The 57671-nt window shown below is 52.0% G+C and carries 54 protein-coding genes, 5 tRNA genes, 1 other RNA gene and 1 pseudogene (2 of these 61 only partly in view); 32 read left to right on the top strand and 29 right to left on the bottom strand.

All coding sequences use genetic code 11. From position 1 onward, the window contains the following. From tolB to pnuC, 11 genes are all read left to right on the top strand, one after another. On the top strand, positions 1-820 hold the 3' portion of the coding sequence (gene tolB, locus N0B36_RS02670; protein WP_003022981.1) for a Tol-Pal system beta propeller repeat protein TolB. The gene continues 473 nt to the left of window position 1, outside the view; 820 of the gene's 1293 nt are visible here — the last part of the coding sequence; its start codon lies beyond the left edge, outside the window; the stop codon is at positions 818-820. Positions 821-854: 34 nt separating this feature from the next. Next, complete coding sequence (pal, locus tag N0B36_RS02675; protein ID WP_003022983.1) at positions 855-1373, top strand: peptidoglycan-associated lipoprotein Pal; 519 nt, start codon at positions 855-857, stop codon at positions 1371-1373. Positions 1374-1382: 9 nt separating this feature from the next. After that, the gene (gene cpoB / locus N0B36_RS02680) at positions 1383-2171 is read left to right on the top strand and encodes a cell division protein CpoB (protein ID WP_016156016.1); all 789 of its coding nucleotides are present in this window, start codon (positions 1383-1385) and stop codon (positions 2169-2171) included. Positions 2172-2336: 165 nt separating this feature from the next. Continuing rightward, positions 2337-2412: transfer RNA gene (locus N0B36_RS02685), tRNA-Lys, on the top strand. A 26-nt stretch (positions 2413-2438) separates the two neighbouring features. Then, positions 2439-2514: transfer RNA gene (locus N0B36_RS02690), tRNA-Val, on the top strand. 3 nt (positions 2515-2517) lie between these two features. Next, a tRNA-Lys gene (locus N0B36_RS02695) sits at positions 2518-2593 on the top strand. A gap of 152 nt (positions 2594-2745) precedes the next feature. Continuing rightward, positions 2746-2821: transfer RNA gene (locus N0B36_RS02700), tRNA-Lys, on the top strand. 32 nt (positions 2822-2853) lie between these two features. Continuing rightward, a tRNA-Lys gene (locus N0B36_RS02705) sits at positions 2854-2929 on the top strand. 29 nt (positions 2930-2958) lie between these two features. Next, a non-coding RNA gene (locus tag N0B36_RS02710) (RtT sRNA) lies at positions 2959-3084 on the top strand. A 269-nt stretch (positions 3085-3353) separates the two neighbouring features. Continuing rightward, positions 3354-4397, top strand: a complete 1044-nt coding sequence (gene nadA / locus N0B36_RS02715; RefSeq protein WP_259686035.1) for a quinolinate synthase NadA — start codon at positions 3354-3356, stop codon at positions 4395-4397. A gap of 27 nt (positions 4398-4424) precedes the next feature. Next, positions 4425-5144: a nicotinamide riboside transporter PnuC gene (gene pnuC, locus N0B36_RS02720; RefSeq protein WP_016152316.1), complete on the top strand. Its 720-nt coding sequence runs from the start codon at positions 4425-4427 to the stop codon at positions 5142-5144. Here the strand turns inward: pnuC and zitB are convergent. Then, positions 5141-6082 carry a CDF family zinc transporter ZitB gene (zitB, locus tag N0B36_RS02725; RefSeq protein WP_019076308.1) on the bottom strand — a complete coding sequence of 314 codons (942 nt, stop codon included), beginning with the start codon at positions 6080-6082 and terminating at the stop codon, positions 5141-5143. The genes pnuC and zitB overlap by 4 nt on opposite strands. Positions 6083-6195: 113 nt before the next feature. Next, positions 6196-6570 carry a YbgS-like family protein gene (locus tag N0B36_RS02730; RefSeq protein WP_016152318.1) on the bottom strand — a complete coding sequence of 125 codons (375 nt, stop codon included), beginning with the start codon at positions 6568-6570 and terminating at the stop codon, positions 6196-6198. A gap of 317 nt (positions 6571-6887) precedes the next feature. Here N0B36_RS02730 and aroG point away from each other — a divergent pair, with 317 nt between their 5' ends. After that, positions 6888-7940 carry a 3-deoxy-7-phosphoheptulonate synthase AroG gene (gene aroG / locus N0B36_RS02735; RefSeq protein WP_016152319.1) on the top strand — a complete coding sequence of 351 codons (1053 nt, stop codon included), beginning with the start codon at positions 6888-6890 and terminating at the stop codon, positions 7938-7940. 156 nt (positions 7941-8096) lie between these two features. Here the strand turns inward: aroG and gpmA are convergent, their stop codons facing one another. After that, on the bottom strand, positions 8097-8849 hold the full coding sequence (gene gpmA, locus N0B36_RS02740) for a 2,3-diphosphoglycerate-dependent phosphoglycerate mutase (protein ID WP_003022999.1): 753 nt from the start codon (positions 8847-8849) through the stop codon (positions 8097-8099). A 407-nt stretch (positions 8850-9256) separates the two neighbouring features. Here gpmA and chbC point away from each other — a divergent pair, with 407 nt between their 5' ends. The 4 genes from chbC (at position 9257) to chbG (ending at position 13647) form a co-directional block, all read left to right on the top strand. Beyond that, the gene (gene chbC, locus N0B36_RS02745; protein WP_259686036.1) at positions 9257-10615 is read left to right on the top strand and encodes a PTS N,N'-diacetylchitobiose transporter subunit IIC; all 1359 of its coding nucleotides are present in this window, start codon (positions 9257-9259) and stop codon (positions 10613-10615) included. Between the two features lie 12 nt (positions 10616-10627). After that, a complete protein-coding gene (gene chbR, locus N0B36_RS02750) occupies positions 10628-11446 on the top strand; it encodes a transcriptional regulator ChbR (RefSeq protein WP_047497788.1) in 819 nt (272 codons plus the stop codon). A 73-nt stretch (positions 11447-11519) separates the two neighbouring features. Then, positions 11520-12911, top strand: coding sequence for a 6-phospho-beta-glucosidase (locus N0B36_RS02755; protein WP_052137983.1), 1392 nt, complete (start codon positions 11520-11522; stop codon positions 12909-12911). Continuing rightward, entirely contained in the window at positions 12889-13647 is a 759-nt protein-coding gene (gene chbG / locus N0B36_RS02760; RefSeq protein WP_049282663.1) for a chitin disaccharide deacetylase, read from the top strand. The genes N0B36_RS02755 and chbG overlap by 23 nt, the downstream gene beginning before the upstream one ends. Positions 13648-13697: 50 nt before the next feature. On the opposite strand, the gene galM is transcribed toward chbG, so the two are convergent. The 6 genes from galM to modE all read right to left on the bottom strand — a co-directional run bounded on the left by galM (position 13698) and on the right by modE (position 20502). After that, positions 13698-14738, bottom strand: a complete 1041-nt coding sequence (gene galM, locus N0B36_RS02765; RefSeq protein ID WP_019076309.1) for a galactose-1-epimerase — start codon at positions 14736-14738, stop codon at positions 13698-13700. Beyond that, positions 14732-15880: a galactokinase gene (gene galK, locus N0B36_RS02770; protein WP_047359465.1), complete on the bottom strand. Its 1149-nt coding sequence runs from the start codon at positions 15878-15880 to the stop codon at positions 14732-14734. The genes galM and galK overlap by 7 nt, the downstream gene beginning before the upstream one ends. Before the next feature lie 3 nt (positions 15881-15883). Continuing rightward, a complete protein-coding gene (galT, locus tag N0B36_RS02775) occupies positions 15884-16930 on the bottom strand; it encodes a galactose-1-phosphate uridylyltransferase (RefSeq protein WP_181626319.1) in 1047 nt (348 codons plus the stop codon). 9 nt (positions 16931-16939) lie between these two features. Further along, positions 16940-17956, bottom strand: a complete 1017-nt coding sequence (gene galE, locus N0B36_RS02780; RefSeq protein ID WP_016152323.1) for a UDP-glucose 4-epimerase GalE — start codon at positions 17954-17956, stop codon at positions 16940-16942. A 217-nt stretch (positions 17957-18173) separates the two neighbouring features. Continuing rightward, on the bottom strand, positions 18174-19646 hold the full coding sequence (gene modF, locus N0B36_RS02785) for a molybdate ABC transporter ATP-binding protein ModF (RefSeq protein WP_200107566.1): 1473 nt from the start codon (positions 19644-19646) through the stop codon (positions 18174-18176). A gap of 67 nt (positions 19647-19713) precedes the next feature. Next, a complete protein-coding gene (gene modE, locus N0B36_RS02790; RefSeq protein WP_016152325.1) occupies positions 19714-20502 on the bottom strand; it encodes a molybdenum-dependent transcriptional regulator in 789 nt (262 codons plus the stop codon). A gap of 130 nt (positions 20503-20632) precedes the next feature. Between modE and N0B36_RS02795 the strand changes: the two genes are divergently transcribed. From N0B36_RS02795 to modC, 4 genes are all read left to right on the top strand, one after another. Beyond that, positions 20633-20782, top strand: coding sequence for an AcrZ family multidrug efflux pump-associated protein (locus tag N0B36_RS02795; protein WP_003023026.1), 150 nt, complete (start codon positions 20633-20635; stop codon positions 20780-20782). Between the two features lie 201 nt (positions 20783-20983). Then, positions 20984-21757 carry a molybdate ABC transporter substrate-binding protein gene (gene modA, locus N0B36_RS02800; RefSeq protein WP_259686037.1) on the top strand — a complete coding sequence of 258 codons (774 nt, stop codon included), beginning with the start codon at positions 20984-20986 and terminating at the stop codon, positions 21755-21757. Next, the gene (modB, locus tag N0B36_RS02805; protein ID WP_016152327.1) at positions 21757-22446 is read left to right on the top strand and encodes a molybdate ABC transporter permease subunit; all 690 of its coding nucleotides are present in this window, start codon (positions 21757-21759) and stop codon (positions 22444-22446) included. The genes modA and modB overlap by 1 nt, the downstream gene beginning before the upstream one ends. Before the next feature lie 2 nt (positions 22447-22448). Then, entirely contained in the window at positions 22449-23507 is a 1059-nt protein-coding gene (gene modC, locus N0B36_RS02810) for a molybdenum ABC transporter ATP-binding protein ModC (protein ID WP_016152328.1), read from the top strand. Here the strand turns inward: modC and N0B36_RS02815 are convergent, their stop codons facing one another. Further along, positions 23508-24326 (bottom strand): pyridoxal phosphatase, encoded by an 819-nt coding sequence (locus tag N0B36_RS02815; protein ID WP_019076314.1) that lies wholly within the window; start codon positions 24324-24326, stop codon positions 23508-23510. A 165-nt stretch (positions 24327-24491) separates the two neighbouring features. Between N0B36_RS02815 and pgl the strand changes: the two genes are divergently transcribed. Beyond that, on the top strand, positions 24492-25487 hold the full coding sequence (gene pgl, locus N0B36_RS02820) for a 6-phosphogluconolactonase (protein WP_259686038.1): 996 nt from the start codon (positions 24492-24494) through the stop codon (positions 25485-25487). A 115-nt stretch (positions 25488-25602) separates the two neighbouring features. Here pgl and N0B36_RS02825 read toward each other — a convergent pair whose 3' ends face one another. The 13 genes from N0B36_RS02825 to N0B36_RS02885 form a co-directional block, all read right to left on the bottom strand. Then, positions 25603-26967, bottom strand: coding sequence for a hypothetical protein (locus N0B36_RS02825; protein ID WP_200079508.1), 1365 nt, complete (start codon positions 26965-26967; stop codon positions 25603-25605). A 14-nt stretch (positions 26968-26981) separates the two neighbouring features. Next, on the bottom strand, positions 26982-27758 hold the full coding sequence (locus N0B36_RS02830) for a M23 family metallopeptidase (RefSeq protein WP_259686039.1): 777 nt from the start codon (positions 27756-27758) through the stop codon (positions 26982-26984). 12 nt (positions 27759-27770) lie between these two features. Continuing rightward, the gene (locus tag N0B36_RS02835) at positions 27771-28568 is read right to left on the bottom strand and encodes an A24 family peptidase (protein ID WP_047497801.1); all 798 of its coding nucleotides are present in this window, start codon (positions 28566-28568) and stop codon (positions 27771-27773) included. A gap of 12 nt (positions 28569-28580) precedes the next feature. After that, positions 28581-29618 (bottom strand): type II secretion system F family protein, encoded by a 1038-nt coding sequence (locus tag N0B36_RS02840; RefSeq protein ID WP_047497804.1) that lies wholly within the window; start codon positions 29616-29618, stop codon positions 28581-28583. Then, entirely contained in the window at positions 29602-31131 is a 1530-nt protein-coding gene (locus N0B36_RS02845) for an ATPase, T2SS/T4P/T4SS family (protein ID WP_409065450.1), read from the bottom strand. Before N0B36_RS02845 ends, N0B36_RS02840 begins: the two co-directional genes overlap by 17 nt. After that, positions 31128-31664: a hypothetical protein gene (locus tag N0B36_RS02850; RefSeq protein ID WP_047497815.1), complete on the bottom strand. Its 537-nt coding sequence runs from the start codon at positions 31662-31664 to the stop codon at positions 31128-31130. Before N0B36_RS02850 ends, N0B36_RS02845 begins: the two co-directional genes overlap by 4 nt. Beyond that, on the bottom strand, positions 31646-32500 hold the full coding sequence (locus tag N0B36_RS02855) for a hypothetical protein (protein ID WP_200079509.1): 855 nt from the start codon (positions 32498-32500) through the stop codon (positions 31646-31648). Before N0B36_RS02855 ends, N0B36_RS02850 begins: the two co-directional genes overlap by 19 nt. Positions 32501-32504: 4 nt before the next feature. Further along, positions 32505-33050, bottom strand: a complete 546-nt coding sequence (locus tag N0B36_RS02860; RefSeq protein ID WP_047497822.1) for a hypothetical protein — start codon at positions 33048-33050, stop codon at positions 32505-32507. A 7-nt stretch (positions 33051-33057) separates the two neighbouring features. Next, positions 33058-34500, bottom strand: coding sequence for a type II and III secretion system protein (locus N0B36_RS02865; RefSeq protein WP_259686040.1), 1443 nt, complete (start codon positions 34498-34500; stop codon positions 33058-33060). 20 nt (positions 34501-34520) lie between these two features. Further along, on the bottom strand, positions 34521-34976 hold the full coding sequence (locus N0B36_RS02870) for a TcpQ domain-containing protein (protein WP_019076325.1): 456 nt from the start codon (positions 34974-34976) through the stop codon (positions 34521-34523). 16 nt (positions 34977-34992) lie between these two features. Then, entirely contained in the window at positions 34993-37188 is a 2196-nt protein-coding gene (locus tag N0B36_RS02875; RefSeq protein ID WP_200079510.1) for a prepilin-type N-terminal cleavage/methylation domain-containing protein, read from the bottom strand. 75 nt (positions 37189-37263) lie between these two features. Beyond that, positions 37264-37944: a type IV pilus major pilin gene (locus tag N0B36_RS02880; RefSeq protein ID WP_409065451.1), complete on the bottom strand. Its 681-nt coding sequence runs from the start codon at positions 37942-37944 to the stop codon at positions 37264-37266. A 611-nt stretch (positions 37945-38555) separates the two neighbouring features. Continuing rightward, a complete protein-coding gene (locus tag N0B36_RS02885; protein WP_259686042.1) occupies positions 38556-39839 on the bottom strand; it encodes a putative acyl-CoA thioester hydrolase in 1284 nt (427 codons plus the stop codon). 223 nt (positions 39840-40062) lie between these two features. On the opposite strand from N0B36_RS02885, the gene hutI reads away from it, so the two are divergent. The 5 genes from hutI to hutH all read left to right on the top strand — a co-directional run bounded on the left by hutI (position 40063) and on the right by hutH (position 46364). Continuing rightward, the gene (gene hutI / locus N0B36_RS02890; protein WP_049269855.1) at positions 40063-41286 is read left to right on the top strand and encodes an imidazolonepropionase; all 1224 of its coding nucleotides are present in this window, start codon (positions 40063-40065) and stop codon (positions 41284-41286) included. Beyond that, positions 41283-42224, top strand: coding sequence for a formimidoylglutamase (hutG, locus tag N0B36_RS02895; RefSeq protein ID WP_049282675.1), 942 nt, complete (start codon positions 41283-41285; stop codon positions 42222-42224). The genes hutI and hutG overlap by 4 nt, the downstream gene beginning before the upstream one ends. Positions 42225-42311: 87 nt before the next feature. Further along, positions 42312-43031 (top strand): histidine utilization repressor, encoded by a 720-nt coding sequence (locus tag N0B36_RS02900; RefSeq protein ID WP_016152334.1) that lies wholly within the window; start codon positions 42312-42314, stop codon positions 43029-43031. Positions 43032-43156: 125 nt separating this feature from the next. After that, positions 43157-44842 carry a urocanate hydratase gene (gene hutU / locus N0B36_RS02905; RefSeq protein ID WP_181220641.1) on the top strand — a complete coding sequence of 562 codons (1686 nt, stop codon included), beginning with the start codon at positions 43157-43159 and terminating at the stop codon, positions 44840-44842. 1 nt (position 44843) lies between these two features. Continuing rightward, complete coding sequence (hutH, locus tag N0B36_RS02910; protein WP_047501300.1) at positions 44844-46364, top strand: histidine ammonia-lyase; 1521 nt, start codon at positions 44844-44846, stop codon at positions 46362-46364. Positions 46365-46420: 56 nt separating this feature from the next. Here hutH and N0B36_RS02915 read toward each other — a convergent pair whose 3' ends face one another. The 5 genes and pseudogenes from N0B36_RS02915 to bioA all read right to left on the bottom strand — a co-directional run bounded on the left by N0B36_RS02915 (position 46421) and on the right by bioA (position 49657). Then, positions 46421-46897: a kinase inhibitor gene (locus N0B36_RS02915; protein WP_200046428.1), complete on the bottom strand. Its 477-nt coding sequence runs from the start codon at positions 46895-46897 to the stop codon at positions 46421-46423. A gap of 99 nt (positions 46898-46996) precedes the next feature. Then, positions 46997-47149 (bottom strand): annotated as a pseudogene (locus N0B36_RS02920) (phage tail protein); the annotation flags it as partial. Then, positions 47118-47378, bottom strand: a complete 261-nt coding sequence (locus N0B36_RS02925; RefSeq protein ID WP_200046429.1) for a hypothetical protein — start codon at positions 47376-47378, stop codon at positions 47118-47120. The gene N0B36_RS02925 and the pseudogene N0B36_RS02920, both read right to left, overlap by 32 nt. Positions 47379-47574: 196 nt before the next feature. Further along, positions 47575-48009, bottom strand: a complete 435-nt coding sequence (locus tag N0B36_RS02930; protein ID WP_200079512.1) for a hypothetical protein — start codon at positions 48007-48009, stop codon at positions 47575-47577. 358 nt (positions 48010-48367) lie between these two features. Next, complete coding sequence (gene bioA, locus N0B36_RS02935; protein ID WP_200079513.1) at positions 48368-49657, bottom strand: adenosylmethionine--8-amino-7-oxononanoate transaminase; 1290 nt, start codon at positions 49655-49657, stop codon at positions 48368-48370. A gap of 76 nt (positions 49658-49733) precedes the next feature. Here bioA and bioB point away from each other — a divergent pair, with 76 nt between their 5' ends. From bioB to bioD, 4 genes are read left to right on the top strand one after another with little or no spacing between them, the layout of a single operon-like run. Beyond that, a complete protein-coding gene (gene bioB / locus N0B36_RS02940; RefSeq protein ID WP_029139462.1) occupies positions 49734-50774 on the top strand; it encodes a biotin synthase BioB in 1041 nt (346 codons plus the stop codon). Continuing rightward, complete coding sequence (gene bioF, locus N0B36_RS02945; protein WP_200079514.1) at positions 50771-51928, top strand: 8-amino-7-oxononanoate synthase; 1158 nt, start codon at positions 50771-50773, stop codon at positions 51926-51928. The genes bioB and bioF overlap by 4 nt, the downstream gene beginning before the upstream one ends. Beyond that, complete coding sequence (bioC, locus tag N0B36_RS02950) at positions 51912-52667, top strand: malonyl-ACP O-methyltransferase BioC (protein WP_016156049.1); 756 nt, start codon at positions 51912-51914, stop codon at positions 52665-52667. The genes bioF and bioC overlap by 17 nt, the downstream gene beginning before the upstream one ends. Beyond that, a complete protein-coding gene (gene bioD / locus N0B36_RS02955; protein ID WP_259686044.1) occupies positions 52660-53358 on the top strand; it encodes a dethiobiotin synthase in 699 nt (232 codons plus the stop codon). The genes bioC and bioD overlap by 8 nt, the downstream gene beginning before the upstream one ends. Here the strand turns inward: bioD and N0B36_RS02960 are convergent. Then, a complete protein-coding gene (locus N0B36_RS02960) occupies positions 53324-54046 on the bottom strand; it encodes an ABC transporter ATP-binding protein (protein ID WP_259686045.1) in 723 nt (240 codons plus the stop codon). The two genes, bioD and N0B36_RS02960, sit on opposite strands and share 35 nt — an antisense overlap. Before the next feature lie 770 nt (positions 54047-54816). On the opposite strand from N0B36_RS02960, the gene uvrB reads away from it, so the two are divergent. Together uvrB and N0B36_RS02970 are read left to right on the top strand one after the other, a co-directional pair. Further along, a complete protein-coding gene (gene uvrB / locus N0B36_RS02965) occupies positions 54817-56838 on the top strand; it encodes an excinuclease ABC subunit UvrB (RefSeq protein ID WP_016152344.1) in 2022 nt (673 codons plus the stop codon). 316 nt (positions 56839-57154) lie between these two features. Beyond that, on the top strand, positions 57155-57671 hold the start of the coding sequence (locus tag N0B36_RS02970) for a PLP-dependent aspartate aminotransferase family protein (protein WP_047501285.1). 695 nt of this gene lie beyond the right edge of the window; the window shows 517 of its 1212 coding nt (coding positions 1-517); its start codon is at positions 57155-57157; its stop codon lies beyond the right edge, outside the window.

The raw sequence follows: 57671 nt of genomic DNA on the forward strand, positions 1-57671 counted from the left end.
TATTAAAGGTGCATTCCGTACCCGTATCGCTTATGTTGTTCAGACGAACGGCGGCCAGTTCCCGTACGAATTACGTGTATCCGACTACGATGGCTACAACCAGTTCGTGGTACACCGTTCTCCGCAGCCGCTGATGTCTCCGGCATGGTCTCCGGACGGTTCAAAGCTGGCATACGTCACTTTCGAAAGCGGTCGTTCTGCGCTGGTTATTCAGACGTTGTCTAATGGCGCGGTTCGTCAGGTAGCGTCGTTCCCACGTCACAACGGTGCACCTGCGTTTTCTCCGGATGGCAGCAAACTGGCGTTTGCCCTGTCTAAAACCGGTAGCCTGAACCTGTATGTCATGGACATTGGTTCCGGTCAGATCCGTCAGGTGACGGATGGTCGCAGCAACAACACGGAACCTACCTGGTTCCCGGACAGCCAAAACCTGGCCTTTACCTCTGACCAGGCCGGTCGTCCGCAGGTATATAAAGTTAACGTCAACGGCGGTGCTCCGCAGCGTATTACCTGGGAAGGTTCGCAAAACCAGGATGCGGATGTGAGCAGCGACGGTAAGTTTATGGTAATGGTAAGCTCAGCCAATGGTCAGCAGCACATTGCCAAACAAGATCTGGTAGCGGGTGGCGTACAAGTCCTGTCGTCAACGTTCCTGGATGAAACGCCAAGTCTGGCACCTAACGGCACTATGGTAATCTACAGCTCTTCTCAGGGGATGGGATCCGTGCTGAATTTGGTTTCTACAGATGGGCGTTTCAAAGCGCGTCTTCCGGCAACTGATGGTCAGGTTAAATTCCCTGCCTGGTCGCCGTATCTGTGATAATAAATAATTGATTAATAAAGGAATCATTGAAATGCAACTGAACAAAGTGCTGAAAGGGCTGATGATTGCTCTGCCTGTTATGGCTATTGCAGCGTGTTCTTCTAACAAGAACGCCAGCAATGACGGCAGCGAAGGCATGCTGGGTGCCGGCACTGGTATGGATGCAAACGGCAGCGGCAACATGTCTTCTGAAGAGCAAGCGCGTCTTCAGATGCAACAGCTGCAGCAGAACAACATCGTTTACTTCGATCTCGACAAGTACGATATCCGTTCTGACTTCGCTGCAATGCTGGATGCTCACGCTAACTTCCTGCGTAGCAACCCGTCTTACAAAGTCACCGTAGAAGGTCATGCGGACGAACGTGGTACTCCTGAGTACAACATCTCCCTGGGTGAGCGTCGTGCGAACGCCGTTAAGATGTACCTGCAGGGTAAAGGCGTTTCTGCTGACCAGATCTCCATCGTTTCTTACGGTAAAGAAAAACCTGCAGTACTGGGTCATGACGAAGCGGCTTACGCCAAAAACCGTCGCGCCGTACTGGTTTACTAAGAGAATTGCATGAGCAGTAACTTCAGACATCACCTGTTGAGTCTGTCGTTACTGGTTGGCATAGCGGCCCCTTGGGCCGCTTTTGCACAGGCGCCAATCAGTAGTGTCGGCTCAGGCTCGGTCGAAGACCGTGTCACTCAACTCGAGCGTATTTCTAACGCTCACAGTCAGCTTTTAACCCAACTCCAGCAACAACTCTCCGATAATCAGTCCGATATCGATTCCCTGCGTGGTCAAATTCAGGAAAATCAATATCAGCTGAATCAGGTTGTTGAGCGACAGAAGCAGATATTGCTGCAGATGAATAATCTTGGCAGCGGTAGTGCGCCTGCGGCACAGTCTACAGGTGGCGATCAGAGTGGGGCGGCAACCCCTGCACCTGATGCGGGAGCTGCAGCAACGTCAGGGGCTCCCGTGCAAACTGGCGATGCGAATACCGATTACAATGCAGCGATTGCTCTGGTGCAGGATAAATCCCGCCAGGATGACGCGATTGAAGCATTCCAGAACTTCATCAAAAAGTACCCGGACTCTACTTACCTGCCCAATGCGAATTACTGGCTGGGTCAGTTGAATTACAACAAGGGTAAAAAAGATGATGCTGCGTTCTATTTTGCTTCGGTAGTTAAAAACTTCCCAAAATCACCTAAGGCTGCAGACGCGATGTATAAAGTCGGCGTCATCATGCAGGACAAAGGTGACACAGCAAAAGCTAAAGCGGTTTATCAGCAGGTTATCACTAAATATCCTGGCACTGATGGCGCAAAACAAGCGCAAAAACGCCTTGGCGCGATGTAATGACCACCATGCGACCAGAAATCGTGTTATTTCTGGTCGTGTCGTGTGATTCCTAAGCAGTTGAGTTATTTACATCGAAATTTTTGTTGCGCTAAAATCTGAAATCAGTAATATATGCCGCCGTTGCCAAGGGATATCAAACAGCCCGAAAGCGGCGAAAAAAGTGGGGCGTTAGCTCAGTTGGTAGAGCAGTTGACTTTTAATCAATTGGTCGCAGGTTCGAATCCTGCACGCCCCACCACTTAATGCAGTATCCAGCGTAGTATCGGGTGATTAGCTCAGCTGGGAGAGCACCTCCCTTACAAGGAGGGGGTCGGCGGTTCGATCCCGTCATCACCCACCACTCGGGGCGTTAGCTCAGTTGGTAGAGCAGTTGACTTTTAATCAATTGGTCGCAGGTTCGAATCCTGCACGCCCCACCAACTTTAACATTGTACTCAGGTGTTAAACGTGAAGGATAACGTTGCTTTAGCAACGGCCCGTTAGGGCGAGACGAAGTCGAGTCATCCTGCACGCCGCCATATCAATTGTTATATTGGTGTCGAGTAAAGAATTTTTCAGGTGACATCCGAGCGGGTCGTTAGCTCAGTTGGTAGAGCAGTTGACTTTTAATCAATTGGTCGCAGGTTCGAATCCTGCACGACCCACCATCCTGAATAATTGAAGCAGTAAACCCCATACGGGGGCGTTAGCTCAGTTGGTAGAGCAGTTGACTTTTAATCAATTGGTCGCAGGTTCGAATCCTGCACGCCCCACCAGTGTAAAAAGGCGCCCTAAAGGCGCCTTTTTGCTATCTGCGATTTATAAGATTCGAACCTGCAGCAGGTTCGGGTCGAACGCAGTGAGACAACGGAGCCGTTCACGGCGACGGCCCGAAGGGCAAGCGAAGCGAGTCATCCTGCACGCCCCACCAGTGTAAAAAGGCGCCCTAAAGGCGCCTTTTTGCTATCTGCGATTTATAAGATTGCCTGATGTCCTTTGCTTATCAGTCTACAGACGACACTACTCGCGTTGGCCGGATAAGACGTCAGACGCCATCCGGCATTCATCACACGCAATTATTGTGACTTTTCTGCGCCAATCCGCTATCTTGTTTAGCATACAAAACAAATCAAACCGAATATGGCGTGCGTCACGCTTTTAATCGGTTATTTCGTTAAGCCAGTGAAACGAGAAAGCAAGATGAGCGTGATGTTTGATCCAGAAGCAGCAATTTATCCGTTTCCGCCGAAGCCAGTACCGCTAAGTGTGGATGAAAAGCAATTTTATCGTGAAAAAATCAAGCGCCTGCTGAAAGAGCGTGATGCCGTTATGGTCGCGCATTATTACACCGATCCTGAAATTCAGCAGTTAGCGGAAGAGACCGGGGGCTGTATTTCTGATTCTCTGGAGATGGCGCGGTTCGGTGCAAAGCATTCTGCCTCTACGCTGCTGGTTGCGGGCGTGAGGTTTATGGGAGAAACAGCCAAAATTCTCAGCCCGGAAAAGACCATCCTGATGCCGACCTTACAGGCGGAATGTTCATTAGATCTGGGCTGTCCGATTGACGCGTTCAGCGCATTTTGCGACGCGCATCCGGATCGTACCGTGGTGGTTTACGCCAATACCTCTGCTGCCGTTAAAGCACGTGCGGACTGGGTCGTGACTTCCAGTATCGCGGTTGAACTTATTGAACATCTTGATAGTTTAGGTGAAAAAATCATCTGGGCTCCGGACAGACATCTGGGCAACTACGTGCAAAAACAGACCGGCGCAGACGTGCTCTGTTGGCAGGGGGCCTGTATCGTCCACGACGAGTTTAAAACCCAGGCTTTAACACGCATGAAAGGGCTTTACCCTGATGCCGCGGTGCTGGTGCACCCGGAGTCCCCTCAGTCTATCGTTGATATGGCAGATGCGGTTGGCTCAACCAGCCAGCTCATCAACGCGGCTAAATCGTTACCGCATGAGCAGTTGATTGTGGCGACTGACCGGGGCATTTTTTACAAAATGCAGCAGGCCGTTCCGGATAAAGAGCTGCTTGAAGCTCCGACGGCTGGCGAGGGGGCAACCTGTCGCAGCTGTGCGCATTGTCCGTGGATGGCGATGAATGGCCTGAAAGCGATTGCTGAGGGCCTGGAACATGGCGGCGCGGCTCATGAGATACATGTTGAGGACTCGCTGAGAGAAGGGGCGCTGTTGCCGTTAAACCGTATGTTGGAATTTGCGGCTACACTTCGAGCGTAATTATTTATTTTTGCTCTGGGGGAAAAGATGGACTTTTTTAGCACGCAGAACATTCTGGTACATATTCCGATTGGCGCGGGTGGTTACGATTTGTCGTGGATCGAAGCCGTGGGAACGATCGCCGGGTTGCTGTGTATTGGCCTGGCGAGCCTTGAGAAAATCAGCAATTACTTCTTCGGTCTGATAAACGTCACGCTGTTTGCAATTATCTTCTTTCAGATCCAGCTCTATGCCAGCTTGTTGCTGCAAGTTTTCTTCTTTGCCGCAAATATCTACGGCTGGTATGCCTGGTCCCGGCAAACCAACCAGCATGAAGCGGAACTGAAAATTCGCTGGCTACCGCTTCCAAAAGCGATCGGCTGGCTGGCGGCTTGCGTGGTGGCGATCGGCCTGATGTCGATCTATATCGATCCGGTCTTTGCGTTCCTGACAGGCATTGCAGTGAATATTATGCAGGCATTGGGATTACAGGTTGTTGTGCCTGAACTACAACCCGATGCATTCCCGTTCTGGGACTCCTGCATGATGGTGCTATCGATTGCAGCGATGATCCTGATGACGCGCAAATACGTTGAAAACTGGCTTCTGTGGGTGATCATTAACGTCATTAGCGTGGTGATCTTTGCCCTGCAAGGCGTATATGCCATGTCGCTGGAATATATGATCCTGACGGTTATCGCCCTCAACGGTAGCAGGATGTGGATTAACAGCGCGCGTGAGCGGGGTTCCCACGCGCTTTCTCATTAATGGTGATGATGTGAATGGCCGGACACGCCCTGATACAGGTGACAGTCCGGCCCATTGCACGGCTGATACTCCATCTGGATTGTGGCGTGTTCAATCTGGTAGTGATGGATAAGGAAATGCTGAATACGCTCCAGCAACGCATCGTGATCGTGTGGCGGGATCACCTGAACATGCAGCGTCATTACCGGTTTTTCGCCCACCATCCAGACATGGACATGGTGAACGTTGCGGACTTCAGGGATATCCCGGCTGAGATGGCGCTGCAGTGCGGCGATATCCAGCGTCAGCGGGGCACCTTCCAGTAATTCATTCACGCTATCTTTAAGCAATCGCCAGGCGCTACGCAGCACCAGCACGGAAACCAGAATCGAGAGAATTGGGTCCGCGGGCGTCCAGCCCGTCCAGATAATAATCAGCGCAGCGATGATTGCCCCGACCGAGCCGAGTAAATCGCCCATCACATGCAGCGCCGCGGCGCGGACGTTCAGATTTTTCTCTTCACTGCCGCGATGTAAAACCCAAAAAGCGAGCACGTTGGCCAGTAGACCCGCGACAGCAATAACCATCATCATACCGCCAGCCACGGGGCGAGGTGTCTGGAAGCGCTCAATCGCCTCCCAGACGATTAAAATGGTGATAACGACCAATGCGATGGCATTAACAAATGCGGCCAGCGTCGTGAGCCTCAGCCAGCCGAAGGTGTGTCGTATTGTGGGCGGGCGACGGGAAAACCGGACGGCCAGCAGCGCGAAAAGCAGCGCCGCAGCATCCGTGAGCATGTGCCCGGCGTCGGCCAGCAAGGCCAGTGAACCAGAAAGTATTCCACCCACCACTTCAACCAACATAAATCCGGCTGTAATGCAGAATGCGAACATCAGTCGGCGGGCATTATTGTCCTTGGGTTGCTCAGAGGAAGTATGAGTATGTGCGTGCGCCATTATGCCATCCCTTTGTTATTCTCATCTTTACTGTATGCCATCATACCGTTTTTGGGATGATAAAATTAAAAAGGAGAGCTATTGCTCTCCCGTTATTAGCTTTAATTTCAGCGTTACTGCGTGGTGCCATCAGTTTTTGTGTCAACATCATTGTTGATGCCGTTTCCGGTTTCAACCTTCTTATTCACATCAGGACAGCGACCGTCCTTACACATCGTGTTTTTGTGCATCTCATCTTTGGTCATCCCTTCATGGTTCATTGATGAACCGTCCGGGTGCAGCATTGTGCCACCTGAATTCACGTTACTGTTGTCGACATTATTTGGCGCCACGTTTTCGCGGGCGTCTGGGGCGACTTGTCCTGCATCAGCTGAGGAATTTGCCTGACCGTTATTGGACTGGGCGTTGCTTTCTGCAGCCAGTGCCGCGCCGCTGGCGAGGCTGAGTGTAGCGGTAAGGAAGAGTGAAGCCAGCTTTGTCATATGCATATTATGCTCCTGTTAAGGTCGATATGTCGGATAACGTCTTCCAACAGTGCATGTGCCAGTTACATCATTAATATGTGGTTAATCGTTTTGCTATGGAAATTAAAACCAGCATAGAATCTTGAAATCTATGAAAATTAAAGCTGTTACAGTTAGAAATTGTAGTTTGGATCTCGTTTTTCGCTACTTTATTGCGTTTTTTTGGCCAATTCCAGGATTAATCCGTCCAAAGTGTAAAACCCCGTTTACACTTTATGATTGAAGATATAGATTGGAGGGATTGCATTCATTTATATAAGTATGGCAACGCTGGAATAATCATGAATTATCAGAACGACGATTTACGCATTAAAGAGATCAACGAGTTATTACCACCAGTCGCACTGCTGGAAAAATTCCCCGCTACTGAAAATGCTGCCAATACGGTGGCTCATGCCCGTAAGGCGATTCATAAAATTCTGAAAGGGAGCGACGATCGCCTTCTGGTGGTGATTGGGCCGTGCTCTATTCATGATCCGGCAGCCGCTAAAGAGTATGCCACTCGTCTGCTGGCGCTGCGCGAAGCGTTAAAAGGTGAGCTTGAAATCGTTATGCGCGTCTATTTTGAAAAACCGCGTACCACCGTTGGCTGGAAAGGGCTTATCAACGACCCGCACATGGACAACAGCTTCCAGATCAATGATGGGCTGCGCATTGCGCGTAAACTGCTGCTGGATATCAACGACAGTGGATTGCCGACTGCGGGTGAATTCCTCGATATGATCACCCCACAATATCTCGCCGATCTGATGAGCTGGGGCGCGATTGGGGCACGTACAACAGAATCTCAGGTGCACCGCGAGCTGGCATCGGGTCTGTCCTGCCCGGTTGGTTTTAAAAACGGAACCGATGGCACCATCAAAGTGGCGATTGATGCAATCAACGCTGCAGGGGCACCGCACTGCTTCCTGTCTGTCACCAAATGGGGTCATTCAGCGATCGTGAATACCAGTGGTAATGGCGATTGCCATATCATTCTGCGCGGTGGCAAAGAGCCGAACTACAGCGCTCAGCACGTTGCGGACGTGAAAGAAGGCCTGGTCAAAGCAGGACTCTCTGCGCAAGTGATGATCGACTTCAGCCATGCCAACTCCAGCAAGCAGTTCAAAAAGCAGATGGATGTTGCGAAGGATGTTTGCGGACAAGTCGCCGGTGGCGAAAAAGCAATTATTGGCGTGATGATCGAAAGCCATTTGGTGGAAGGTAATCAGAATCCAGATAGCGGTGAGCCGCTGACCTACGGTAAGAGTATCACCGACGCCTGCATTGGCTGGGAAGATACCGATGCGGTGTTGCGTCAACTGGCGGATGCGGTAAAAGCGCGTCGCGGTTAACCAAGTCCCCTGGGCCTGAGAAGAGTAGTGCTATCAGGCATTCCGGTGCAGACTGCCGGATGGCGGCGATGCCTTATTTGGCCTACATTTTCTGGTCGTGTCGAAATAAAAAAAGCGTGGAGAAATCCACGCTTTTTCTTTAACTTACCGCGAAAATTACTTCGCTTTACCCTGGTTCGCAACGGCCGCCGCTTTTGCTGCGATCTCGTCAGCGTTACCAAGATAGTAGTGTTTGATCGGCTTGAAGTTTTCGTCGAACTCATACACCAGCGGTACGCCGGTCGGGATGTTCAGTTCAAGGATCTCATCTTCGCCCATGTTATCAAGGTATTTAACCAGCGCACGCAGAGAGTTACCGTGAGCGGCGATAATTACGCGCTCACCGCTTTTCATGCGCGGCAGAATGGTTTCATTCCAGTAAGGGATAACGCGATCGATAGTCAGCGCCAGGCTTTCGGTAACTGGTAACTCTTTGTCGGTCAGCTTCGCATAACGCGGATCGTGACCCGGATAACGCTCGTCGTCTTTGGTCAGTTCCGGCGGGGTAACCGCAAAGCCGCGACGCCACTGCTTAACCTGCTCATCACCGTATTTTTCCGCGGTTTCTGCTTTGTTCAAACCCTGCAGCGCACCGTAATGGCGTTCGTTCAGTTTCCAGGATTTCTCAACCGGCAGCCAGGCCTGATCCAGTTCGTCCAGTACGTTCCACAGGGTGTGGATGGCACGTTTCAGCACGGAGGTATAAGCAAAATCGAAGCTGTAGCCTTCCTCTTTGAGCAGTTTTCCTGCCGCTTTTGCTTCGCCCACGCCTTTCTCGGACAGATCAACATCATACCAACCGGTAAAACGGTTTTCGTTGTTCCACTGACTTTCACCGTGACGTACCAGAACCAGCTTAGTTACAGCCATACATTCACTCCTATAAATCATATCGAATGATAATAATTCTCATTATATTGCCGTAATCCGTCAGCGGCAATGCTTATCCTTATACAATAGCGAAAATTAGTCATTAATGTAAGAAACATGTAAATGAGAGGTTGTGTAGGGAGAGCAAGGTGAGTGACTGAGCGCCCGAGAGTAAAGGGGCGAGATTTTCAGTGAATGCAGAGCCTGAAAATTGTTCAAAATGTGAAAATCCTCATACCAAAAAGTCAATCAAACGGAATTCAAGTACCTTACTCATTACTGCCTTTGAATGTCTTCAAGTATGCTATTCATAATTTCTGAGTAAATGTTCGAACGATTAATTTTCCGTCAAAGAATTTCACAATAATTTATTTCCTTATCAGATTTCATATTTGAGGATATTTATCATGTCAGGTGCAATAAGCTCTCTGGAAAGGGTGATCTTACCTGTTGCCGTAAAACTGGGAAAACAGGTACATGTCAATGCCATTAAAAATGGCTTTATCAGGTTAATGCCTTTAACGCTGGTTGGGGCAATGTTTGTTCTTATTAACAATGTGCTACTTAATTTTGGTGAAGGATCATTCTTCTGGTCAATGGGGGTGCGGCTGGATGGAGGAACAATTGCTTCTCTGGAACAATTAAAAGTCATTGGTGGCAGCGTTTATAACGGCACGCTGGGGATAATGTCATTAATGACACCATTTTTTATTGGTATGGCACTTGCTGAAGAGCGTAAAGTCGATGCTCTGGCCGCTGGCTTATTATCAATCGCGTCTTTTATGACCGTAACACCATTTACCGTAGAGCAGGCGAGTGCCATTGGCGCAAACTGGCTTGGCGGCGCGAATATTATCTCAGGGATTGTAATAGGTCTGGTCGTTGCTGAGATGTTTGCTTTTATTATCCGCCGTCAATGGGTTATCAAGCTACCCGATAGCGTACCGGAGTCAGTCTCTCGTTCATTTACTGCTTTGCTCCCCGGTTTCATCATTCTTTTAATTATGGGGCTCATATCATGGGGGCTTTCTCTGGCGGGTACTCATTTCCACCAGGTGATTATTAATTCGATCTCCACTCCACTGGCGTCACTTGACAGTATTGTGGGATGGGCATATGTCATATTTAATTCATTACTCTGGTTTTTCGGCGTGCACGGAGGCCTGGCGCTAACTGCGCTGAATAGCGGTATCCTCGGTCCGTGGGGAATGGAAAACATGGAGACCTACACCCATTTTGGTTCTGTCGATGCAGCACTGGCCGCGGGTAAAAGCTTCCACTTTTGGACAGGCCCAATGCTGGAATCGTATGTTTACCTTGGGGGAACGGGAGCGACGCTTGGTCTGATTGTTGCCATTTTTATTGCCTCGCGCCGTGCGGATTATCGTCAGGTGGCCAAAATGGCGCTGCCGTCGGGACTCTTTAATATTAACGAGCCTATTTTGTTTGGCTTGCCAATCATTATGAATCCAGTGTTGATGATCCCCTTTGTGCTTATTCAGCCAATCCTGGCGGGAATCACCCTGCTGGTGTATTCATTAGGTATTATCCCTCCATCCACAAACTTTGCACCGTGGACGATGCCGCCTGGACTGGGAGCATTTTTCAATTCAAATGGTAGTGTTGCTGCTTTGATTATGGCATTAGTGAATCTTGCCATGGCAACGATAATTTATCTGCCATTTGTTGTGATTGCTAATAAAGCGCAAAACGTTATTGATGAGGAAGAGAGCGAGGAAGATATCGCTAATGCTTTGAAGTTTTAATGAGGAACTACCATGGAAATTAACACCGTTCATGAAAATCAGTTTTTAAAGGGTAAGGATTTTTACTTCTTTATCCTTGATAAAACGGAGAGTATTAGTGGATTACACCAGCATGATTATTATGAGTTTACCCTTGTGCTGACGGGAAGTTGTTGTCAGGAGATTAATGGTAAACACGTTATAATGGAGCGTGGTGATTTTGTGTTTATTCCTGTGGGGTCATATCATCAAACTTTTTATGATTACGGTGTTACTCGCATTTTAAATATGGGAGTCAGTAAGTGCTATTTTGATGAACATTATTTGAATATGCTGCCCTCATGTTTTGTGGCATCACAACGTTATACGATGTCAAATGCATTTTTGACCTGCATAGAATCTACATTATCAACGTTGGGCGTACATCAGAGCGAGTGCGATGAATTCAATAAATTACTTACTTTTTATATCGTCAATCGGCTACAGCATTATGAAGACAATCCACGGTCAGATTCCGTGCCCGGCTGGTTATCTCAACTGATAAGAGAAATGCACAAAAAATCAATGTTTGCAGATCAGGCATTAAATAATATGGTCAGACTCTCCGGAAAAACCCAATCGTATCTTACGCGTGCAACAAATCGTTATTACCAGAAAACACCTGGGCAAATAATTAATGATATTCGTATTGATTATTGTAAGAAGCAGTTGGAGACAACTAATTTTTCTGTGACGGATATTGCTTTTGAAGCAGGTTTCAGTAGCCCAGGGATTTTTATTAATAATTTTAAAAAATTGACATCATTTACGCCGGGTAATTATCGCAGGCAGTTGGTCAACACCAATCATTAGCACTTTTGGTATCAGGCGCTAGTGAGTTAAGTAAATAACAACAGATTGCAGGAGACTGCTTTCAGGAGTCGAAATGAAAAAATTAAAAGTAGTCACCATTGGGGGAGGCAGTAGCTATACTCCGGAATTGCTCGATGGATTTATTAAGCGCTATCACGAGTTACCTGTCAGCGAGTTATGGCTGGTGGATGTTGAAGAAGGTCAAGCCAAACTCGATATCATTTTCGCGTTATGCCAGCGTATGGTGGCGAAGGCGGGCGTGCCGATGACCATCCATAAAAGTCTTAACCGGCAGGAAGCGTTACAAAATGCGGATTTTGTTACTACACAATTTCGAGTTGGGCAGCTAAAGGCACGTGAACAGGATGAGCGTATACCGTTGTCACAGGGGTATCTGGGGCAAGAGACCAATGGTGCCGGTGGGCTATTCAAGGGGCTACGTACAATACCTGTTATTTTAGATATTGTGCAAGATGTACAGAATATTTGTCCTCAGGCCTGGATTATTAACTTTACCAACCCTGCAGGAATGGTAACAGAAGCTGTATATCGCTATACCGATTTTAAACGTTTTATTGGTGTCTGCAATGTCCCGATAGGAATGCGGATGTTGTTAGAAGATCTATTGGCGTTAACCAAACAAGATGACGTTTCTCTTGATCTGTTTGGGTTGAATCATTTGGTTTTCATTCGTGATGTTTGGGTAAATGGGCAATCACGTTTTGCTGAGGTAATGGAACGGGTTGCTTCGGGAACGATTGGCGGCAGTTCGGTCAAAAATATTTATAGTCTACCGTTTAGTGAAGGTTTGTTGCGTTCACTTAATTTACTACCGTGTTCATATCTTCTCTATTATTTCAAACATAAAGAGATGTTGGCGATAGAAATAGGTGAGTATTACAAAGGTAACGTTCGCGCACAGATAGTTCAGAAGTTGGAAAAACAGCTATTTGAAATCTATAAAAATCCTCAGTTGGATACTAAACCTGCGGAACTTGAAGCCCGTGGAGGAGCTTACTATTCAGATGCGGCTTGCGAAGTAATTAATGCTATTTATAACGATAAGCAAACTGAACATTATATTAATGTACCGCATCATGGACATATTGATAATATCCCAGCGGATTGGGCTGTAGAAATGACCTGTTTGCTGGGTAAGCATGGCGCTACACCGCACCCGCGTATTACGCATTTTGATGAGAAAGTACTGGGGTTGATCCACACCATAAAAGCGTTTGAAATCGCTGCTTCACATGCATCCCTGAGCGGTCAGTTTAACGACATTTTGCTGGCGTTGAATCTTAATCCATTGGTGAATTCAGACCTGGGCGCTGAAGTTTTGGCGCGGGAAATGCTGCTGGCTAATCAACAGTACTTGCCCCAGTTTGCTGATGCTTTTCACTTATTCCTGCAACCAGACAATCAACCAAAGGACCAGCGACATGATGAAATTATTGATTGTTAATGCCGATGATTTTGGACTAAGCCCGGGGGTAAATTACGGCATTATTGCGGCACATCGCCATGGCTTAGTTACCTCAACGACAGCAATGATGAATGCCGGGGGTATCGAACATGCGGCGGAGATCAGCGCTGATTATCCCTTGCTAGGTGTTGGTTTACATTTTGTTCTCAGTTATGGCAGGCCACTGTCCGCGATGCCTTCCCTGGTGAGAGAAGGTCATTTAGGGAAATGGGTGTGGGAGGTAGCAAAACAGGGCTCACTGGCGGATGAGGATATTGTGGCTGAATTACACCAGCAGTTTGACCGCTTTGTCTCGCTTTTTGGGCGTCAGCCAACCCATATTGATAGCCATCATCATGTCCATTTTATTCCTCAGGTCTGGCAGCATGTGTCAGATTTTGCACGTAAAAAAGGCGTACCAGTACGCCTCGACTGGCAGGCGATCCGGCAGCACAATATCCCGGTACAAGGGGTACGCGGAGTTGAACGCTTTATCAATGATTTTTATGCTGAAAATGTCTCTGATCGCTTCGTTCTTGAAGCGCTAAGACGGGCAACACTGGGTGATGAACAATCTGTCGAGCTGATGTGTCATCCTGCTTTTATCGACAAAACAGGGATGGCCAGCAGTTATTGTTTTCCGCGACTGGATGAACTGGAGGTACTGACTTCGCCTGCACTGCAACGTGCAGTGGTGGAGTTGGGATTCCGGCTGGGAACCTATCGCGATCTGTGATGTATTACCCGGCGGTTTACATCGCCGGGCATTTTACATTGAGGACGACATCAGGCTGGAATAAACTGATATTCCGTCACGCTGGCATACTCTTCACCCGGACGCAGGAAGCAATCCGCCTGTGGCCACTCAGGGTGGTTCGGGCTGTCCGGCAGAAATTCACTTTCCAGCGCCAGGCCTTGCCAGTCTTCGTAGGCCTCTGGCCCGCGGGAAGGCGTACCACCGAGGAAGTTACCGGAGTAAAACTGCAATGCCGGGGCCGAGGTGTAGACCACCATTTGCAGTTTTTCATCCTGTGACCACAACTGAGCGACCGGCGTACGCGCGTTGCCCTGTGCCTGAAGCAAGAAGGCGTGATCGTAGCCTTTCACCTTGCGCTGATCGTCATCGGCCAGAAATTCGCTACTGATGATTTTAGGGGTGCGGAAATCGAACGTGCTACCGGCGACGGATTTCAGTCCATCATGCGGGATACCCATTTCGTCAACCGGTAAGTACTCGTCCGCCAGAATTTGCAGCTTATGCTGGCGCACATCCGTTTTATCGCCGTCGAGGTTAAAATAGACGTGATTCGTCAGATTCACCGGGCAGGGTTTATCGACCGTGGCACGATAAGTTATCGAAATACGATTATCATCCGTCAGGCGATACTGCGCGGTGGCGCAAAGATGGCCTGGGAAGCCCTGATCGCCATCGTCAGACGTTAAGGCGAACAGCACCTGACGGTCATTCTGATTGACTATCTGCCAGCGACGTTTGTCGAAACCGTCTGGTCCGCCGTGCAGTTGGTTATTGCCCTGACTTGGCAGTAATTCAACGGTTTCACCAGCAAAGGTATAGCGGCTGTTGGCGATACGGTTCGCGTAGCGGCCAATCGAAGCCCCCAGAAATGCAGCCTGTTCCGGGTATTGTTCTGGACTGGCGCAGCCGAGTAATGCTTCGCGCACGCTACCATCGCTAAGCGGAATACGCGCAGAGAGCAGGGTCGCGCCCCAGTCCATGAGCGTGACTACCATCCCTGCGTCATTGCGCAGGGTGAGCAGGCGAAACGGTTGACCGTCCGGAGCCTGCACGGGGATTTCGTTTAACATTGTCCGGCTCCTTGTGAAGGTTTGCAGACGTAGAATGTTTCTTTAATACCGGTTTTTGCCTCGTACTGTGCGGCGACAGCCTGCTGTACGGCAGGAACCAAATCTTGCGGGATCAGCGCCACGATGCAGCCGCCGAAGCCGCCGCCGGTCATACGCACACCGCCTTTATCACCGATGGTCGCTTTGACAATCTCTACCAGCGTATCAATTTGCGGCACCGTGATTTCAAAGTCATCGCGCATTGAGGCGTGAGATTCCGCCATCAGCTGGCCCATGCGCAGCAGGTCGCCTTTTTCCAGTGCCTGCGCGGCTTCAACGGTACGCGCATTTTCCGTGATGACGTGGCGCACGCGTTTGGCAACAATCGGATCCAGCTCGTGGGCGACAGCGTTAAACGCTTCAAGGCTGACATCACGCAGCGCTGGCTGCTGGAAGAAACGCGCGCCGGTTTCACACTGTTCGCGACGGGTGTTGTATTCGCTACCGACCAGCGTGCGTTTAAAGTTGCTGTTGATGATCACCACCGCTACGCCCTCAGGCATAGAAACGGCTTTGGTGCCCAGCGTACGGCAGTCGATCAGCAGCGCATGATCTTTCTTGCCAAGTGCGGAGATCAGTTGATCCATGATGCCGCAGTTACAACCGACAAACTGGTTTTCAGCTTCCTGGCCATTCAGGGCAATCTGCGCGCCGTCGAGCGGCAGATGATAGAGCTGCTGGAATACCGTACCAACAGCGACTTCCAGTGAGGCAGAAGAGCTTAAGCCCGCACCCTGCGGGACGTTACCGCTGATCACCAGATCCGCGCCGCCAAAGGCGTTATTGCGCTTTTGCAGATGCTTTACCACGCCACGCACGTAGTTTGACCACTGCTGGCTGTCGTGGGCGATAATCGGCGCATCGAGAGAGAACTCATCAACCTGATTGTCGTAATCAGCGGCGATGACGCGTACTTTTCGATCGTCGCGCGCCGCGCAACTGATGACGGTTTGATAGTCGATGGCGCAGGGCAGAACGAAGCCGTCGTTATAATCGGTATGTTCGCCGATCAGGTTTACACGACCCGGTGCCTGAATAGTATGGGTGGCAGGGTAGCCAAACGTTTCTGTAAACAGAGATTGTGTTTTTTCTTTCAGACTCATTATTTACACTCCGGATTCGCGAAAATGGATGTCGCTGACCGCACGCAGTCGCTCAGCCGCTTGTTCTGCGGTCAGATCTCGCTGGGTTTCTGCCAGCATTTCATAACCGACCATAAATTTACGCACGGTCGCGGAACGCAGCAGCGGCGGGTAAAAGTGCGCGTGCAACTGCCAGTGTTCGTTTTCTTCACCGTTAAACGGCGCACCGTGCCAGCCCATGGAGTAGGGGAATGAGCACTGGAACAGGTTGTCGTAACGACTGGTCAGTTTTTTCAACGCCAGCGCCAGGTCAGCACGCTGCTCGTTGGTCAAATCGGTAATACGCAGCACATGCGCTTTCGGCAGCAGCAGCGTTTCGAACGGCCACGCGGCCCAGTAAGGGACAACCGCCAGCCAGTGCTCAGTTTCAACGACCGTACGGCTGCCGTCTGCCAGTTCACGCTGGACGTAATCAACGAGCATCGGCGCGCCCTGCTCGGCGAAGTATGCTTTCTGTAGGCGATTTTCACGTTCAGCTTCGTTGGGCAAAAAGCTGTTGGCCCAAATTTGACCGTGCGGGTGTGGGTTCGAGCACCCCATCGCCGCGCCTTTATTCTCAAATACCTGCACCCAGGGATAGGTTTTCCCTAAGTCTTCGGTCTGCTCCTGCCACGTTTTTACGATTTCTGTCAGCGCAGGGATGCTGAGTTCTGGCAGCGTTTTGCTGTGATCGGGCGAGAAGCAAATTACGCGGCTGGTCCCGCGCGCGCTCTGGCAACGCATCAACGGATCGTGACTGTCCGGCGCGTCCGGGGTATCGGACATCAGCGCCGCAAAATCATTGGTAAAAACATAGGTCCCGGTGTAATCCGGATTTACATCACCGGTAACGCGCGTATTGCCAGCACACAGGAAACAGTCCGGGTCATGTGCAGGCAGTACCTGCTTAGACGGGGTTTCCTGCGCCCCTTGCCACGGGCGTTTGGCGCGATGCGGTGATACGAGGATCCACTGCCCGGTAAGCGGGTTAAAACGGCGATGTGGATGATCGACAGGATTGAATTGCGTCATGATTGGTCCTTAATCCGAATATCCTTGCGGGTGGCGTGACTGCCAGTGCCAGGTGTCTTGTGCCATTTCATCCAGTGTGCGGGTCACGCGCCAGTTAAGCTCGCGATCGGCTTTGCTGGCATCTGCCCAGTAAGCTGGAAGATCGCCATCACGGCGCGGGGCGAAATGGTAATTAATGGGTTTACCGCAGGCTTTGCTGAAGGCGTTGACCACGTCCAGTACGCTGCTGCCGATGCCTGCTCCGAGGTTGTAAATATGCACACCCTGTTTGCCCGCCAGTTTTTCCATCGCGACGACGTGGCCGTCGGCGAGATCCATCACGTGGATGTAGTCGCGAACGCCGGTGCCATCTTCAGTTGGGTAGTCGTTGCCAAATATGGCAAGGGACTCGCGGCGGCCCACGGCAACTTGTGCGATGTAAGGCATCAGGTTGTTGGGAATACCTTGCGGATCTTCCCCCATATCGCCCGACGGATGAGCACCAACAGGGTTAAAGTAGCGCAGTAAGGCGATACTCCAGTCGGGGTGTGCTTTTTGCAGGTCGGTCAGGATTTGTTCTACCATCAGCTTGCTTTTGCCGTACGGACTTTGCGGCGTGCCGGTGGGGAAGCTTTCAACGTAAGGAATTTGCGGCTGATCGCCATAGACGGTTGCGGAGGAACTAAAAATGAAGTTTTTCACGTTGGCGGCGCGCATTGCATTCACCAGACGCAGGGTGCCATTGACGTTGTTGTCATAGTACTCCAACGGCTTGGCAACGGATTCTCCAACGGCTTTTAAACCCGCAAAATGAATGACCGTGTCAATGGCATGATCGTGCAGAATTTCGGTTATCAGCGCTTCGTTACGGATATCCCCTTCCACGAAGGTCGGCTGCTTGCCACCTAAACGCTCAATGACGGGCAAAACGCTGCGTTTGCTGTTGCAGAGATTGTCCAGGATCACCACCTCGTGACCGTTTTTCAACAACTGCACGCAAGTGTGGCTTCCAATGTAACCGCTACCACCTGTAACCAATACTCTCATAATTCGCTCCGTTAAGCCTATGGTATGCAATAACCATAGCATAACAAAGATGAGAAAAGTGTGACATGGAATAAATTAGTGGAATCGTTTACACTCCGTGGGTTTCACGCATTTGTAATGATTTTTCTATTTTAAATCATTATGTTGGGTTGTTATTTCAGCGTTTGTCTGAAAAAAAGCAGAAAAAAAGGGCGTGATAAACGCCCTGCAATGAAAACTAACGCAGAGATGTTAGTCGATAGGCGTAGATGTCGTTCTCGGGCACAAACTCCAGTCGATGGGTAATGCAGGCTGGGGCATCTTCGGCGTGGTGAGAGACGAACAGCAGTTGAGTTTCACCTTCACCGATTAGCACATCCACAAAACGGCGAATCAGTTGGCGATTGAGCGGATCTAACCCTTGCAAAGGCTCGTCAAGGATCAACAACGTCGGGTGTTTAACCAGCGCGCGAACAATCAGTGCCAGCCGCTGCTGTCCCCAGGAAAGACTATGAAATGGCGCATCCGCGGTACGTTTATCGAAGCCAAGGATATCCAGCCACTGTTGCACCAGCTTGTGCTGCCTGTCGGAAACGGCCTGATAGATGCCGATTGAATCAAAATAACCAGAGAGAATAACGTTGCGAACTGTGGTACTCACCCGGTAATCCAGATGCAGACTGCTGCTGACGTAGCCGATGTGTTTTTTGATATCCCAGATAGTTTCACCGCTGCCACGGCGACGGCCAAACAGGGTCAGGTCGTTGCTGTAGCCCTGGGGGTGATCGCCGGTGATTAAACTGAGCAGAGTTGATTTTCCCGCTCCGTTGGGGCCGACGATTTGCCAGTGTTCCCCCGGATTTACCTGCCAGCTCAAATGGTGAAGGATAGGGCGATCGTTATACGAGACCGTGCCATCGTTAAGCACAATTCGCGGCTCGTTATCTGACAACGTACGGCGCACCGAAGGCTCGTCCGGTTCAGGTAACTGAATTCCTTCCAGCCGCTCGCTATGGGCAAGCTGAGCGATTAATGCCTGTTGCAGAAGGTCGTTTTTTGCGCCGGTTTCTGTCAGTGTGCAATCGGCAAGTACGCCAGCAAACTGCACGAACTCGGGAATTTCATCAAAGCGGTTAAGTACCAGCACCAGCGTAAAGCCGGCCTGATGCAACTCAGCGAGCAGTTCTGCTAACTGACGGCGTGACGCCACGTCCAGCCCGTCAAAGGGCTCATCAAGGATCAGTAAATCCGGCGCGGACATTAACGCCTGACAGAGCAGGGTTTTACGTGTTTCACCGGTGGAAAGGTATTTGAAACGCCTGTTGAGCAGGGAAGAAATGCCAAACTGCTGCGCCAACGCAGCGCAGCGGGCGGGATCGTTGACCTCATCCTGGATGATTTCGGCGGTGGTGCGCCCGGTGTCGTCTTCACCGGGACTAAGAAGATCGGTGTTGTTTCGCTGCCACTCGTCGCTGACTAGCTTTTGTAGCTGCTCAAAGGAGAGTCGGGTAATACGCGTGAACTGACAGTGGCGCTCGCCTTTCAGAAGCGGCAGCTCTCCCGCCAGTGCGCGGGCCAGCGCGGATTTCCCGCTCCCGTTAGCGCCAACAAACGCCCAGCTATCACCCGCGTTTAACGTCAACGCATCTAACTGGAGCGTTTTTGTGTCGCTAAGACGAAACGTGCCTTGCGAAATTTGCAACGATGACATTTTGTATCCCATTATTTGCAGCGATTAATAACAGGGATACGTGTTCTTCAGGCTGATGTCAATCTACTCAGCACAGCGTGGCGATAATCACTCTGTCAGCATTAAACCAGGCGGTGACGTTAGCGCCTTCTTGCAACGTTGCGGCGTCCTGGGCCGGAACGGTGGCGCACAGCGTCTGGCCGTCTGGTAACGTCATCAGCACTTCACACTGTTCCGCACCGCGTTCAATATGGCTAATCGTGCCCTGCAACTGGTTATCGGCGGCCTGAGCGATGGCGTCGTCCTGAGTGATTCCCACCCATGGCGCTTTCAGCAGAATCAGTACTTCTTTGCCTTCCTCAAGACCCAGACGCTCGCCGCTTTGCGCAGTGATCGCCACTTTCAGGCGCGTTTCGCCATCGGCCAGCAGGACGTCCACATGCTGCTGGACCTGATCGTGGTCGCGGGCGGTGATTGTGCCAAACCATTGGTTACGGGCGCTGGTTTGCAGTGAAAATCGAGAGATAGCCGCCAGCAGGCTATTGAGCGGTAGCGCATCGTCATCGCTCAAAACATCAAAGGCTTTTTGTTGGATCTGCGCCAGCAAATCATACAACTGGATTAAGCGTTGGCCGTAGCGCGTTAATACCGCGCCGCCGCCGCCTTTGCCGCCTGTGGCGCGCTCAACCAGCGTCTGCTCGCTGAGTTGGTTCATTTCGTTAATCGCATCCCAGGCGCTTTTGTAGCTAATACCTGCATCCTTCGCGCCCTGACTGATAGAGCCGGAAAGCGCAATATGCTTAAGCAGAGAAATGCGACGGGGATCGGCAAACAGTTTTTGCTGAAGTTTCAGCGTAAGAAGGATTTCGGCCTGCATCACAAGCTCCTGGCAAAAAAGGGTATTGTGACGGAAAACCGTGCCTGAGCAAAGCCGACCGCACAAAAGGGGAGTGCTTTTCTGCGTTATGTGGTTAGAATACAGCTAAGGACTACATCTGGAGTTGACCATGTTAGAGTTATTGAAAAGTCTGGTATTCGCCGTAATCATGGTACCTGTGGTAATGGCCATCATTCTGGGTCTGATTTACGGACTGGGTGAAGTGTTCAACATTTTCTCCGGTATCGGTCAAAAAGACCAGTCCAGACAGAATCATTGATTCCCCAAACGCCCGCTCAGTCGGGCGTTTATATTTTTTATGCCTTCCAACCCGTTTTCTCAGTCTACCGTTTCTCAAGATCCTGCTTTCCCTGCCGATATTTTCTTCGTGTAACCTCAAATTGGTATCAATAACCACTGGGAAAATCCTGGTTTACTCGTTATATTTGCGACTACATAACGAAACGCAAAGGAGTTACAGATGGCACGTACATGGTTACGCTTGTTTGCCGGGGCAACACTTTCTCTTACTATTGCCGGGCATGCGCTGGCGGATGAAGGAAAAATTACTGTTTTCGCAGCGGCTTCACTGACTAACGCGATGCAGGATATTGCGACGCAATACAAAAAAGAGAAGAACGTTGACGTTGTCTCTTCTTTTGCGTCTTCTTCCACGCTGGCGCGACAGATTGAAGCAGGCGCTCCGGCCGATCTGTTTATCTCTGCCGATCAGAAATGGATGGATTACGCAGTAGACAAAAAATCGATTGATACCGCCACGCGTGAAACGCTGTTGGGTAACAGCCTGGTGGTTGTCGCACCGAAAGACAGTGCGCAGAAAGACTTCACCATCGACAGCAAAACCAACTGGACCCGTTTGTTAAATGGTGGGCGTCTGGCCGTTGGCGATCCGGAACATGTTCCGGCGGGCATTTATGCTAAAGAAGCGCTGCAAAAATTGGGGGCATGGGATACCCTGGCCCCGAAACTGGCACCTGCCGAAGATGTGCGCGGTGCGCTGGCGCTGGTAGAGCGTAACGAAGCGCCGCTGGGGATCGTCTATGGTTCCGATGCTGTCGCCAGCAAGGGCGTAAAAGTTGTTGCGACTTTCCCGGAAGATTCACACAAAAAAGTGGAATACCCTATCGCAATTGTTGATGGGCACAAAAACGCAACGGTCAGCGCGTTCTATGATTACCTGAAAGGACCGCAGGCTGCTGAAATCTTTAAACGTTATGGATTTACGACCAAGTAATGATACTGACCGATCCTGAATGGCAGGCCGTTATACTGAGCCTGAAAGTTTCTTCCCTGGCTGTGTTGTTTAGTCTGCCGTTTGGGATCTTCTTTGCCTGGCTGCTTGTGCGATGCAAGTTCCCGGGCAAAGCGCTGCTCGACAGCGTTCTGCATTTGCCGCTGGTACTGCCGCCGGTCGTGGTGGGCTATCTGCTGTTGGTCGCCATGGGACGCCGCGGATTCATTGGCGAATGGCTGTACGACTGGTTTGGCATTACCTTTGCCTTTAGCTGGCGCGGTGCGGTACTGGCTGCGGCGGTGATGTCTTTCCCGCTAATGGTACGGGCTATTCGTCTGGCGCTGGAAGGTGTCGATGTCAAGCTGGAGCAGGCGGCCCGCACGCTGGGCGCTGGACGCTGGCGCGTATTTGTCACGATTACTTTACCGCTGATGCTACCTGGCATTATTGTCGGTACGGTGCTGGCGTTCGCGCGTTCCCTCGGGGAATTTGGCGCAACGATTACCTTTGTCTCCAATATTCCTGGCGAAACCCGCACTATCCCATCGGCGATGTATACCCTGATCCAGACCCCCGGCGGCGAAAGCGCGGCGGCAAGGTTATGTATCATTTCTATTGTGTTAGCGCTGATTTCACTGCTGATTTCTGAATGGCTGGCGCGTATTAGCCGTGAACGGACGGGGCGGTAATCATGCTGGAACTTAATTTCTCCCAGACGCTGGGGACGCATTGCCTGACGCTTAACGAAACGCTGCCAGCCAGTGGGATCACCGCTATTTTTGGCGTTTCCGGCGCGGGTAAAACCTCGCTGATTAACGCCATTAGCGGCCTGACGCAGCCGCAGTCCGGGCGCATCGTGCTTAACGGACGGGTTTTGAACGACGTCGAGAACGGTATCTGTTTAACGCCCGAAAAACGCCGGGTGGGCTATGTTTTCCAGGATGCGCGCCTGTTTCCGCATTATAAAGTGCGCGGCAACCTGCGTTACGGTATGGCGAAAAGTATGGCCGGACAGTTTGATAAGCTGGTGGCCCTGTTGGGCATTGAATCGCTGCTTGACCGTCTGCCCGGCGGGCTTTCTGGCGGTGAAAAACAGCGCGTAGCCATCGGTCGGGCGCTGCTTACCGCGCCGGAACTGTTGTTGCTTGATGAGCCGTTAGCCTCGCTGGATATCCCGCGTAAGCGCGAACTGTTGCCTTACCTGCAACGCCTGGCGCGTGAAATTAATATTCCGATGCTCTACGTCAGCCACTCGCTCGATGAAATCTTGCACCTGGCAGACAAAGTGATGGTGCTGGAAAACGGGCAGGTCAAAGCGTTCGGTTCGCTGGAAGATGTCTGGGGCAGCAGCGTGATGCACCCGTGGCTACCAAAGGAACAGCAAAGCAGCATTCTGAAAGTCAGCGTGCTGGAACATCATCCACATTACGCAATGACTGCACTGGCGCTTGGCGATCAGCATCTATGGGTCAATAAGCTGGATCAACCGCTGCAAACTGCGCTGCGTATTCGTATTCAGGCATCTGATGTTTCGCTGGTGCTTCAACCGCCGCAGCAGACCAGTATTCGTAACGTGCTGCGGGCGAAAGTCGCGCAGTGCTATGACGATAATGGTCAGGTGGAGGTTCAGCTTGAAGTGGGCGGTAAAACGCTGTGGGCGAGGATCAGCCCGTGGGCCAGGGATGAACTGGGTATCAAACCTGGCCTGTGGCTGTACGCGCAAATTAAGAGCGTATCGATTACCGCGTGATTACAGCAGGTGGGAGTAGATAAATTTCGCGATGCTGTCGGTGGTGTTGTCACCAATTACGATGTTGGCGCGGGCTTTGACCGCGTCGTCCGCATTACCCATCGCCACGCCGGTACCTGCGGCTTCCAGCATGCTGATATCGTTAAAGTTGTCACCAAAGGCAATGACGTTTTCCATTGACCCGCCCTGTGCTTCAATCCACTGGGTAAGGCGTCGCCCTTTGCTGTTGCCTTTACGGGCAATGTCGACCTGATCGTGCCAGGACCATTCACACTCCAGCCCCAACTGCTGTTCAACATGCTTACCAAACTGCTGCAGTTTCGGAATATCTTCGTCGGTGAGGGCAAATTTCCAGACGGCGTTAACGTCATGTGCGGCCTGCGCCAGCGAAGGTACCTGGGTGAAGGTCGGGCGCTGTTCCGGCGGCAGGGTTTGCGCCCAGTTAGCGGTACGCACCACATGCCCGGTTGGGCGCTCATACAGCATGGCCTCATCCACATACATCAGCCCGTGGATCTGATGTTCATCCAGCATTTCGATCAGCTGTAATGCCTGGTTTACCGGAAGGGGATCGGATTCCAGTACCGTTTTTGCCTGATAATCATACAAGTAGGTGCCGTTGCAGCAAATTGCAGGTGTATCCAGCGCCAGTGCCTGATAAAAAGGATGAATAGCAACGTGATGGCGACCTGTGACAATGATAAGTTGGTATCCTGCTTCTCTGGCGCGCGCGAGCGCTTCAACAGAGGATGGCAGCAAGGTTTTTTTCGGGGTCAACAGGGTACCGTCTAAATCCAGGGCAATCACGCGTGCGGTCATAGTTATTTCCAGATTAAGGTTGAGAATTTTGTCTGCTGGAATGGTACACCGAGACGGGAGCCGGACAAAATTCTGCGCCTTAATTAAGCATTCACCGTTAAAAGCGTCTACCTTAGGCGTGTGTCAGGCAATTGCAGCCACCTGCCAAAAAGCAAAGGAGTATTCATGAAGCAAACCGTTTATACCGCCAGCCCTGAAAGTCAGCAAATCCACGTCTGGAGCCTGAATCATGATGGTTCTTTGACGCTGACGCAGGTGGTTGATGTGCCGGGTCAGGTACAGCCGATGGTCGTCAGCCCGGATAAGCGCTACCTCTATGTTGGCGTGCGCCCGGAGTTTTGCGTGTTGGCTTACCGCATTGCGCCTGATGACGGTGCGCTGACCTTCGCGGCGGAGTCTGCGCTGCCGGGTAGCCCGACGCATATTTCTACCGATCATCAGGGACGTTTCGTGTTTGTCGGCTCTTATAACGCCGGGAGCGTGAGCGTCACGCGTCTGGAAGATGGCCTGCCGGTGGAACAGGTTGACGTGGTTGAAGGTCTGGACGGCTGCCACTCGGCCAACATCTCACCGGATAACCGTATCCTGTGGGTTCCGGCGTTGAAACAGGATCGTATCTGTCTGTTTGAGGTAAGCGATGATGGACATCTGGTGGCGCAGGAACCGGCAGAAGTGACCACCGTTGAAGGTGCTGGCCCGCGTCATATGACGTTCCATCCGAATAAGCAATTTGCCTACTGTGTGAATGAGCTGAACAGCTCCGTTGACGTCTGGGCGCTGAAAGATCCGTACGGCAAGATTGAGTGTGTGCAGACGCTGGATATGATGCCTGCTGATTTCACTGATACCCGTTGGGCAGCGGATATTCACATTACACCGGATGGTCGTCATCTGTACGCCTGTGACCGCACCGCCAGCCTGATTACGATCTTTAGCGTGTCTGAAGATGGCAGCGTGCTGACCAAAGAGGGTTTCCAGCCTACTGAAGTTCAGCCGCGCGGTTTTAATATCGATCACAGCGGTAAATACCTGATTGCCGCCGGGCAAAAATCGCACCATATCGCGGTGTATGAGATTGCTGGCGAGCAGGGGCTGCTGGCAGAGAAGGGGCGTTATGCGGTAGGGCAGGGCCCGATGTGGGTCGTGGTGAACGCGTACTAACGCCACCAGTCAGAACAGGAAAAGCCTGTTCAAAGATAAAAAGCGAGGTTCACATCCGTGTGAACCTCGCGGGGAAAAAATTAACTCATACGGCGCAGACGCCGCCGGTCAGCAATTAATAGCGCATCTTGTAGGCACAATTAGCCTTAAGGTATTCCTCTTCTGTTGCCCCATTAAGCTCTGCTCCGTCAGGGACTACTTCAGGGCCTTCTGAACATTTCCAGTCATATTTGCGAAGACTAACCCCGACTCCGCCCCTACCCGAACCCGTGTAATTATCCCTTGCCATGGGGGGGTCACCATGTATCTCCATATGGGCGACAGATTTAATGTCCACCTCCAGATAGTCAATATTTCTGAAATCCAAAATGCGACCGTATCCGTCGCTGTCGTTACGTTCCGGTTCATTCAAGTGGAGGTTGGATGCCTCTGGATTCATGTTTCTGAAAGAGGTAAAACCTTTCTGATAAAACGATTTCAGGATGGGGGGCGGATTCGAATTGTCCGAGTCATGCGTTGAGAGAAATTCCATCTCATAGTTTTCTGGACTCACGCTGGTATATTTCATCGCTATAATGGGGAAAGTATACTGAGCACCTGGATTACCCAGTCTAGCTTCAAACCCCATTACCTCAATAATCATATACTCCAGATTATTACTGGGGATATAGATATAGCCGCTGGGTTTACCTCCCGCAGTACCGGGGCGTTGATAACCACCACAGTATAAGGAACCCGCATCTTCGCAGAGTTCTGGATCTTGCGTATTGAACATAGCAGAAAGCTGGACATCATTATCAGGCTCAGTCGTGCGAACAAACTGACCATTAGAATCGAACACGATGTCTGCTTTGTTTTCTATGTTATTTCCGCAATCTTTAAATCCCCAATAAAACCCCCGAAAAAATCGCGTTCTCCTGCTATAATCAGTACGATATAGCGCTGGGTCGTAGCAATGAAAGTCCTCGTTCTGTGAGGGGGAACCAAACCAATCGTTTCCATTAGTCGCACCGGTGTTAGAATAAACCCAGACTAACCCTTCCAGATGCTCCGTTGATCCTATTTGATACAGTTTTTTACCATCAACGGTGTCCTCATTATCGCCATCAGCATTAGCCAAAGTAACGCTACAGGGCGCACTGGACGAAAATGGACAATTTGGCAGATTTGGTCCAATAAAAGAAAATCGCGGACGCCCCCGCTCCTGATCGATTCCCTTGGTTTTCCAGTAAACATTCACGCCTGTGGTCTGATAGCGTCCAGGCGATGGCATACCCAGACTGTTAAAATCACTCGAAACCTTAACGAGAAAATAATGTGATCCCGGCAGTTTCAGCGGTGGCTGCGGAGGCAGAAAGCCAAAATGCCCTTTGCTGTTCTCTGGCTCCTGAGTGTCGTCACTTGCCAACACACCAGGGTTAAAAAGCAGCGCTGCCGCCAGCAACCCCGCCGATAAAGCGATCCTTTTCTTTTTTTCCATTGTGTAGCTCCTTGTTATACAGCGGAAATAATCTGATATTTACCACTGCGCAACAGCACGACCTGATAGTTGCCAAACACCATACTACCTGGTGCCACGGTGCGCGTTTTGTTGTTAAACCGTACGGTAATCCGGGTTCCGCCCGGTCCCTGAGAAACCAGCACCACCCGAGGCTGAGCGTCGGATTTTTCTTCCGTGGACGCCCGCCCGGCGCGCGCCAGCAGCGGGGTGTTGTTCAGCAAGGGCTGCGGGTCGAGCGCCACGCCCCGCCAGGCAATTTCCAGATGCAGGTGCGGACCTGTGCTAAAACCGCTGCTGCCGGATGCGGCGATCTCTTCGCCCGCCGTCAGCTTTTCGCCCTTACGCACCCGCGCAGAGGCGAGATGAAAATAGCGGCTCAGCCAGCCGTCTGCATGACGGAGAGTGATAAAGTATCCGGTGCCGCGACCGTAGCCGCTCTCCACCACTTCGCCGTCGGCAATTGCATGCACGCTGCTGCCGAATGGCACAGGAATATCCATCCCTTTATGCTGCATCATGCGCCCCAGCACAGGGTGCAGGCGTTGTCCAAATCCTGAGCTGATCTGGCGCTTTGCCACGGGCCAGATAAAGCGTACCGGCGCGTTATCATCAACCACCGCCGCAGCGCTGGACGATATCTGCAGGTTCTCTTCTGACCACACTTGCGCCACCTGTAATGACGGAACGAAAGCCTGCTGCCAGGCCTGCTCGCAGCTGGTCGTCGCCAGCGGCGCTATTGTTAGCCATACGCTCCATATCAGACACGACACGATCGACCCCCGTCAGAGCAGCAGTAAAAACGCGACCAGCGCGATAGCCGGACCGAACGGAATATAAAAGCGATGTTTGTCATCCTCTTGCGTATAAAAGAACCGCACGCAGACGTAAAACAGCAGCCCGGCCAGCGCCGAAAAGCAGAGTAATTCCGGCAGGCGCTGCCAGCCAAGCCATGCCCCGCAGGCGGCGTAGAGCTTGACGTCGCCGTAGCCCAGACCGTCGCGTTTGCACAACGTCTCCCACAGCTTCATCACGCCCCACAGCAGCAGCCAGGCGGCGGCGACGCCGTAAACTGCGTCCTTCACCCGCACCATGGAGTAGCCCGATGCGGCAAGCAGCAGCCCGCCCCAGAGCACGGTGAAGACCAGCGCGTCCGGCAGAATCAGATGTTTAAAATCGATAACCGCCGCGCTGTAGAGCACCATAAACAACAGCGCATATGCCAGCGCGAGCTGAGGAGACCATTGCGGCAGGTAAAACCAGGCCAGCGCCCCCCATACCAACCCCATCGCCAGTTCAGAAATCGGATAAATAACCGGGATCGCAATGCCGCACTGGCGGCATTTGCCCTTCAGTAACAGCCAACTGAGAACCGGAATATTATCCCAGGGCTTAATATCCGATTTACAGGCAGGGCAGTGCGACGGCGGCCACCACAAATTAACAGCCGCCCCTTCTGAATCATCCTCATCTATTACGCCAAGCATCAGCGGCAGACGATAAATAATCACGTTGGCTAAGCTGCCAAACAGCAATCCAAGTGGGATAAAAATAGCCACCATCCATGGCATTAATAGATCCATGATTTAATTTTCCTAAAAAGAACCGCTGGCGCCCATCGCCGCCAGCTTGTCGCTGAGCGAAAACAACGCGGCAAAAACCCATATTACGCAACCGCCTAATATCAGCGTGGAGAGCGCTTTTAATAACCCGGAAAGTTTAGTGATATATTCCCGAATGTGTTCACGTGATTTATTCGATACCGCCAGCAGCACCTCATTAAACGAAGGTAGCGCGGCGTAAAGACTGATATTGAGCAGCGTTTCCGTGTTCAGTAAACCCGAGTTGAGCGCCTCCCCATAGCTGACGCCCGCCGCCATTTTCTTCTGCATCCCGGCCAGGTGCCAGCGCAGCCAGCGGCTGGAGTTCAGGTTAATAATGCTGAGCGCATCGTTGAGTGGAATGCCGTTTTTTAACATCAGCGCCAGGTTGTTGAGAAAAATAGAGGCAGTCAACTGCTTATACGTTGAGAAAGGCATAATCCGGTCAAGAAACTGATTACGAATATTCCCGGTCATTTTGCCCATTGCTATTTTGATCACGGTAACCAGCGCAATAAAACCAACGAGGATATATATCCACAGCCCTTTACACAGCGCCATCCCAAAAATATAGAGCGCGCTGGTGACGCCAGGCCATTTTTCAACCGGTACAACACTTTCAAAAGCCGGGAACACCTTATAGGCATAACCCGCAATCACCACCAGCGACAGGACCAGCATAATGAGCGGGAAGGTGATGGCACCGACGATTTTCTTGCGCAGCTCGTCGTTATAATTAATCACGTTTACCAGGGTGATAAAGCCGTCGGCCAGGCTGCCGCTGCGCTCCGCCGCGTTAATCACGCTCAGTTCAGATTCAGGGACCAGCCCCTCGAAAACCATCGCAATGGAGGTGGTTTTCGCCATTTTCGCAGTTAGCTCTTCCAGACGTTTAGCAAATCCTTTGCCGAGCAGTTTTTCCCCTTCCGCGCGTAATTTTTGCAACGCGTCATATAGCGGAAGTTCAGCGTTAATCATGTCTGCGCAAAACTGATAAAGATAAATACGCTGTTTCTTACCGAATTTTTTCAACTATTACCTCCAGCTCTTCCTGAACGACTTGCCCAAATTCCATTTGAAACCAGGTCGCGCACACGCGTCCCTGAAGTACCGCCGCCATCGTTTTTTCTTTAATTTCGAATCCTTCGCTCAGGCCGGTCTGTTTTAATCGCTTCGCGCGCCAGACGGTATAAACTTTAAGCCACTTCTGTTCAGCAATGGCCTCCAGCTCGTCATACACTGGCAGCAAATACTCCATCACCAACTGGCGTCCGCCAATACCGGTGTGTTTGCAGACCGGACAGCCTTCAGCGTTTTTTTCATAAAGCTGGAACTCGCGTCCCTTAATGGCGGTGGTCTGTAACGACGTTTTACACTGCGGGCACAGTACCGGTATTAGCTTCTGGCACTGTAAGCCCGCAATAAAGCCCGGCGTTGAAAGCTTATCGCTGGTAATACCGAGCGCGGATAAGCGTTGCAATAACGAAACGATGTTGCCTGCGTGCACGGTGGTAAAGCAGTAGTGACCACTTTCCACCGCCCCGGCCAGCGCGTTAGAAGAGATATTGTCGCGAATTTCCCCCACCATCAGTACGTCCGGGTCGCGACGCAGCGAGGATTTGATCGCCGAATGGAATCCTCCTGACTCGCCGCTTAATACCGAACTTTGCGTCGCGCCATAGATCTGATATTCGACCGGATCTTCTACGGTCAGAAAACAGCCGCGATTGTCGTAGCGGTTGATCTGCATCCACTCCATCAGATTTTTCAGGGTGGTGGATTTTCCCGAACCGGTTGTTCCGGCAATAATATATGCGCCGTAGGGGTTACTCAGGATCTTTTTGAGGTCGCTAATTTCCTCATCGGAAACGCCAAGCTTATCCAGGCTCGCGACGCTGGCTCTGTCCAGACCCGATGGAATAATACGCAATACCGCGTGATAGCAATCGCTGGTCTCGCCAAATATCGGATAGTGCGCATAGCGGAAGCGGTAGCTTTTCCCCGCCAGCGAATAGAGGATATTGGCGTTTTGCGCAATATTGCGGTTCCAGGTGGTGTCGCGGGTGCTTGCCTCAACGTTGTAGAGCACGAACACCAGCTCATCGCAGCGTGACGCCTTCATCTGTATAAACGGACAAAGCACGCCGTTAATGCGCAGCTCAATATTCGCCACCATATCATTACGGGTGATATGCAGGTCGCTGGCCTTTAACCCCACGGCCTTTTTCAGCATCTCTTCCAGCGCAAGCTGTGTGTTACTGCTTTCCTGCTCAAGCAGCTTACTTCCCGCCGACAGCAGTTGTTCAACGATCAGGTAATAATTTTTCTCAGTAACCTGCGCTATTCCCTTAACCTGAATATTATGGGAAACCTGCAGGCGGTGGCACACCGCCTGCATTGGTGCCAGATTATCAATCAAAGGCGTGGATACCAGTAACCAGGCTTCATCCGCATGCTCAGCAACCAGAATATCGCCGTCATACTCCTGGAATTGCCACTCCTGAGAATGAATGTTCTCCTCGTTAAACTGGATATAATCGATCACTTACCCACAACCTCGACCGTCACGTCATTTGCCTTGTTATGACGCGCAATATAGTCATAACCGCCGTAGCTAAAACGCTGATTCAGCGGCACCATCTTCACGCCGCCGTCGGCGCCGGCAATCGCCACGCGTTTTTGGCCCGCGATTTCGGAAATCAGCAGCGGCCGCAGCCCTGGCGCAGATTCTGACGTTGCTCCTGGGGAAGCGCTAATATCATCCATTGTGCTGGCGGTGCTCATCGGCATAACCGCTACGCTATCCGCCTTTTTCTCACCGCGCAGCTTACGCAGCTCGCTGCGGACTTTTTCCAGCGCAAGCTGATTCGCCAGCTCGCGGTACTGGCTCTCGAAGTTGAAATCTTTTTCTATCATCTCAACAACGTGATCCTGCATCGGCGATACGTCGCTTAACGGCGGCGTGCCTTCCGCTTGCACAACCTGCTGCGCGGGGATGATTTCTGCCGTATCTGCGGCGTAAAGAGCAGGTGAAAGCGTCAACACTATTCCCGCAATGATTAATTTCCCTTTTTGCATGCCAGTCCTCCGGTAACGAGCGTTGAGTTTTCATTGAATACGATTGATTTGATAATAAACGCGTCGGCAAAGGGTTGTTTATTCAACACCAACGACACGCCTGAGAAATCCATTTTGGTCGGTGAGGTGATCGTCCAACCGGCGAACAGCATGCCGAATGACGTTACCGCACTTTTCAGCGCGCTTTCATTTTGCCCGACGGCAGAGGAGGGCATCCCCGTTAATACCAGTTCGGTATTTCGTCCGCCTAATGAGTTCCAGGTGCTGATATAACTTAATACATCGGTACAGACCGGCAGATTGACCGTTTTTTTACTCTGCCACGCGCTGAGCCACGGGTGTTTATTCATCTCGGACTCAATGCCCGTATAGTCCAGCGTGTTTTTTGAAAAACTGGGCGACCAGGTTTTGCCCCAGAGATTAATATCGGCCACGCTAAATATCCGCCCTGGATTCAGCGCATAGCTGAGTGAACAGCCCGTACTGGTACATTCAATACTTTTTGGCGCAAAGCCCACCTGCGACAGTTTTTTATTCGCCAGCAAGAGCTGCTCCAGCAGCAGGCTGGCATCAGAAATGCTGCCGCCCGTGAGCGAGTTGCGATAAAAATCTTCGATAGCTTTGATTTTTTGCTGGCGGGCAGCCTGTTCAGCCTGGACTCTGGCCAATCGTTCCTGCTCCGGTTTCCAGATAAAATAGTAATAGCCCGATCCGCCGCCGCCAGCTAATAAAATCAGTAGCGTAACAACCCAGACGATAATATTACCTCCTCGCCCGGTAGAACCGCCCCCTATATTACGACGCTTCCAGAAATAGAGATTTTCAGAGACCGCCACGTTCTCATCCTTTTATAAATAATTTCAGTAGTGTCATAAACACCAGTAAAAATACGATGCCGCCTGCTATCAGAGCGCCGATCATCATCTGTCGCCGCTTTTTCTGCCGCCGCTGATGTTCAGTACAGCCTTCAATCACCGCCTCAATGTGCTGTTCCGTTAACTGAATTAACGGTAGATCCGCATACTGTGGCGATTCTTTCAGTTGCTCTTTCAGCTTCATCCAGAAGCGTCTGGAGACCAGACGGTCGCTGCCCGAAACGGGAACACCGTGCGAGATAATCAGGAAATAGTAGCTTTCCGCCTGCTCATAGTAATAAATACCGTTACCGTACAGGGCTTTCATCCACAGAGCGAAAGGCTCATATAAGGTGGAGTGTTTAGTACAGAAACCCGTAACCATTTCCCCTTCATCCGACAAGATCGTTAACTGGCGATGGGTTCGCCGTATATGTGCCAGCCAGTCAAGATAATAAGGTTCGTGAGAGGTGGGCTCGTAGCTCCAGACCAGATCAATTAATACCCGATTTTCTGATAAGTGCTTAAGCATGATGCCCTCATCGGGTCTGCGTTGGGGCACGGTAATTATCAATACCGACTACCATCACCACGGTTTCGACATGTTCGTTGTTGGTAACTGAGCCTGCCAGCACCGACCATCCCTGACCGTCAGAATCCTCTTTCGCTTCGTATTTGCTGACCAGCAGCAGGCTACCCGGCGTAATTGTGGAAATGTTAAACATTTCCGTCGTGCTTACCGACGGCAACTGAACTTCATCAAAGGTATCGATTGAGTTGAGGTAGCGCTTGGTAAAGCCGCTGGCCACTTCAATTCGCCCGTCGGTTAAGATACGCGGGGTAAGAATAAAGCTGGTGCCGGTGACCAGTTCCGTGGTTTCCACCTCCGTACTGACGTCTCCTGTATTGGAATCTTGTTCCCTGGTACGGCTGGAGACATAATATTGCGACGTGGTCATGTTGAGCGGAATAGGGATGTTATTACGGGTAATAAACGAACCGCTCTGGATCACCTTACTGCCGGTGAGTTCGTACAGGGCATCCAACTGAGAGCTGATATTCATATGCTGATTGGTCCAGCCTGCGGTTAAGCCGCCGGAGAGCTTCATCAGCATTTCTGAGCTGTCGATACCAAAAGAGGAGGTCCCATCGTTGAAGGTCATATTGACCCCACCGCCCAGCTCTTTCGTTTTGCGCTTATCAAGGGTGAATATTTTGTAAGTCACGACAAACTGACGGGTGTTATCCGCCTGAAATTTTTTCAGTGACTCATTCAGCGCGTGATATTCCGAAGGACGCGCGGTGATCGTCAGAATCGAGGCGTCTTTGAAAATACTGTAAACGCCGCTGGAGACGAATTTATCCGCCATATCCTCAACGTCGTCCCAGAAGCTGGATTCAAACTTGGTTTCGGCTTTGCCTTTCAGACCGCCGCCGGAAGTGGCTTCATTACCGGACAGATCGAGACTGGTCTCAAATTTGTTGTCTTCGCCGTAAAAATCGAGCTTTAGCACATAGTTCTGGAAATAAGAGACGACCAGTACGCCGTTGTTATCCAGCAGCGGATTCACGTCATACAGTGCGGAAATATAGCGGGTAAATTCCTCAAACGTTCCGTTGAATTTAACGCTACGGAACTCCGGTTCCCCCGCATCCGATTTTCCACCGGGAACGGAAGTATTAATACGGTAGCTAATACCGGTTTGCGCGGTCACCGCCTCAAGAATTGTCGCCAGATCGGTAGGCTCGTAAGACTGAATACTCACTTGCTTACGCAGCAGCGCCTGTTTACGGGAGTTATATTCAACCTTTTTGCCCAGATAAGGCTCGTTATATTTCATATAACCGGTCGTTTTCATTTCATCCGCAGTGGTCGGGTTGTCGGTTTCCTGCGGGACAATACTTTTATCGTACTTGGTATCAATAGACGTACAACCCTGAAGAGCCAGCGTCAACGCCAGAAGCGAAACTTTAATTTTCATAGCATTATTCCCTTGCTTAATTACTGCTCATCAATGATCAGTACGTTATTCGCCTGGTAGTCTTTTATCACCAGCCCGTAGTTTTCTGACGTAAATACTTGTCCAAGCTTAACCAGCACATCCTGTGTTGATTTACCCTGCAAATGAATTGCCTTGTAAATAACAAAATCAGTTGAGCTGTTCCAGAGCAGCTTATAGCCATTTTGCTGCGCCCATTTTGAGAGCTGCTGGCTTAATAACTCCTCTTCCAGTAAATCAATTTTTATTTCCACCACTGGCGCACTGACAGGCGCAACGCTTTTCACCGTATCATCTCCGGAAAAGGGATTTCGCGGCGTGGTTGTACTTTCTTTCACTGGCGTGGTGGTTAACATCCCTGCGTCAATTTTTTGCCCGGCTGGCGCGCTGGCGGCAAAACTTCCCTGGCTGCCTAATAATGCGGACACGGCAGCCCCAATTATCCATGTTTTTTTCATCTTACTCTTCCAATGATTAATAGGTGTTTCTTTCATGGTCCGGAATCTTAAGTTCATCACCGTTTTCTTTATAAAATTTAAGATCGTTATCTTCCGCAACAAGAGAATGGAGCACATACTTATTCGGCTCCGCCTCAGTCCAGGCGTAACCTTCGGATGAAATCATTCCCCCCTGCGGGATTGTGCTGCACCACTGGTTAATTACCACCGAGAGAGACTGTGGGTTTATTTTATTCACATCTTTTTTGCCACCTGGGGTAATTGTTGCCGACGCGGCGCTGATTAACCAGAAGGGCTCGTCCAGATTATTACCTGTGCCTTTAAACCATTTCTCCGCGATCCAGTCCTCAAAGATTCCGTTTACGTCCACTTTATCCGGGACGTTGGCAGAGACAATATCTTTGTTCACCACGATGTTGGCCTGGATCGCCACAGCGGCTACCGCGCCCAAAGGTTTCGGATCGTTCTTACTCTTGTAGCTATTCGTCCGGGTTGCCCCCTGCTGGGTATAGTCGAAATAGCCACCGGTTTTGTTTGCCCCATCATCCTCATCTGCCGCGACAGATGATATGGCGACCGACAGGCGGGGATAGAGGCTACGCAGCTTGGTTTTACGGTCTTTATCGATACCGGTGACTTTAGGACACGTTTGCAACGGTAAACGAATCACGCCCGGCTCACTTAAGAGCTTGTTGTAATTTGTACTATCATTTGCGGCTGTATAAACAGGATCAGCTCCTGTCGGACCTTTACCCTGCGGGTAATCGTTTTTGAATGACTGATAAAAGGTGGTGGTGGGCGTCACCAGCTCATACTGACCATGGAAAGCATCTGCAAATTGATTAGGTAAGCTACTGGTATCATCATCATCCTGGATACCGTTTTTAAGCCTGTCAGCATCAGTTCCATTGTAAGCCACATACCATTTTTCCGGATGCTTGCGCGAGGTATTTTCCATCACGATATTGGCGTACAGCGTGCCGGTGGTGCCTTTGAGCGAGCTCGGCGAAGCAGGATCCACTTCGCTACCGTCTGTTTTATCCGCGCTGGTACGCAGATGCAGAATGCGATCGTCCGGATTATACGGCGTGCCGTCTGGATTAAGCCTGCCATCCGGATTGACGCCGTTGCTGTTCATTGCCGCCAGGCACAGCGTGCTCTTGTTTTGCTCTCTGCTCCAGCACATCGCCGGTTCGTTTTTATCTTTGCCCGTTGCATCGCTGCTGGTAATCAGTAGGCGGTCTTCATCAATCGCCGTAATACACGGTCCGGCTTCGCCTTTGGCATCGTTCCAGCACAGTTTGGCAGCCGGAACAGAACCATCGGCAGCTATATCTTCACTGCTTTTGTCTAAGCTTAAGCGAATGCCGTAACGTTTATTCGTATCAAGCCTGTCCATATGATTGGGAACGTCACCCATCTGCAGCGGTTGGCCTGAGGCCGTTGTTACCAGGTTAAAATTACCGTTACCCTCGATTTCAAACACCACCGCCTGCAGATAACCGAGATCGACACTTTTCAGCGCTTTTTCCAGCGGCTTAATAAATCCGGCAAAATGGAGACCTTCGTTCTCGGCATCTGTCTGGTAGGTGATGTAGAAGTCGACACGTTCAATACCTGGCCCGCTGGTGCCGGCTTGCCGAATGTTGTTGACGAAGTCCACGCGTTCCAGCACTAACTCCAGCGATTCGGCGCCAGGGCGCAGTTCACACGGCAGCATAGACTCCGCAAGGGCGAAGGGCAGTTTCCCTTTCGGGTTATTGCCATTTTTACATTCACTACCCAGAAACAGATAGCGAGAACCTCGAGTGGGCGATACCTGGGCTTGCGTTGACACACCAACAGACCAGCCGGAATAAAACTTGTCTGTATCCGTATTGGGATAGGGTTGATCCTGTAATGTTTTATTGGTGACGCGATTATCATAATTCGCGAGGGTGACGTTAGTATTTTCCGTCCCGAATAGTGGGTTGGCTTCTTCACCGCCCCCCAGAACATTCAGTTTATTTTGCGCAATAAAGCGCATTACGCCAGAAATATCACGGACGATCATATCAGCGACAATAAGCTGGTGACTTTGCTGGGCTTCTTTTCGTTTATAATTTGCATAAGTCATCAGACACATGCCGATAATGGCAAGCACAATAATCATTTCAAGAAGGGTAACACCTGCCTGCGGGCGAACGTTTTTTTTGAGGTATTTGTACGACATTTTTTCGTCCGTGGTATAAATATTGCCCCCATTATGGGGGCAATTTATCAGATTATCAGAAAATAACGTTATAAATTAACGGCTGCCGAGAATTACCGCGTTAGCAGAACCTTGGTCAGTACAAACAGTCGCCCCAGTGATGATATCCGGAGTCAAAGTATCTTTTTTCAGCGTCTTAACGATTGATCCAGAAGGTTCTACGCCCATCAGCAGTGTTGGTACAACAACATCTGGAGCAACAAGATAACCAGTATTCGATCCAGCGGCAACGACCTGAGTCTCTACATAATCCCACTCGCTACCCGTCTGAGAAATAAGGTTACGACATTCTTCCTGACTTAAGCCATTAACAGCAATATAGAAACCTTTTGATTTATCCGCTGTTGCACCAATGCCTGCAGGACCAATTTCAAATGGTTCATTGGAGAAGTTATTAAAAGCCTCACTGCTGGTCAGTTTACCCATCTTCAACATGGTCAAAACTGGTCCTGGGTATGAAGGACTGGTCGCTGTTTTATCTGCATCCAGTTGAGCTTTAGTGATGCCTGCCAGGCTTGAAGAACCTGGATAACCGTTCGCATCACGATATACTTCAGTCATTGATACGCGGATAGTGTTGCTATTATCAACAACATCGGTCATGTCCTGAGAAGCAAACGCACGCTGTGCCAGAATAACCACACCTGCAGCGATAATACCGATAATGCCCAGTACAATGATAATTTCAAGCAGCGTCACGCCTTTCTGCTTTTTCAGCTCACGATACTGCGCTGCTTTTTTTTTTCATGAATGAATCATGCTTTTCATATCCATAAATCCTTAGATATTAGTTGCTGTAAAAAATTAACCCTGCACTCACTGTGCCAAAAGATTATATGCGGCATTTTTCGTAAATCACCAGAAGCTAAAAGCTGTGGTGGGATAATTAGGAATAAAGGTGACTGGTCTGATGAGTTATTTTTGAATAAAATTTCACAATATATATATTATATATTGGAAATATCGTAACGGGTTTTTTGATTTATTTTTAGAAAAAGTTACGGTAATCTTCCTTTTCCGGAGAGTGATATATATTGACAATGCTCATATATTAAAATTAATATGGCTTGGCTTTTTATCTATTTTAGGTTAAAAAGTGAGTTTAGCGGCAAAACAATATTTGTCCAGTTAAACGTTACTGTAACTTACTTAGGTAAGCGCCTGGGCTTGCCTTCATACAACTCGAATTATTATGGCTATAAATAGATTGATTCACGCGATCAATTTAAACCTGCGTTGGTGAAAATATTACCTGTGTGAAGAAAAGACGTTGAAAGCGGTGAAGGGGGCTGGCGGGAGTGTTCCCGCCAGCGGTTTGATGGCTGTGATTACTGCTTCGGTTCGGCAACCACTTTGCTACCGATACCGCGGTTGTTGTATTCCCACATGCGGTTGAAGTTGGTGTCGTTCAGGTTGCGCTGGATTTCACCTTTGTCATCTTCTGCACCGGTATTACCGGCAAAAGGACGCTTCGAGATAACGCTGTCAGCCCATGGTTTTGCCATGTTAAAGCCTTCGTTGATCACGCTGTCGCGGATAACGACCTGACCGTTAGTGTTTGAATCGACATCCAGCGAGCGGCCCAACTGTGCCACGCCATCACCACTCGCCGTGAAGCGGCTATTTGTGGCGAGGAAGCCGTAGTAGATGTTTGACAGCGTCGCTGGTGCAAACACATAGGCTTCCTGCTGAGTACGGGAGTTCACAACGCGGAAATCGGTGTTATCGAACACCACGGCGCCGCGACCGGAAACAATATCCACATCGCCTTCAATGTAGCTGTTGGTTACCAAAGTACGCGGTTGACGATCGTTTTCCAGACGGTTTTGTACGCCGCTGTTAGTCACGAAAAACGTATTCTGGCGACCGAGGATGTTGACCTTATTGATCTGCACTTTATCGCCATCGGTACGTAGCGCAACGGCCGGGTGATTACCCGCATCAATGCTGTCACCCAGATTGTTTTCGATGGTCAGGTTCTGCAATTGCAGACCGTTATTTTGCGACCAGACGACGGCAGAACACATCACGCCAATATTTGTGCCGCGCTTGTTCTGGCAATTATCAAACATATACCACGCCGGTTTACCCGGCATGTATTTACCGCCCGGGTTCACCGTACGACGCCAGTCTGCGGTGCTCATGTCACCATCAATAGCCTGGCCAATTTTCACATCCAGCGGTTTTTCGCCCATGCCGTACAGCGTCAGACTTCCCGTTGCTGCCGGGATATATACCGTGCCCTGATACTCGCCCGGCATAATCGCAATGTACTGACGTTTGTTAGTACGTTTGATGATTGCCGCATCAACCGCAGCCTGAATGCTGGTATGGGTGACGCCCTGAGTCCCTGCCGGGCCAACCACGAAGTCAGGCTGTGCAGGCAGAGAAATAGCAGAAGGGCTCCACGGCGCGGTGTTTGGCGTCAGCGCGGAAAAATAGTGCGCAGCAACGAAGTTATTCGCTTCATTGGCCGACAAGATCGGGCGCGAAGAGGTACCTGGCGCGGTCTGATCGGAAGGAATTTGATCGGGCGGCGTAGAGCTACAGGCGGTCAGCGTCACGCCAAAAGCCATTGCCAGCGCCAGACGGGAAACTGATGATATGTTCACAGGTTGCTCCGGGCTTTGAAAGTTATCCATTGAAGCCTGCTTTTTTATACTAAGTTGAGCGAAACGGGAAGGTTAAAAGGTAAAAAGTTGTTTTTATCGCCGTAATGCCCGGCGCGGAGAGTTCTTATATCACAAATACATAACAATTACGGTCCTTCAGGTTGACAACATCCGTATAATCAAAAATAAATGTCTATACAACCTATGACAAGTGGTGAGTCGAATGCAGCAATTCTTCCCTGATGATGTTATCTGGCGCAATGTTCGTCTGGCGACCATGGATCCCGAACGTAACACCCCGTATGGGCTGGTGGAGGGTCATGCGCTGATCGTCCGTCAGGGGAAGATTCGCGATATCGTCCCGGAGTCATCGCTCTATCTCACACATGACAATACCTTTGATATGCAGGGCAGGCTAATTACACCTGGCCTGATTGACTGTCATACGCATCTGGTCTTTGGTGGAAACCGCGCAGGTGAATGGGAGCAGCGGCTAAACGGTGTCTCCTACCAGCAGATAAGCGCCCAGGGCGGGGGTATCAATGCCACCGTATCAGCAACCCGCAGCGCCAGTGATGAGCAACTCTTACATCTAGCGCATCAGCGTATGGAACAGCTGATCAAAGAAGGCGTTACGTTGCTGGAAATAAAATCCGGTTACGGCCTGGATTTGCAGACAGAAGAGAAAATATTGCGCGTGGCAGCGGCGCTGGCGGCGGAGAATATCATTGAAATAAGCCCCACGCTGTTGGCTGCCCATGCGACTCCAGCAGAATACCGGGATGATCCTGACGGCTATATTACGCTGGTGTGCGAGACCATTTTGCCGCAGCTGTGGGAACAAGGGCTGTTCGAGACTGTGGATCTGTTTTGTGAAAGCGTGGGTTTTTCGTTGGCGCAGAGCGAGCGGGTGTTTCAGGCCGCGCAGGCGTTGGGCATCCCGATTAAAGGCCATGTTGAACAGCTGTCATTGCTGGGTGGCGCACAGCTGGTAAGCCGCTACCACGGGTTATCCGCCGATCATATTGAATATCTCGATGAAGCGGGCGTAGCGGCGATGAGCCAAAGCGGTACGGTCGGCGTGCTGCTGCCCGGCGCATTCTATTTCCTTAAAGAGCAACAGCGTCCGCCGGTGGCGTTGCTGCGTCAATATCAGGTACCGATGGCGGTGGCGACAGATTTTAACCCAGGTACCAGCCCGTTTATCAGCCTGCACTGGGCGATGAATATGGCCTGCGTTCAGTTTGGCTTAACGCCGGAAGAAGCATGGGCGGGCGTCACCCGACATGCGGCCCGGGCGCTGGGACGTCATGCCACTCATGGTCAATTGAAGGCCGGGTTTGTGGCCGATTTTGTGGTGTGGGATGCCACTCTCCCGGTCGAGATCCTGTATGAACCGGGGCGCAACCCGCTCTACCAACGCGTATTCAAAGGACAAATAGTATGACTCACTGGCAACCTGTTTCCCCTGCGCTGTGGCAGGGACGTGATGATCGCGCCGAATCGCCGAATGCGCTGCGCCTGTTTCAGACGATCACGCTGAGCCCGACATTTAGCCCAGAAATGTATCGCGAGCAGATAGCGCTGCTTGGGTTTGCCTGCGACGAAGGCGTGAAACGTAATCAGGGCCGGACGGGAGCCGCCGGAGCGCCCGATGTGCTGCGCAAGGCGCTGGCGAATTTAGCCAGCCACGATGGGCATCATCGGCTGGTAGATCTGGGAAATATTGTGGCCCAGGCCCCCGACCTTGAGGGCGCGCAGCAGGCGCTACGCAATGCGGTGCAGCGCTGTCAGCAGGAGAATATGCGTACCTTTGTTCTGGGGGGAGGACACGAAACTGCATTTGCGCACGGCGCAGGCGTGCTGGATGCGTTCCCGCAGGCGAAAGTGGGGATCGTCAACTTCGATGCGCACCTCGATTTGCGCCATGCCGATCAGGCTACTTCCGGTACACCGTTTCGCCAACTGGCGCAGCTTTGCGATGAACAGCAGCGTGAATTTCACTATGCCTGTATCGGCGTCAGTCGGGCGGCAAACACCCTGGCACTATGGGATGAGGCGCAACGGCTCGGTGTGACCGTGGTGGAGGATCTGTTCTGTGCAACGGCGCAGGCGCAGTTAGCGCAGTTTGTCGCCAACCTGGATGTTATCTATCTGACTATCGATCTCGACGTGCTGCCGGTGTGGGAAATGCCCGGCGTGTCGGCACCCGCTGCGCTGGGCGTACCGTTGGCGACGCTGCTGAGTCTGATTGAACCCTTGTGTCGTAGCGGTAAACTGCAGGCGGTGGATATGGTTGAATTTAATCCACGCTTTGACGATGATGGCAGAGCGGCGCGCGTTGCGGCGCGATTAGGTTGGCAAATCGCGCACTGGTGGCACTGATATACCTGATGGCGTTGCGCTTATCAGGTTCGGGTAATGCCTGTAAACTGTACCCACTCACATTCTCAGCTTAAGGAAGGCTTACGCATGCTCCCATCCCGTTCTGCTCCGGCACCTTTTTACGAAAAGGTCAAACAGGAGATCAGCGAAAAGATTGCCAGCGGTATCTGGCAACCTCACGATCGCATTCCCTCTGAGGCGGAGCTGGTGGCGCAGTATGGTTTCAGCCGCATGACCATCAACCGGGCGCTGCGTGAGTTAACGGATGAAGGGTTACTGGTTCGTTTACAGGGCGTAGGGACGTTTGTCGCCGAGCCGAAGGGCCAGTCTGCGCTGTTTGAAATTCGCAGCATCGCGGATGAAATCAACGCCCGTCAGCATCAGCACCGCTGCGAGGTGATCACGCTGGAACGAACCCAGGCAAGCGCGCAGCAGGCTTTGGTGTTAAACGTCAAAGAAGGCACCTCCATTTTTCACTCTGTCATGGTGCACTACGAGAACGAACTGCCGGTGCAGATTGAAGATCGCTGCGTGAATGCCGAAATTGTGCCGGCGTATCTGGCGCAGGATTACAGCCAGACTACGCCGCACGCGTATCTGTCGCTGATAGCCCCTTTAACGGAAGGCGAGCATATTGTTGAAGCGGTACGCGCCAGTGCCGAAGAGTGCGCGCTGCTGAATATCAAAGAACACGATCCCTGCCTGCTGATCCGCCGTAAAACCTGGTCTGCGTCATCCATTGTCTCTCATGCCCGTTTGCTCTTCCCGGGTTCCCGCTATCGCCTGCAAGGGCGGTTTATGTCCTGAAAAGCGTGATTGCTGCCGCAGTATAATAAAATTGTATCTTTTTTGTTAAAAGCACGCTTGCGACAACTTGTATAGACAAGTATATGTTACTTATCTGTCCGATCGTTCGCGAGGAGTGCTCTACCATGTCTCATAGCAAGTACCGTCAGCAGGATATTCGTGCCCCACGCGGCACCACTTTAACGGCCAAAAGCTGGCTGACCGAAGCGCCGCTGCGCATGTTAATGAACAACCTGGATCCCGATGTGGCGGAAAATCCGCATGAGCTGGTGGTATACGGCGGGATTGGTCGCGCCGCGCGGGACTGGGAATGTTATGACGCCATCGTCAACGCGCTGACCAAACTGGAGACCGATGAGACCCTGCTGGTCCAGTCCGGTAAACCGGTTGGCGTTTTCAAAACCCATGACAATGCGCCGCGCGTGCTGATTGCCAACTCCAACCTGGTGCCACATTGGGCTACCTGGGAACACTTCAACGAGCTGGACGCCAAAGGGCTGGCGATGTATGGCCAGATGACCGCCGGGAGCTGGATCTACATCGGTAGCCAGGGCATCGTGCAGGGGACTTATGAAACCTTCGTTGAGGCCGGGCGTCAGCATTATCAAGGTAACCTGAGCGGACGCTGGGTGCTGACCGCCGGGCTGGGCGGCATGGGTGGGGCGCAACCGTTAGCCGCAACGCTGGCAGGTGCTTGCTCGCTGAATATTGAGTGCCAGCAAAGCCGGATCGATTTCCGTCTACGTACCCGCTACGTGGACGAGCAGGCGACATCGCTTGAAGACGCGCTGGCACGTATCGAAAAGTACACCCGCGAGGGTAAAGCGGTCTCCATTGCGCTATGCGCTAACGCCGCCGACGTTGTGCCGGAACTGGTGAAGCGCGGTGTGCGCCCGGATATGGTCACTGACCAGACCAGCGCCCACGATCCGCTGCATGGTTATCTGCCGTCCGGCTGGAGCTGGGAAGCGTATCAGGCGAAAGCGGTGTCCGATCCGCAGGGCACGGTACAGGCGGCGAAACGCTCAATGGCAACGCACGTCGAGGCAATGCTGGCGTTCAGCAAAATGGGCGTGCCGACGTTTGATTACGGCAACAACATTCGCCAGATGGCCAAAGAGATGGGCGTGGAAAACGCCTTTGATTTCCCCGGTTTCGTCCCTGCTTATATTCGCCCTCTGTTCTGCCGCGGCATTGGCCCGTTCCGTTGGGTGGCGCTTTCCGGCGATCCGCAGGATATTTATAAAACGGATGCCAAAGTGAAAGAGATCGTGGCTGACGATAAACATCTGCACCACTGGCTGGATATGGCGCGTGAGCGGATTAACTTCCAGGGATTACCGGCGCGTATCTGCTGGGTCGGTCTGGAATGGCGTCAAAAACTGGGGCTGGCGTTTAATGAAATGGTGCGCAGCGGTGAAGTGTCTGCGCCGATTGTTATTGGCCGTGACCATCTGGATTCCGGCTCCGTCGCCAGCCCGAACCGCGAAACCGAAGCCATGCGCGACGGTTCTGATGCAGTATCCGACTGGCCGCTGCTGAACGCGCTGCTTAACACCGCCAGCGGTGCAACCTGGGTGTCACTGCATCACGGTGGCGGGGTAGGAATGGGCTTCTCCCAGCATGCCGGGATGGTGATTGTTTGCGATGGCACTGATGAAGCCGCAGCGCGTATCGCCCGGGTATTACATAACGATCCGGCTACCGGGGTGATGCGCCACGCCGACGCCGGGTATGACATTGCGGTGGATTGCGCCGTCGAAGAAGGGCTGAATTTGCCGATGGTCGCGGCGACGCAGGAGAAACGCTGATATGAACACCATGACATTAACGCCGGGTCACCTGAGCTTTGCGCAACTACGCGACATCTGGCAGCAGCCGGTCAAACTGAGCCTGGATGCCGGGGCGATTGATGCGATCAACGCAAGCGTCGCCTGCGTCAATAATATTGTCGCTGAAGGCCGTACGGCGTATGGCATTAATACCGGCTTTGGCCTGCTGGCTCAGACCCGTATCGCCACGGAAGATTTGCAGAATTTACAGCGTTCGCTGGTGCTTTCCCATGCGGCAGGCGTTGGTGAGGCGCTCGATGACGCGATGGTACGCCTGATTATGGTGCTGAAAATCAACAGCCTGGCGCGGGGTTTTTCGGGTATTCGTCTCAGCGTGATTGAAGCGCTGATTGCGCTGGTGAATGCCGAGGTGTATCCGCTGATCCCGGCGAAAGGGTCAGTGGGCGCATCGGGCGACCTGGCACCGCTGGCGCATATGTCTTTGACGCTGCTGGGCGAAGGTAAAGCGCGCTGGCAGGGGGAATGGCTTCCGGCGACCGAAGCGCTGAAAAAGGCCGGGCTGGAGCCGATTACGCTGGAGGCGAAAGAAGGGCTGGCGCTGCTCAACGGTACCCAGGCTTCCACAGCCTTTGCGCTGCGCGGGTTAATTGAAGCCCAGGAGCTGTTCGCGTCTGCGACGGTGTGTGGGGCGCTGACCACCGAAGCCGTATTGGGCTCTCGTCGTCCGTTTGATGCCCGTATTCATGCCGCACGAGGACAGCGTGGGCAGATTGATGCCGCAACGCTGTACCGCCACGTGTTGACCGACACCAGCGCGCTTTCCCAGTCGCATCATAACTGTGAAAAAGTGCAGGATCCGTATTCTTTGCGCTGTCAGCCGCAGGTGATGGGGGCGTGCCTGACGCAAATGCGTCAGGTAATGGAGGTCCTGCTGGTAGAAGCCAACGCGGTTTCCGACAACCCGCTGGTGTTTGCCGAAGAGGGCGATGTCATTTCCGGCGGCAACTTCCATGCTGAACCGGTGGCGATGGCGGCAGATAATCTGGCGCTGGCGATTGCGGAAATCGGGGCGTTATCAGAGCGACGCATTGCGCTGATGATGGACAAACATATGTCGCAGTTGCCGCCGTTCCTGGTGAAAAACGGCGGGGTGAACTCCGGCTTTATGATTGCTCAGGTAACCGCGGCCGCGCTGGCGAGCGAGAACAAAGCGCTGGCGCATCCGCACAGCGTGGACAGCTTGCCGACCTCCGCCAACCAGGAAGATCATGTGTCTATGGCGCCGGCAGCGGGGCGCAGGTTGTGGGAGATGGCGGCGAATACGCGCGGCGTGATTGCCGTGGAGTGGCTGGCGGCGTGTCAGGGGATTGACCTGCGTGAAGGGTTAACCTCAAGCCCGCTGCTGGAGCAGGCGCGCCAGGCTCTGCGCGAGCAGGTTGCCCACTATACGCAGGATCGCTTTTTTGCTCCGGATATTGAGTGCGCAACCGAACTGTTAGCCCAGGGGACGTTGTTGAAATTGATGCCTGAATTTCTGTAGATAAGCCTTGTTTAGTAGGCCGGATGCGGCGAAGCCGACATCCGGCACAACACAGCTTAACTGAACATCGCCGTAATCGAGGCGCTGGCGAGCGAGTGGAAGTGAACGTTAAAGCCAACCATCGCGCCGCTGGCGTCCTCATCGACATCAATACGCTCCACATCCAATGCGTGAACCGTAAAGATATAGCGATGGGTTTCCCCCTTCGGCGGCGCAGCACCGCCATAACCTGCTTTCCCAAAATCCGTACGGGTCTGAATCACCCCATCCGGCAGCGCAACCAGCCCGGAGCCGAAGCCTTGCGTGAGTACGCGGGTATCTGCTGGCAGATTTACCACCACCCAGTGCCACCAGCCGGAGCCGGTTGGTGCATCAGGATCGTAGCAGGTCACGACAAAGCTTTTGGTCCCTGCGGGCACGTCATCCCACGCCAGATGCGGGGAAATATTATCCCCGTCATACCCCATGCCGTTAAAGACGTGGCGATGCGCAAGCTTTTCGCCATTGCGCAGATCGTTACTGATTAGTTTCATGCTGACTCCTCTCGTTAGCCAAAAAGTGTAGCCAGGAACCGTATGTAGCGTGGCGAAATATTCTGGACTGTTTTGCGTTCAATCAAGGGTGGCAAATCCGGTTTCGTGCAAACCAAGGTATGTGAGAATGTCGGCAATAGTGTTCTTGCTGATAATGTCACGACCAACAGAAGTTAAATCAGCCAGCGCTGCCTTATCCTCTCCGGTGAAGTAGGGGACTTTATTCACACTGGTGACCAGTCCAGCCAGTGCGGCATCGAGTAAACTCCAGATACTCCTTCTCGGCGGTGTCAGGGAAAATCTGGCGAATAATCCAGCCCTGATAGGCGTAGAGATCGTCCGCCACGCCTGATACAGCATTAGCCCGGACGGCGTAGTCGCTGTCGCTGCTGGTGTCGGCGTTCTCATCGGGTAGCGCGTTCTGAATATCGCGTAACTGGCGGTCGGTACTTTTCGCAACGGTTGAGACGTGAAATGTCATTTAATAATCCTTACTGGGTGCCGGAACGTGTGCGGCGTGCCGGTGCTGTCGGTTAAACCCACTGCATGAGCGGTTATTGTGTGGTGTTGAGTATTCAGGGAGCGGCTGAGAGGGTTCAGCGCCTTAGCGGCTGCGGCACGAAAAATCAAAGGGAAGCGGAGGAAAGGACCCGGCCATATTGACCGGGTTAATTATCTTACTTAACCTGACGGGCTTTGTCTGCTTTCCATTCCTCATATGTTGCTTCGAGGAACCACAAGCAGCGAGCGCCCTTATCAGTGCTTAACAACGCAGGACGTGTCCGCTGATAAAAATCATCAACGGTTGCTGGAGCTTCAACAGGCACTCCGCAGACAATATCAGTCCCGATCATGTGCGGCCATTTTCCCGCGTCAATGACGCTGAGCGCATCAAGAGCGCCGGTTGTATTTGCTGTTAGGGCAGCAGATAAAGCATCTTCCAGTTTAATGGCCTGCTTAACATCTGCCGCAGCCGCGAGTTCTGGCGTTTTATTCAGCCACGCTTGATCGCCCGTAGCCACGCCTTTCAGCGCATCGGGCCAGTTCACTTCGCCAGCTGCTGAAGTGGCCACAATAAACGGAAGTAGTAGCAACAATGCGAGCCGTTTCATCGTACAACCTCAAGCGGGCCGCCTTCACGTCTATGAACATCGACGGAACCTTTGATATCAGCGCCGCCGTCATCTTTGAGCCATAAATAAGCTGGAATAGCCATTTTCTTAAAACTCCATTTAAGGAAAATCTCATAAAATCCTTTCACTTTAATCACTTACGTGACAAATTCACGCTATCGCTTATTAAATCACCCGTCAATTTTTGCTCAGCATCGATATAAAACGATTTACAATTTCTTTGATGCAAATAAAAAAAGGCCGGAATAATCCGGCCTTCATGTCTAAATATTGTTACTTAATCAGTCATCGAATAATCCGGGCTGTACCACTTTTCCACGTCCGGACCGGGCGCTGATTACTCGCTAAAAAATGTTGCACTGAGCACAGCCTCGTTTACGGCCTGGGTCAGACGACGCAACTGATCGGGCTGAATAATGTACGGCGGCATCAGATAGATCAATTTGCCAAACGGTCGTACCCACACACCCTGTTCAACAAAGAACTTCTGTAACGCCGCCATATTCACCGGATGCGTGGTTTCGATCACGCCGATGGCGCCGAGTACGCGCACGTCGGCTACCCAACTCGAGTCTGCCGCCGGGGCGAGTTCTGTCCGCAGTTGCGCTTCAATAGCCGCTACCTGTGAGCGCCACTCACCGGTTTCGAGTAACGACAGGCTGGCGGAGGCGACGGAGCAGGCCAGCGGATTACCCATAAAGGTTGGACCGTGCATGAAGCATCCGGCTTCACCGTTGCTGATGGTTTCCGCGACCTGACGCGTGGTCAGGGTGGCGGAAAGGGTCATCGTTCCGCCGGTTAACGCTTTGCCGAGGCACAAAATGTCCGGAGTTATGTTGGCGTGTTCACAGGCAAAAAGCTTGCCTGTACGACCAAATCCGGTGGCGATTTCATCGGCAATCAGCAGGATCCCTTCACGGTCGCACATCTTACGGATGCGTTTTAACCATTCGGGATGATACATGCGCATGCCGCCAGCGCCCTGCACAATCGGCTCAAGGATCACCGCCGCAATCTCGTGGCGATGCGCGGCCATCAGGCGGGCAAAAGGCACCATATCCAGTTCGTCCCACTCGCCGTCCATGCGGCTTTGCGGGGCGGGCGCAAACAGGTTCTCCGGCAGATAACCCTTCCACAGACTGTGCATCGAGTTGTCGGGATCGCAGACCGACATCGCGCCGAAGGTATCGCCGTGATAACCGTTTCGAAATGTCAGGAAACGCTGACGGGATTCGCCTTTGGCCTGCCAGTATTGCAGCGCCATTTTCATTGCTACTTCTACGGCGACCGAACCTGAATCCGCGAGAAAAACGCACTCCAGCGCCTCTGGCGTCATCGCCACCAACTGGCGGCACAACGTAATGGCCGGGGCATGGGTAATGCCGCCAAACATCACATGTGACATGGCATCAATCTGCGTTTTCATCGCGGCGTTCAGCTGTGGGTGATTGTAACCGTGGATCGCCGCCCACCAGGACGACATGCCGTCTATCAGCCTCTCACCGCTGGCTAAAATCAGTTCGCAACCTTCGGCACGCGCCACCGGATAAACCGGTAACGGGGAGGTCATGGAGGTGTAAGGGTGCCAGATATGGCGTTGGTCAAACGCAAGATCGTCCGTTGTCATAATCGACTTGTAAACCAAATTAAAAAGATTTAGGTTTACGAGTCTACACCAAACTCATAACGAAACGTATACCAATATGGCTCATTCTTCTCGCTGGACAATGTCGCAAGTCACCGAATTATTTGAAAAACCGCTGTTGGATCTGCTGTTTGAAGCGCAGCAGGTTCACCGTCAGCACTTTGATCCGCGGCAGGTTCAGGTCAGTACGCTGCTGTCGATTAAGACCGGTGCCTGCCCGGAAGACTGCAAATACTGCCCGCAAAGCTCCCGCTATAAAACCGGTCTGGAAACGGAACGTTTGATGGAGGTTGAACAGGTACTGGACTCTGCGCGTAAAGCGAAACAGGCCGGTTCAACGCGGTTTTGCATGGGCGCGGCGTGGAAGAATCCACACGAACGCGACATGCCTTACCTGGAACAGATGGTTCAGGGCGTAAAAGAACTGGGGCTGGAAGCGTGTATGACGCTGGGTACGCTGAACGAAAATCAGGCCCAGCGGCTGGCTAATGCGGGTCTGGACTACTACAACCATAACCTCGACACCTCGCCGGAATTCTACGGCAATATCATCACAACCCGTTCGTACCAGGAGCGCCTGGATACGCTGGATAAAGTGCGTGAGGCGGGCATTAAAGTTTGCTCCGGCGGGATTGTGGGACTGGGGGAAACGGTGACCGACCGCGCGGGTCTGTTGCTGCAATTAGCGAATCTGCCAACGCCGCCAGAAAGCGTGCCGATCAACATGCTGGTGAAAGTGAAAGGCACGCCGCTTGCCGATAATGACGATGTGGATGCCTTTGATTTTATTCGTACTATCGCCGTGGCGCGGATCATGATGCCGACTTCATATGTCCGTCTTTCAGCCGGACGCGAGCAGATGAACGAACAAACCCAGGCGATGTGCTTTATGGCCGGGGCTAACTCGATTTTCTACGGCTGCAAACTGCTGACCACGCCGAACCCGAACGAAGATAAGGATTTGCTGTTGTTTCGCAAACTGGGCCTCAATCCGCAGCAAACGGCGGTGCTGGCGGGTGATAACGAACAGCAGCAACGCCTGGAGCAGGCGCTGCGTACCCCAGATACCGACGAATACTACAACGCGGCAACCGTATGACCTGGCAGCAAAAAATAGACGATGCGTTAACGGCGCGTCGTCGTGCTGATGCGTTGCGTCGGCGCTATGCGGTGACGCAGGGTGCCGGTCGCTGGCTGCAGGCCGACGGTCGCCAATACCTGAATTTTTCCAGCAACGACTACCTTGGCTTAAGCCACCATCCGCATATTATCTGCGCGTGGCAGCAAGGCGCTGAGCGTTTTGGCGTCGGCAGCGGCGGCTCGGGTCATGTCAGCGGTTATTCCGTTGCTCATCAGGCGTTGGAGGATGAGCTGGCGCAATGGCTCGGCTATTCACGGGCGCTACTGTTTATCTCCGGTTTTGCCGCTAATCAGGCGGTTATTGCCGCGCTGATGGGCAAAGAGGACCGGATTGTTGCTGACCGGCTCAGCCATGCCTCACTGCTGGAAGCTGCCAGCCTTAGCCCTGCCGTGCTACGTCGCTTTACCCATAACGATCCCCAACATCTGGAACGTCTGCTGACCACCCCCTGTCCGGGGCAACAACTCGTGGTCACTGAAGGGGTGTTCAGCATGGATGGCGATAGCGCACCGCTGGCGGAAATTCACGCGGTAGCTGAGCGGCATGGCGCGTGGTTGCTGGTGGATGATGCGCACGGGATTGGCGTGAGCGGTGAGGAAGGGCGCGGCTCGTGCTCCCGACAGCAGGTGAAACCCGAGCTGTTAGTGGTGACGTTTGGCAAAGGGTTTGGCGTCAGCGGTGCGGCAATCTTGTGCTCAGACAGCGTGGCCGATTATCTGCTGCAGTTTGCCCGTCATCTGATCTACAGCACCAGTATGCCTCCGGCGCAGGCCCAGGCCTTGCGCGCCGCGCTGGAGGTGATCCGCAGCCGCGAAGGCGATGAGCGCAGAGAAAAATTGGCGATGCTGATCCAGCGTTTTCGCGCTGGGGTGAATACGCCGGACTTAACGCTGGCGCAGTCAGACAGCGCCATTCAGCCACTGATCGTGGGCGACAATCATAAAGCCTTGCAGCTGGCGGCGGCATTACGTCAACAGGGATGCTGGGTGACGGCTATTCGCCCACCGACGGTGCCGGTTGGTACGGCCAGGCTGCGGCTTACGCTGACCCAGGCGCATGAAGTCCAGGATATCGATCGCTTACTGGAGGTGCTGCATGGCGCAGGTCAATAAGCAGGCGATTGCTGCCGCGTTTGGTCGCGCGGCTACTCACTATGAGCAACACGCGGAACTCCAGCGTCAGAGCGCCGATGCGTTACTGGCGCGACTCGATGGTCGGGCATTCTCTCAGGTTTTAGATGCGGGCTGCGGACCCGGGCGTATGAGCCGTTACTGGCGGGAGCAGGGGAGCGAGGTCTGCGCGCTGGATCTGTCGGCGCAAATGCTGACTGAAGCACAGCGTCACGATGTCGCCCACCGCTATTTGCTGGCGGATATTGAAGCCATTCCGCAGGCTGCTGCTACTTTCGACCTCGCCTGGAGCAATCTGGCCGTACAGTGGTGCAGCGATCTGCGCGGCGCGTTACGTGAGCTTTACCGGGTGGTGCGTCCTGGCGGGACGGTGGCGTTTAGTACCCTGGCGCAGGGGTCAATGCCGGAACTTCGTCAGGCGTGGCGAGCGGTTGATGAGCGGGAACACGCCAATCGTTTTTTGCCCGTGGAGCAACTGGAAAACGCCCTGCATGGGTGGGACGTTGAATACCAGTCTCATGCCGTCACGCTGTGGTTTGACGATGCGCTGAGCGCCATGCGCTCGCTGAAGGGCATTGGCGCGACGCATTTGCATGATGGCCGCGAGCCGCGCGTCCTCACCCGCTCACAGTTGCGCCAGCTACAGCTAGCCTGGCCCTGCCAGCAGGGGAAATATCCGCTGACCTATCATCTATTTTTGGGAGTGATTCAACGTGACTAACACTTTTTTTGTCACCGGGACGGATACCGAAGTGGGGAAAACTATCGCCAGCTGCGCGTTGCTACAGGCGGCGGGGCAGAGGGGATTGCGAACCGTCGGCTATAAGCCAGTGGCGTCGGGCAGTGAAATGACGGTTGAAGGTCTGCGTAATAGCGATGCCCTGGCATTACAGCGCAACAGCGTTGTGACGGTGGATTATGCGGCTATCAACCCCTATACCTTCGCGGAACCTACCTCACCGCATATCATCAGCGCGGACGAAGGTCGCCCCATTCAGGCCTCAGTAATGTCTGCGGGTTTACGCGCGCTGGAACAACAGGCTGACTGGGTGCTGGTGGAAGGTGCCGGCGGGTGGTTTACGCCGCTTTCGCCAACGCTGAGTTTTGCTGACTGGGTGAAAACAGAGCAGTTGCCGGTTATTCTGGTGGTTGGCGTTAAGCTCGGCTGCATCAACCACGCTGTGCTGACCGCCCAGGCGGTGCAGCAGGCCGGACTGACGCTTGCCGGATGGGTCGCCAATGATGTGACGCCACCTGGCAAGCGTCATGTTGAATATATGGCAACGCTCAGGCGTGTGCTTGCGGCTCCGCTGCTGGGGGAAATTCCCTGGCTGGCAGAAGAGCCGGAGCGGGCATCGACAGGACGTTATATCGATCTTAGCGTTTTGTCTGTGGCGTCACCCAATCGTTGATTAGCGGGTTGCTGAGCTGTGTGATTTGCCCCTGAGCCACGTTGCGCCCACGGTGTAACAGGCAGTAGTAGTCAGCGACCCGACGAATAAACGGCAGGCTCTGCTCCGCGAGCATTATGGCGATGCCGAGCTCCTGGCTTAACCTTACCACCAGGTTCCCCAGCTTGTGGATATATGCCTGGCCACTTCCCCGCGTGGGTTCATCGAGGATCAGCAGGCGCGGGCGTGTGACCAGCGCGCTGGCGAGCGCAAGCTGGTGCTGATCATCTTCCGATAATGCCGCCCCTTTGGCCTGACGCAGTACGAACAACTGTGGAAACAGGCGGTAAATATCACTGCTGTTCATCGTTTTGCTTTCCTCAACCGCCTGGCGCGCAATATGCAGATTTTCCTCTACCGTCAATTGCGAAAAAATCCGTCTCTCTTGTGAAACGTAGTTAATGCCCAGCGCGATGCGATTTGCCGCCGGAATGGGACTCAGGTCGCGCGGCGGCGCGCCAGCCTGATGCCAGAACATGGTGCCGCTTTCGATCGGTAAATTGCCGATAATGCAATTGGTCAGCGTAGTCTTTCCCATTCCAGGAAGCCCCAGCACACCGGTACATTTACCGGGCAGCAGGTCGAGATCCACATCCCATAGGGAGTGTTGATTACCGTAATAATGATTCACTGCGCGAAGACTCAACATAGATTCCTCCAGCATGATGCTATCCGCCCCACGTACAGGTCGTCGGAAGAAAATTGCAATTCTCTTGCCAGAAGAGGGATTGGGGTCAAAAAACAGCAGGAGAGTGTGCCGCGCAGGCGGTAGCGTCTGGCTGGCCGGAGGGCTGGCGTTGTTTTGTGCACATTGCCAGTGCCTGGCGGTGTCGTAATGGTGCAGGCAAGAAAATGATGAAAATGCGAGCAAGATCCCGGCCATTCCAGGCCGCTTCGTTAGCTGATAAATATCAAAAAATAGCGATAAATTTTTTTTATCCCTCCGGAAAAGGGAGTGAGGGCGTTTTTGCCAGGCTACAGTCCATACGGGCTGGAGGCAGTTATCCACTATTCCTGTGGATAACCTTGTGTATTAGAGTTAGAAAACACAATGTAAGCGAGAGAAGACGCGGCCTGCGACTAAATTGATGCGAAAGACGGCTCGGGATAATAGTCATTAAATTACAGAATGTTAGATAAAATCAATGGCTGTCGCAGAAGTGTCATGCGTTGCCACAAAACTTTCATCGGGCAGCTTGACAAATGTTAAAAAAGTCATTGCTTTGGGGATAACACGTTTTTGCTGGTGTTTTATCTTGTCTGAGGCCAAATTTTAGCCTGCAGTCACGGTCATTCTGATGGCGTATCAGAAATATTCTGGTGCGTTACTGTTTTTTCATCCAGTATATTTTACTGGCAAAATATACGACTGCGAGTAAAATTACACACCTGCCCGCCCATTGCTTCAGGTAGCTGCTCATGAGTAAACCGTTCAAACTAAATTCCGCTTTTAAACCCTCTGGCGATCAGCCTGAGGCTATTCGCCGTCTGGAAGAAGGGCTGGAGGATGGTCTGGCGCATCAGACGCTGCTGGGGGTGACGGGCTCGGGGAAGACATTCACCATCGCTAACGTAATTGCGGACTTGCAGCGGCCTACCATGGTGCTGGCTCCCAATAAGACGCTGGCCGCGCAGTTGTACGGTGAGATGAAAGAGTTCTTCCCGGATAACGCGGTGGAGTATTTCGTCTCCTACTACGACTATTATCAACCGGAAGCCTACGTACCAAGTTCTGACACCTTCATCGAGAAGGATGCCTCGGTTAACGAACATATTGAGCAAATGCGTCTGTCGGCGACCAAAGCGCTGCTGGAACGTCGGGATGTCGTTGTCGTCGCGTCAGTCTCCGCTATCTATGGTTTGGGCGATCCGGATCTGTATCTGAAAATGATGCTGCATCTGACGGTGGGGATGATTATCGACCAGCGTGCAATCCTGCGGCGCCTGGCGGAACTGCAATATACCCGCAACGATCAGGCATTTCAGCGCGGAACCTTCCGCGTGCGTGGTGAAGTGATCGACATTTTCCCGGCTGAATCCGACGATATCGCGCTGCGCGTGGAACTGTTTGATGAAGAGGTCGAACGTTTATCGCTGTTTGACCCGCTTACCGGGCAGGTTGAATCCACGATTTCGCGCTACACCATCTATCCTAAAACGCACTACGTGACGCCGCGCGAACGTATCGTGCAGGCGATGGAAGAAATCAAAGTGGAGCTGGCAGAGCGGCGTAAGGTCCTGCTGGCAAATAACAAACTGCTGGAAGAACAGCGGCTAAGTCAGCGTACGCAGTTCGATCTGGAAATGATGAATGAGCTGGGTTACTGCTCGGGGATTGAAAACTACTCCCGCTATCTGTCCGGGCGTGGCCCCGGCGAGCCGCCGCCGACGCTGTTTGATTACCTGCCTGCCGACGGCCTGCTGGTGGTGGATGAATCCCACGTCACTATCCCGCAAATTGGCGGTATGTATCGTGGTGACCGGGCGCGTAAAGAGACTCTGGTCGAATACGGATTCCGTCTGCCGTCGGCTCTGGATAACCGTCCGCTTAAATTTGAAGAGTTTGAAGCGCTGGCCCCGCAGACCATCTACGTCTCAGCGACGCCGGGCAACTATGAGCTGGAGAAATCCGGTGATGACGTCGTCGATCAGGTAGTACGACCGACCGGCCTGCTGGATCCGATCATTGAGGTACGCCCGGTGGCGACGCAGGTTGACGATCTGCTGTCTGAGATCCGCATCCGTGCGGCGATTAACGAACGTGTGCTGGTCACTACGCTCACGAAACGGATGGCAGAGGATCTCACCGAATACCTCGAAGAGCACGGTGAGCGGGTGCGCTATCTGCACTCAGACATCGATACCGTGGAACGTATGGAAATCATTCGTGACCTGCGTCTGGGCGAGTTTGACGTGCTGGTGGGTATCAACCTGTTACGTGAGGGTCTGGACATGCCTGAGGTCTCACTGGTGGCGATTCTGGACGCAGACAAAGAAGGGTTCCTGCGTTCTGAACGTTCGCTTATTCAGACCATCGGTCGTGCAGCGCGTAATATCAACGGGAAGGCTATTCTCTACGGCGACAAAATTACCGCCTCAATGGCTAAGGCGATAGGTGAAACTGAACGCCGTCGTGAGAAACAGCAGCTCTACAACGAAGAACACGGTATTACGCCGCAGGGGCTGAACAAGAAAGTGGTCGATATTCTGGCGCTGGGTCAGAATATTGCGAAGACTAAGGCGAAAGGCAAAGGGAAGTCACGCGCAGGCGCGAAGTCTGAAATTGTCGAACTGGATATGACGCCAAAAGCGCTGCAGCAGAAGATTCATGAGCTGGAAGGGCAGATGATGCAGCATGCGCAGAATCTTGAATTTGAAGAGGCTGCGACGATCCGCGACCAGTTGCATCAGCTGCGCGAGTTGTTTATCGCGGCATCGTAAGATTGTTTCCACTTTCCAATTCGCCATCGCGTAAATGCCATGGCGATTGGAAAAATACAGAATGTATTATCATTTATAATTATATTATTCGTTTTTCTATTGCCATTTATTATTCTTAAAATTAATGCACTCACTCTAATTGATTCTTTGCTGAATTGATTTTTGTTTTTCAGCTTTGTGAATCTCATCGTTTTATTCTTTACATTTCTGACGATTCTTTCAGCATTTTGGCAGCAAGCAAAAGGCTGTCATTGTTCCTTTTTTTTATAATTGTCCTGTTATAGAAATTTCCCTGACGAAAATATAAAGGAAAATTATGAAAGAGATAATATGCAATTACGCTGAGAATGATTATGCCGTTCAGGACGCCATGATATGTTCTGGAGTTGGTGAACAACACCAGAAAAATTTTGGTGCAGTCAGCCCTCCGCTAGTAAAAACCAGTCTGTTTGTGCAGCAGAGCTATCAGCAATACTGTGATGATATGCAGCACGAAGCTGAACGTTACATCTATTCCCGGGGGCTTAACCCAACAACGGAACTGTTAGAGCATAAACTGGCAGCGTTGGAGCGTGGCGCGGCCTGCAAAGTTTTTGGATCGGGCATGGGCGCGATAAGCGCAACATTGTTTGGCCTGCTGAAAAGTGGTGACCATATTATTCTGGTGAATAATGTTTATGGTCCAACAGTTGTGCTGGTGAAGCAAATGCAACAACGCTTTGGTATTGACTATGACATTGTTCTCAGTGGCGATGTCGAGGATATTCGGCAGAAAATAAAGCCGAATACTCGCATGATATACACGGAATCCCCAGGAACAATGACCATGCGAG

The organism is Citrobacter sp. XY323 (genome assembly GCF_025106035.1).
GTDB classification, from domain to species: Bacteria; Pseudomonadota; Gammaproteobacteria; order Enterobacterales; family Enterobacteriaceae; genus Citrobacter; species Citrobacter braakii.

What these genes read in the sequence shown, in the direction of transcription:
- N0B36_RS02755 (WP_052137983.1), top strand. Translation starts at nt 11,520, where the DNA reads ATGAAAAAATTAAAAGTAGTCACCATTGGGGGAGGCAGTAGCTATACT.
- galT (WP_181626319.1), bottom strand. Translation starts at nt 16,930, where the DNA reads ATGACGCAATTCAATCCTGTCGATCATCCACATCGCCGTTTTAACCCG.
- chbG (WP_049282663.1), top strand. Translation starts at nt 12,889, where the DNA reads ATGATGAAATTATTGATTGTTAATGCCGATGATTTTGGACTAAGCCCG.
- nadA (WP_259686035.1), top strand. Translation starts at nt 3,354, where the DNA reads ATGAGCGTGATGTTTGATCCAGAAGCAGCAATTTATCCGTTTCCGCCG.
- N0B36_RS02875 (WP_200079510.1), bottom strand. Translation starts at nt 37,188, where the DNA reads ATGTCGTACAAATACCTCAAAAAAAACGTTCGCCCGCAGGCAGGTGTT.
- N0B36_RS02930 (WP_200079512.1), bottom strand. Translation starts at nt 48,009, where the DNA reads ATGAAACGGCTCGCATTGTTGCTACTACTTCCGTTTATTGTGGCCACT.
- N0B36_RS02795 (WP_003023026.1), top strand. Translation starts at nt 20,633, where the DNA reads ATGTTAGAGTTATTGAAAAGTCTGGTATTCGCCGTAATCATGGTACCT.
- bioB (WP_029139462.1), top strand. Translation starts at nt 49,734, where the DNA reads ATGGCTCATTCTTCTCGCTGGACAATGTCGCAAGTCACCGAATTATTT.
- modB (WP_016152327.1), top strand. Translation starts at nt 21,757, where the DNA reads ATGATACTGACCGATCCTGAATGGCAGGCCGTTATACTGAGCCTGAAA.
- N0B36_RS02925 (WP_200046429.1), bottom strand. Translation starts at nt 47,378, where the DNA reads ATGACATTTCACGTCTCAACCGTTGCGAAAAGTACCGACCGCCAGTTA.
- hutG (WP_049282675.1), top strand. Translation starts at nt 41,283, where the DNA reads ATGACTCACTGGCAACCTGTTTCCCCTGCGCTGTGGCAGGGACGTGAT.
- pgl (WP_259686038.1), top strand. Translation starts at nt 24,492, where the DNA reads ATGAAGCAAACCGTTTATACCGCCAGCCCTGAAAGTCAGCAAATCCAC.
- chbR (WP_047497788.1), top strand. Translation starts at nt 10,628, where the DNA reads ATGGAAATTAACACCGTTCATGAAAATCAGTTTTTAAAGGGTAAGGAT.
- cpoB (WP_016156016.1), top strand. Translation starts at nt 1,383, where the DNA reads ATGAGCAGTAACTTCAGACATCACCTGTTGAGTCTGTCGTTACTGGTT.
- hutH (WP_047501300.1), top strand. Translation starts at nt 44,844, where the DNA reads ATGAACACCATGACATTAACGCCGGGTCACCTGAGCTTTGCGCAACTA.
- bioA (WP_200079513.1), bottom strand. Translation starts at nt 49,657, where the DNA reads ATGACAACGGACGATCTTGCGTTTGACCAACGCCATATCTGGCACCCT.
- N0B36_RS02865 (WP_259686040.1), bottom strand. Translation starts at nt 34,500, where the DNA reads ATGAAAATTAAAGTTTCGCTTCTGGCGTTGACGCTGGCTCTTCAGGGT.
- pal (WP_003022983.1), top strand. Translation starts at nt 855, where the DNA reads ATGCAACTGAACAAAGTGCTGAAAGGGCTGATGATTGCTCTGCCTGTT.
- pnuC (WP_016152316.1), top strand. Translation starts at nt 4,425, where the DNA reads ATGGACTTTTTTAGCACGCAGAACATTCTGGTACATATTCCGATTGGC.
- hutU (WP_181220641.1), top strand. Translation starts at nt 43,157, where the DNA reads ATGTCTCATAGCAAGTACCGTCAGCAGGATATTCGTGCCCCACGCGGC.
- N0B36_RS02815 (WP_019076314.1), bottom strand. Translation starts at nt 24,326, where the DNA reads ATGACCGCACGCGTGATTGCCCTGGATTTAGACGGTACCCTGTTGACC.
- bioF (WP_200079514.1), top strand. Translation starts at nt 50,771, where the DNA reads ATGACCTGGCAGCAAAAAATAGACGATGCGTTAACGGCGCGTCGTCGT.
- modF (WP_200107566.1), bottom strand. Translation starts at nt 19,646, where the DNA reads ATGTCATCGTTGCAAATTTCGCAAGGCACGTTTCGTCTTAGCGACACA.
- N0B36_RS02960 (WP_259686045.1), bottom strand. Translation starts at nt 54,046, where the DNA reads ATGTTGAGTCTTCGCGCAGTGAATCATTATTACGGTAATCAACACTCC.
- aroG (WP_016152319.1), top strand. Translation starts at nt 6,888, where the DNA reads ATGAATTATCAGAACGACGATTTACGCATTAAAGAGATCAACGAGTTA.
- galK (WP_047359465.1), bottom strand. Translation starts at nt 15,880, where the DNA reads ATGAGTCTGAAAGAAAAAACACAATCTCTGTTTACAGAAACGTTTGGC.
- modE (WP_016152325.1), bottom strand. Translation starts at nt 20,502, where the DNA reads ATGCAGGCCGAAATCCTTCTTACGCTGAAACTTCAGCAAAAACTGTTT.
- N0B36_RS02730 (WP_016152318.1), bottom strand. Translation starts at nt 6,570, where the DNA reads ATGCATATGACAAAGCTGGCTTCACTCTTCCTTACCGCTACACTCAGC.
- uvrB (WP_016152344.1), top strand. Translation starts at nt 54,817, where the DNA reads ATGAGTAAACCGTTCAAACTAAATTCCGCTTTTAAACCCTCTGGCGAT.
- modA (WP_259686037.1), top strand. Translation starts at nt 20,984, where the DNA reads ATGGCACGTACATGGTTACGCTTGTTTGCCGGGGCAACACTTTCTCTT.
- bioC (WP_016156049.1), top strand. Translation starts at nt 51,912, where the DNA reads ATGGCGCAGGTCAATAAGCAGGCGATTGCTGCCGCGTTTGGTCGCGCG.
- hutI (WP_049269855.1), top strand. Translation starts at nt 40,063, where the DNA reads ATGCAGCAATTCTTCCCTGATGATGTTATCTGGCGCAATGTTCGTCTG.
- zitB (WP_019076308.1), bottom strand. Translation starts at nt 6,082, where the DNA reads ATGGCGCACGCACATACTCATACTTCCTCTGAGCAACCCAAGGACAAT.
- galM (WP_019076309.1), bottom strand. Translation starts at nt 14,738, where the DNA reads ATGTTAAACGAAATCCCCGTGCAGGCTCCGGACGGTCAACCGTTTCGC.
- N0B36_RS02870 (WP_019076325.1), bottom strand. Translation starts at nt 34,976, where the DNA reads ATGAAAAAAACATGGATAATTGGGGCTGCCGTGTCCGCATTATTAGGC.
- gpmA (WP_003022999.1), bottom strand. Translation starts at nt 8,849, where the DNA reads ATGGCTGTAACTAAGCTGGTTCTGGTACGTCACGGTGAAAGTCAGTGG.
- N0B36_RS02835 (WP_047497801.1), bottom strand. Translation starts at nt 28,568, where the DNA reads ATGGATCTATTAATGCCATGGATGGTGGCTATTTTTATCCCACTTGGA.
- N0B36_RS02825 (WP_200079508.1), bottom strand. Translation starts at nt 26,967, where the DNA reads ATGGAAAAAAAGAAAAGGATCGCTTTATCGGCGGGGTTGCTGGCGGCA.
- N0B36_RS02900 (WP_016152334.1), top strand. Translation starts at nt 42,312, where the DNA reads ATGCTCCCATCCCGTTCTGCTCCGGCACCTTTTTACGAAAAGGTCAAA.
- modC (WP_016152328.1), top strand. Translation starts at nt 22,449, where the DNA reads ATGCTGGAACTTAATTTCTCCCAGACGCTGGGGACGCATTGCCTGACG.
- N0B36_RS02915 (WP_200046428.1), bottom strand. Translation starts at nt 46,897, where the DNA reads ATGAAACTAATCAGTAACGATCTGCGCAATGGCGAAAAGCTTGCGCAT.
- galE (WP_016152323.1), bottom strand. Translation starts at nt 17,956, where the DNA reads ATGAGAGTATTGGTTACAGGTGGTAGCGGTTACATTGGAAGCCACACT.
- N0B36_RS02860 (WP_047497822.1), bottom strand. Translation starts at nt 33,050, where the DNA reads ATGCTTAAGCACTTATCAGAAAATCGGGTATTAATTGATCTGGTCTGG.
- N0B36_RS02850 (WP_047497815.1), bottom strand. Translation starts at nt 31,664, where the DNA reads ATGCAAAAAGGGAAATTAATCATTGCGGGAATAGTGTTGACGCTTTCA.
- chbC (WP_259686036.1), top strand. Translation starts at nt 9,257, where the DNA reads ATGTCAGGTGCAATAAGCTCTCTGGAAAGGGTGATCTTACCTGTTGCC.